Origin of the sequence: Planococcus maitriensis (genome assembly GCF_003289925.1) — a bacterium.
Classification (GTDB): domain Bacteria; phylum Bacillota; class Bacilli; order Bacillales_A; family Planococcaceae; genus Planococcus; species Planococcus maitriensis.
Window position 1 is genome coordinate 114638 of sequence record NZ_QLZQ01000006.1, and the last position, 56863, is coordinate 171500.

Here is a 56863-nt window from a genome sequence, read left to right on the forward strand (position 1 = left end):
GATGATGATGAACAAACTGGCGAATGCGCCGATGGTCAGCACAAACGGCTTCCACGAAAAATACAGCGGCAATTCCTCCAACTGCATGATTTCGCGCCCGATCATGAAAAAGAATTTCGTGAACGCAAAACCGAAGACGATTCCTGCCGCTGTCGACAGGCCGCCGAGAATCATCGTCTCGAAAAACACCAATTTATTGAGTTGTTTCTTGCTCATCCCGAGGTGCATCAAGACACCGAATTCCTTTGTCCGTGCCTGCAAAAACGCACTCAAGGAATAGAACAGGAAGAACAGCGTAAAAATATACAGCACGATTTCCGCGATGAACATTCCGCGCACAGCCAATACGCGGAACCCTTCTTCCTCGAATAAAGGATGGAAGATGAACATCGAATAAATGAAGAACACCATGACCGAAAAGACGCTGGCCAAGAGGAATGCTGCGTAGCTTCTCAAATTCCTGAAAACGTTACGGAAGGCGAGTTGGCGAAAGGTCATTGACGGAGCCTCCCAATAGAGATAACACGTTGAGGATTTTTTGGTAGAAGGTTTGGCGGCGGTCATCCCCGTAGATTTCATTGAAGAATTCGCCATCTTTGATGAACAGCACACGGTCGCAATAGCTCGCTGCGATCGGGTCGTGCGTCACCATGATGATCGTCGTCCCTTCCTCATGGCTCAAGCCGCTCAATAGCTCGAGCACATCCTTCGAGGCTTTCGAATCGAGATTGCCGGTCGGTTCGTCTGCGAGTATGAGCGCCGGGCGGTGGATGAGCGCGCGGCCGATCGCCGTGCGCTGCGCTTCCCCGCCGGATATTTCATTCGGCTTCTTATGGAGGAACGGCTGCAAATGAAGCCGAGCCGCCAATTCCTGGACGCGGCTCTCCATTTCCTTGACCGGCATGCCGTCGAGTGTCAGCGGCAGGACCAAGTTTTCTTCCACGGTCAGCATCTGCAGCAAATTGAAATCCTGGAACACAAAGCCGAGCTGTCGGCGCCTGAACAGCGGCAACTCGTCTTTATCCAAAGAATGCGGATTGATGCCATTGATGAGGATGGTGCCAGAAGTCAATGAATCGATTGTTGAAATCAAGTTCAATAGCGTCGTCTTGCCGCTTCCGGAAGGGCCCATCACTGCGAGGAACTCCCCTTTTTCCACTTCGAAGCTCAATTGGTTCAGCGCACGATGTGTCACTTTTCCTTCATAGACTTTGGTCACTTCATCGATTTTCACTACTGTCATGTTGATCCCCCTACATTCTGTTCCTGGTAAGGAAAGACGATCGATACGGTCGTCCCTTCTCCGGGCGATGACGTGATTTCCAGCTCATGCCCAAGCCGGTTGCACACTTCCTGGGCCAGATACAGCCCCATCCCGGTCGATTCGCCGCTCAGGCGCCCATTCTCTCCCGTAAAGAAGGCTTTGGTGACGCGCGGCAAGTCCGATGGCGGGATCCCGATGCCTTCATCCTGCACCGACAACGTGATGGTGCCTTCTAGGCAGCTGGCACGGATGTACAGTTTCTTGTTTTCTTCGAACGTGTATTTCACTGCATTTGTCAGCAATTGGCCGATGATGAATTTCATCCATTTACGGTCTGTCGCTACTTGGTAGCGTTCATCAATGCCGATTTCTGGATAGACGCGGCGCGAGATGAACAAGCGCTTGTTTTCCGTGACCATTTCGGACACCATCCCGCGCAGCTGCACTTGCTCGATTTGCATATCCTGCTCGAATGTATCGAGGCGGGCGTTCATCAATACAGTATCGAGCCCTGCACGCAAACGGTCCACCTCTTCTCGGATGCTTGCCTTATCCAATTCTTCCGGTTCCTGCAATAACAGGTGCATGACCGACAGCGGCGTCTTCATCTGGTGCACCCATTGATTGATGAATTGCAGATGCCGGGTCTGCCCCGCATAAAGCGACTGCACTTCATATTGATAAAGGCGGTACAATTTTTGCATATACAATTCCGTCTGCACCGTTTCCGGCGAACGCCCTTCCCGCTGCAAGGCATGTTCCATATTCGGGGGGGCGCTCAGCAAGCGCTCATAATAACGGTAGCGCATCGCAAAACGGACACCGAGAAAACTTCCGAGCAGCAACAAGCTGATGATAAATGAATAGATGGCGGTATCCGTATTGCGGAATCCGTCAAGCCAGTAAAGCATGAGGATGAATCCGACGAGCAAGAGCTGGAAGACGATAAATGCGGCATGCTCACGCAAAAATAACCGCAGCATCATTGCTCCTCCCTGCCGAGGATCAGCCGGTAGCCGGCACCGCGCACCGTTTCGATGAAACTTTGGACGCTGTAATCCGTCAATTTCTTGCGCACCCGGGCCATATTGACATTCAATGTGTTTTCGTCGACGAACGCCTGGTCGTCCCATAGTTCCTCGAGCAATTGTTCACGCGTCACCACTTTCGGGTACGCGGCAATCAACAGTTCCAAAATAGTGCTTTCTTTTTTCTGGAGCGGGATTTCCGTCTCCCGGCAATGCAATTCAAGCCGTTCCATATATAAAACGAGCCGCCCTGCACGAACCGTGCGCTCTTCTTGTTTCGGCGCATATTCCCCATAAGCCCTTCTTAAATGGCTTCTTATTTTTGCAAGGACGATTTCGTAATGGAAAGGTTTCGTAATGAAATCGTCGCCGCCGTTTTCAAGCGCAAATACCTGGTCCATTTCGCCTGACCTGGCGGAAATGAACAGGATCGGGCAAGTTGTCTGCTGCCTTAACTGCCGGCACCAGTAATATCCATCATAAGAAGGCAAATTGATATCCAAAAGTATCAAATGGGGGTCGAAGGCAGCGAATTCCTCCAAAATACGGTCGAAGTCTTTCGCGGTTTCCACTTGGTAATGATATTTTTGCAAGGTATCCGATAGTAGCGAAGCAATCTTCGCATCGTCCTCTACAATGAATATCCGCTGTTCACCCATATTCCTTCCCCCTCCCGTTTCTTTCTATTCTAACAAAAGAGCCTGCTCGAAAGCAGGCTCCGCAAAAAATCTTAATAAATCAACTTAAGGAAATCTTCTGTCGTGATTCCGCCGAGCAATTTCGGGATGTCAATCCCTTCAATCGCTTCAGCGAGCGCAGCGCGTTCGTATTTCACGCCAGTGATTGCCTGTTCGATTTCCGCTACATCGCCAACACCGAAAAAGTCGCCATAAATATGCGCTTCCTGCACAATCCCTTTTTCCACTTGCAGGCGGACATCGATGCCCCCTACCGGGAAGCGATGGGAATGCTTAATGTTGAATTTCGGCGATTTGCCATAGTTCCACTCCCAGTTAGCGTAGCGTTCTTTCGACAATTCGTGGATATTGCCCCAATCTTCGTCCGTCAGTTCCCAGAAGCGGACATTTTCCTGGCCTTCAAAAATCGAATGAAGCAAAGCTTCGCGGAATTGTTCGACTGACATGTCCTGGTCAAGGAATTCCGAAATGTTCGCCACGCGGCTGCGAATCGATTTGATGCCTTTCGACTCGATCTTTTCCTTGCTGACCTTCAGAGCCGAGACGACTTCATCCATTTTCGTATCGAATAGCAGCGTGCCATGGCTATACATACGGCCTCTTGTCGCAAATTGGGCGTTGCCTGAAATCTTGCGCCCTTCAGCGAGAAGGTCGTTGCGACCCGAAAGCTCAGCATTGACACCCATATCCTGCAAAGCTTTGACGACCGGTTCCGTGAACTTGCGGAAATCACGGAAGCTATTGCCGTCGTCTTTCGTGATGAAGCTGAAGTTCAAGTTGCCGTGGTCATGATAGACGGCCCCGCCGCCTGAAAGCCGGCGCACGACGTGAATGCCGTTCGAATCGACGTAATCGGTATTGATTTCTTCTGCCGTGTTCTGGTTTTTGCCGATGATGATGGAAGGTTCATTGATATAGAACAGCAGGAACGGATTCTGCTCGACATCCATCGTTTTCAATAAATACTCCTCGATAGCGAGGTTGATGCGCGGATCTGTAATGCCTTTATTATCTACGAAATACATGGTCTCTCTCCTTTTTTACTGTTGACTGTCTTTATTTTAACGGAATTTTTAAAAATAATCACGGTTGAGGGTTGACGGAATGAAACTGTTATAATACACTGTGTTTATCACTTACAGTACTATAACAAAAGGAGCTGGTAGAAATGATTGAGAACGTAGTCGAATTCTTCAAGAACTTGCCCCCGAAACAATGTGCCACTTGCGGAGAGAAAATCGAAGAGCAGCATGAGTGCTACGGCAATCACTGCCAGACCTGCGACGAACTCTAAATAGACGAAACGGCCGGAGAAATTCTCCGGCCGTTTTTTTATGCGTTCCAGCTGTTGTGCAACACCTCCGCCGAATGGCAGCGGATCAGAAATCAATGCCCCATCTTTTCCATGGCATCTGCATCTTCGCTGTCATCAGGCACGATCGTTTCCGGATCCGGGTTGCCTACCGTCAATTCCATTTTCGGCATGACGTGCATGCGGCGGGCTGTTGTATGGGCTTGTATGAAATACAACCCTTCTTCCCCTGCCGTCCATGCATGTTCGTAAACCCCGCCTTGGGTGTGGGTGCCTTCCAGCATCTCGCTGTTTTCACGTGCGCCCGATTGCCATACTTCAAAGACAACTTCATCCGCGTCTTCGACTGCTTCGCTTCCTTGTGTGACGGTAGCCGATAGCAGCACTTCTTCGCCTGGGTCGGCTGTTTCTTCTGTATTGAACTCGACTTCCACTTCCTGCGGCATTTCGCCAGTGCCAGCCGATGAATCTTCTTCGCCGCATGCTGCCAAAAGCAGCATCACCAGCATAAGAGCGATCCATTTTTTCATGTCATTTCCTCCTTATTCAAGCTGAAGACCGCTTCAGCCGCCTGCTTCCCTTGTTTGACACACAGCGGCAAACCGAAACCCGCATAAGAACCACCGGCAATCTGGACGCCAGGAAACATGCGGCTGATTTCACTTCGCGCAGTGCTGACCCGTGTTTCATGGCCGGCTAAATATTGGGGCATGGCGTCTTTCCATCTCGAGACGATCATCCGTTCCGGCTGTTGTTCAAGCCCCAGCCATTTATTCAAATCCGCCATCACCAATTCACCGATTTCCGCATCCGGCAATTCCACGACCGCCTCATCGCCGACACGCCCTATGAACGAACGGATCATGATCCGGTTTTCGGGAACGAGTGCCGGCCATTTGAGATGGCTGACCGAACAGGCGGCAATGGATGAATCGTTATTGCGCGCCACTGTAAAACCCGTGCCTCCGTGACCTGGCCATTCGGCCTGTTCCGGGAAGATCATCGTGACGGTGGCTATCGAGGTCTGTGGGATACCCGACAAGCTTTGCGCAATTCCATGAGGCTCGAACAAAGCGGCTGCCTGGCGGTGGGGAATCGCCAAAATGACATGATCCGCCTCCAGCCTTTCGCCATCGCTCAAGCCCAATACAATGCGCTGCTGTTTCGAGAGCGAGATCCTTTCTGCTTTCACGCCTTTTGCAATCCGGCAGCTGAGCCTTTGCTCAATGGCATGGACGAGCGTCTCCAAGCCCCCTTCAAAGGTTTCAAAGAGCCCGCTGAATTCCCGCTGCTTGCTTTGGGGCTGGCGTTTCAAACTGCGCATCAGGCTGCCTTGCGCTTTCAACGCTTCCGGAAATGCCGAGTCGATGCTCAAGCGGTCGATATCTCCGGCGTAAACGCCCGAAAACATCGGTTCGATCATATTTTCTACAAATTCATTGCCAAAACGCCGCCGCAGGTAACTGCCGAGCGGCGTTTCGTTTGTTTTATCAGTATCGGGCAAGAATAAATCCGCCATCGCGCGCAGCCTGCCGCCGACAGAGCAGCTGGATGCCGCCCATAGGCTTTTCAAGCTGACGGGAATGCCCATAACGGTGCCTTGCGGCAAAGGATGAAGCTTGCCGTTTGCCGCGATATGGATATCTCCCGGAGCACTCGCCACGATTTTCCGTGCTATGCCCAGCTCTTCGGCAAGTTCGCGGATCTCCTGGTCTTTTCTTGAAACGAAAGCATCTGGACCCCGTTCAACCAGAAAACCGTCCTGGCTGCTTGTGTGTATCTTACCGCCAAGGCGATGAGCGGACTCGATGATCGTGAGGTCGAGCGGCTGATTTTGTTCAGCCGCCAGTTTCTGCACGTAAAATGCAGCGGATAATCCTGTTATGCCGCCTCCAACAATGGCCACTTTCACATTTGCATGATCCACAATCGCTCACCGCTCCCGGATTGATCAGTTTTCGTTCAATTTATTCAACACAACATTGGCCATTCCGTCGATAAACAATGGATCCACATTCGGCATTTCCGGACGGCGGTAAGTTGCGCCGATTTCATCGCAGACGACTTTGCACTCGTAGTCGTTATCGTACAGCACTTCCAAATGGTCTGTGATAAAGCCGACCGGCGTGTAGACGAAGGAATTATAGCCTTTTTCTTCATGCAGATCGCGCGTCAAATCCTGGACGTCCGGCCCGATCCAAGGTTCCGGTGTCTGCCCGGCGCTTTGCCAGCCGATTTCATAATTTTCAACGCCCGCCGCTTCGGCGATCAGATCCGCTGTTTCTTTCAATTGTTCCGGGTATGGGTCGCCGTTTGCGATGATTTTCTCCGGCAAGGAATGCGCGGATACGATCAAACAAGCTTTCGCGCGTTCTTGTTCTGACATTTCAGCAAATGCCGCGCTTACTTTCTCGCTCCAGTATTGGATGAATTTCGGCTCTGTATACCAGCTTTCCACGGAAGTCAGCTTGATGCCAAGTTTATCGGCTGTTTCTTTTGCACGGCCGTTGTAGGATTTAACGGAGAATGTCGAGAAATGGGGCGCAAGAACGATTGAAATCGCTTCTTCGATGCCGTCTTTTTTCATCTCTTCCACGCCGTCTTCCACAAATGGCTCGATATGCTTCAAGCCGAGATACATCTTGAACTCGATATCATCCTGCAATTCGTTCAGCCGCTTGCACAATCCATTCGCCTGGTCTTCTGTGATTTTTGCCAGCGGTGAAATGCCGCCGATCGCCTTGTAGCGGTCTTTCAAATCCTGCAATGCTTCTTCGCTCGGCTTGCGGCCGTGTCGGATATGCGTGTAGTAGCGCTCGATATCATCTTCCGAATACGGCGTACCATACGCCATTACCAATAATCCCATTGTCTTTTTCATCACAATCACCTCATCAAAGATTTGTTAGTTCTGTTTTTTGTAGGCTGCACTGTACTCATGGACAAATGCCGTCAGACGCTTCAGTGTGTCTGGCTGCACTTCAGGGAATACGCCGTGCCCAAGGTTGAAGATATAGCCGTCGTCCTGCATGCCCATATCCAGGATCTTTTTCGTGCGTTCTTCGATGACTGGCCAATCCGCCAGCAAATAAGAAGGGTCAAAATTGCCCATCAAAGCTTTCGTCAAACCTTTTTCACGCGCTTCTGCAATCGGCAAACGCCAATCCAGGCCGACGACATCCACCGGCAGGTCATGCCATTCTTTCGCCAAATGGCTTGCGCCGACGCCGAAGATCGTCATCGGCACGCCTTCTTCGCCGATTTCCTTGAAGATGCGGTCCATGACCGGTTTGATGAAGATGCGGTAATCTTCCACATTCAATGCGCCGACCCATGAGTCGAAAATCTGGATCGCTTTTGCACCGGCGTGGATCTGTGCTTTCACGTAAGGGATGATGGTGTCTGCCAATTTGTCCATAAGCGCAAACCACATTTCCGGTTCTGATACCATCATCGCTTTTGTTTTGTTATAGCTCTTGGACGGGCCCCCTTCGATCATATAGCTCGCCAATGTAAACGGTGCACCGGCAAAACCGATGAGCGGCACGTTCAATTGCTCTTCTGTGAGCAATTTGATCGTTTTCAGCACGTAGTCGACATCTTGCTCAGGATTGATTTCACCAAGTCTATCGATGTCCGCTTTTGTGCGGATCGGATTGCTGATGACCGGCCCGATGCCTGCCTTGATCTTGACGTCCACGCCGATTGCTGGAAGCGGTGTCACGATATCTTTGTAAAGAATCGCAGCATCGACATCGTATTGGTCGACAGGCAGCTTCGTTACGTAAGCGCAAAGTTCCGGCTGGTGCGTGATTTCCTCCAATGAATACTTCTCTTTGATCTTGCGGTATTCCGGCTGTGAACGCCCAGCCTGGCGCATATACCAAACTGGCACATGGTCGGTCTTTTCTCCGCGCGCTGCGCGCAGGTACGTATCATTAAAAGTCATGAATTATTCATCCCTTCAGTCTTTGCGGCTATAGTTTATCCTTCATTATCCGTCTATACTATAGACGCTCCGCCCCCTATTGTATAGAATCCGGCGGCAATTGTCATAAATTAGACCCGAATGCCTTCACCGATTTGACACCTTCTGTTTCAAGCGCCGGATTTTAGGGAAAAGTGAGGTAGCAATTCAAAATGTATCCCGATTACTAGGAGGCTTTTTAATGAATATTTATATGACGACAGGAACCTACGAATTCATGAAAAAAATGCGTGAGGAACACGCAGATGAAACCATGGTGCTGATGCAAGGCGAAAACACGACTTTGCTATTGCACGAAACCGAAGGGAAATCGGTTTTCCAAACCCCTCGCCGCTATGAAGTGGTCGACGGCACCGGCGAGTTCCGCGAAAAAGGATTTTTCGTCATGAACAATATCCCGGTTGCCGACGAAGGGCGCCCTGTTTTTGAGCACCGTTTCAAAAACCGTGCCGGCGCAATCGAAAACGAGCCCGGATATGTCGCTTTCCGCGTCCTGCGCCCGCTCGATTCCGACACGTATGTCGTATTGACCGAATGGGAATCCCCGGCATTCTATGAGAAATGGAAAGAATCACAGGCTTTTGCCAAAGCGCATGCTGAGAAGCCGCAGGAAGATGTTGAAAAACCACGCGCCAATATCTTCTCCGGTTCTTCTTACGTCACCATGTACAAAGCAAAACCCGAAGAAGACGAATGATGAACGGCCGGCCAGCCCGGCTGTTTTGCTGTCTATATAGAAGAAACCCGTTAGGAGGAACATCTATTGGTATTCATTTATTTTCTGCTGGCTGCTGCAGTCACCGTGTTCGCCGCCATTAAACTGTCCCAATATGCCGATGTCATCAGTGAAAAGTCAGCGATGGGCGGCATGATGGTCGGTACGCTACTGCTTGCAGGCGCCACCAGCCTGCCAGAAATTTCCACCAGTTTCTCGGCAGCAGCAATCGGCAATGCCGATATCGCAGTCGGCAATATGATCGGCTCGAATTTGTTCAATTTATTTATCTTAGCCGGTTTCGATTTGCTGCTGAACCGCAGGCGCATGCTCGAGCGGGCGTCTAAGGACCATACTTATTCTTCCCTGCTCGGCATCTTTCTGACCGTGCTATTGCTCTTGGCATTATGGCTGCGTACCGATGTCACGGTCTTCGGGATCGGCCTCGATGCGTTGGCGATCGGCATAACCTATGTGATCGGTATGCTGATCATCAATAAATTGCCGAACTTGGACACAATCGACATGGACGATGAGCCGGTCGATGCCAAGGCGCCGAAAAACCCGAGTGCCCATCTATCGCCAAAACACGCGGGCATCCGCTTTGCGGTCGTGGCGGTGATCATCATGGCGGCAGGGACCGCGCTTTCCATCACGGGTGATGAGATTGCTGTCGTGACAGGCATCGGCTCCAGCTTTGTCGGCAGTTTCCTGGTGGCCGCTGCCACGTCCTTGCCGGAGGCGATCTCGGTTTTCGTCGCACTCCGCCTGTCCAATGTCAATATGGCGGTCGGCGCTGTTCTCGGCAGCAATATCTTCAACATGGTCATTCTCGCTTTGTCGGACCCGATCTATGTAGAGGGTTCGATTCTTGCCGAAGTATCGGGCGCCAATTCCATCATCGCCAGCGCCGTGCTCGTCATGAGCGTGCTGGTCATGTTTTCGCTTTACCGGCCGAAGACCGCTTCCACATGGGCATATAGCGTACCGTCCATTTTGGTTGTGCTGCTTTATTTCATCGCTTCCTATCTGAATTTCACTTACTGACAGGACGGGGCTTCCCCGTTCTGTTTTTTGGTATGTTAAACTAGAGAAAATGCAGAACATTAGGAAGGATATGATCCAATGATTGAGAAGATCTTTGCTGAGCTCGATAATGCCTACCCCGAAATGGTGGAAATCCGCCGCTACTTGCACATGAATCCGGAGCCGTCATTCCAGGAAACCAAGACTGCTAAATATATCCGCGATTTTTATGAAGATCTCGGTGTCGATATCCGCTTTGGCGTGGGAGGCAATGGCGTCATCGCGACGATACGCGGCGGAAAGCCTGGCAAGACAGTTGCCTTGCGTGCCGATTTTGACGCCTTGCCGATCCAGGACCAGAAAGAAACGAGCTATAAATCCACTGTGCCGAACGTTGTACACGCTTGCGGACATGACGGCCATACAGCGACATTGCTCGTTCTCGGAAAAATCCTTTTCGGCCTGCGCGATGAACTTCCTGGCACCTACGTGCTCATTCACCAGCACGCAGAAGAGCTTGCCCCAGGCGGCGCGAAGCCGATGATCGAAGACGGGGCGCTTGATGGGGTCGATGTAATCTTCGGCACCCATCTATGGTCGACGACGCCATTCGGGCGGATCGATTACCGGACTGGCCCGATCATGGCCGCGGCGGACCGCTTTGAGATCACTGTCCAAGGCCGCGGCGGCCACGGCGCCATGCCACATGAAACCGTCGATGCCGTCGTGACGGGGGCACAACTTGTCACTAGCCTGCAGCAGCTTGTCGCTCGCCGCGTGGATCCGCTCGAGTCTGCAGTACTTACGATCGCATCATTCATTGCAGAAAACCCGTTCAATATCATTGCCGATCAATCAAAACTTAACGGGACGGTCAGATCCTTCACCGAAGGAACGCGTACCCTCGTCGAAAAAGAGATGGAACGAATCGCCAAAGGCACGGCCATCTCGACCAATAGCGATATCGACTTCAAATTCCACCGGGGCTACCCGCCGGTCGTCAACCACGAAAAGGAGACGGAATTCCTGAGGGACCTCGCTGAAGATGTGCCGGGCGTAGAGGAAGTCTTCAATTGCCCGCCGCAAATGGGCGGCGAGGATTTCGCTTATTACCTCGAAGAGATTCCGGGCACGTTCTTCTTCACAGGCGCGATGCCGGACGGCGAAGTCTACCCGCATCACCATCCGAAATTCGATTTTAAAGAAGAAGCAATGCTGATTGCCGCGAAAACGCTCGGGAAAGCCGCGGTCACTTGCCACGGATGAACCATATAAAAAGGCTGGAGAAAATATCTCATTTTCTCCAGCCTTTTATTATTCAATAATTCTTTTGAAGCCTGGCTGACTTTCTTCTCGCGCCTATCAGCGTTACGAAGGAAACCGTGTAAATCACCAGCAGCACGATTACAGCCGTCACCAGCTGCCCCAATGCCAAAAGCAGAACAAACGCTGCCGCCGCTTGGATCAGCTGAACGGCGAGCACCCAGTTCCACACCGCTTTTTCGCGGCTATGCGTGCTCAATGGGAACAATTGGTCCATGCGGAAATGCTGGGACTGGTTCAGGCCTTGCCATAATTGGATCGTGGAAGCGAACGCCAAGGCCCCGGCAAATAAAGCGATAGCGATTTGGAATGGGATGAGCCAAGCACCGGCCAGGATGATCAGTGTCAAACGCACCCATAAAAAGAACAGCTCATCCGAGCGGATGAAGGTCCGGCTCACCAGATATAAATGGGCATTGGACGTTTTGCTCTTGATCAACCGGTAAATCGGGTTGAGCCATCTGCGTTCCCTGACCTTCCCTTTCAAATGCGGGACGTCAGTGAAATAATTGGCGAACTGGTAAAAGCGCAGCATACGGTTCTCTTCCAATTCGATGAAATGCCCATATGGAAACGCCTTGCCCGCTGCACGGCGCTCCGTCCATTTGCCGTAGAAAATCATCGCGAACAAAAAGACCGCCGAAACAATCATCCATCCGTCGACATACGACCAGGCGAACCCGGCAACGAGCAGGAAGCGGACCACGCGCTCAAGCCAGACATTCTGCCCTTCGCCCGATTTACGCCAGTGGAATTCACTCCTGACGTTCCACCACTTCACGAGCAGCAATAGAATCGGAAAGCCGATCAAATAAGACGATGGCAAGCCGTATAAGGCATTGATAAGCGGCAGGGATACGACGAAGACGACAATCGGCAAATACAGCTGCGACACATAAGTCCAGCGCAGCGCCGGCTTCAAATACTCGTCGAGACGGCTTTCAAGCGGCAATAGATAGACCCCGTCTGCCTGTTTCAATAAGGTCACCGGCGGGCTGTAGGACAATAGCGCCCCGAACAGCACGGCCATCAACAACGCTGCCGGAAACTCCGGCTGGACATTTTGCACCCATTCGCTATAGGCGTAGCCTGCCGCCCCGATGGCGAATAGCATGACCACGGCAATATGGCCGGTGACGATGAATTTTAAATAATTCTGGACTTCAGCGGTATAGCGCCGGAGCCGCTTGTCCCACACTTCATGCAGGTTCTTCATTGTCGTCATCCTCGGTCATCGCAATATACAGGTCATCAAGTGAGGCATCCGGCATGCCAAATGCCTGCCGCAGCTCCGGCATTGTGCCGATCGCCCGCACGCGCCCGTTGTGGAGCAGGATGATGCGGTCGCAATAGCGTTCTGCTGTCGACAGGATATGGGTCGACATGAGCACTGATGCGCCGCTGCGCTTTTGCTGTTCCATCTGGTCAAGCAGCGATTTGATGCCGAGCGGATCGAGCCCGACGAACGGTTCATCGATGATGTACAAATCCGGATCGACAAGAAAAGCACTCATGATCATGACTTTCTGGCGCATCCCTTTCGAGAAATGGGACGGGAACCATTTCAGCCGCTTTTCCATGCGGAATTCCTTCAATAAAGCAGCGGAACGTTGTTCGAAGACTTCCTGCTCCAGGCCATAAGCCATCGCCGTCAGCTCGAGGTGTTCACGCAATGTCAATTCCTCATACAGCACAGGCGTTTCCGGAATATAGGAAAAAGCGGAACGGTAAGCGTCGATGTCTTCCTCGAACGTCCGGCCATTGAGGCGGATCGTCCCGGATTTTGGTTGCATGATGCCGATAATGTGTTTGATGGTCGTACTCTTCCCTGCCCCGTTCAAACCGATCAAACCGACCAATTCACCTTTTTCTATAGAAAAACTCACGTCTTTTAACACAGGCTTTCTCGTATAGCCGCCCGTTAAATTTTCAACTTCCAATATTGCCACTTTCAACACCTCTTTCTTCGTTTCCTATTGTATCAAAACTGTGCGTCGAATTCTTTCGATAAATGGGCCGCTTCATGCATCCGTTCCGGATAAGCTGAGATGAAGAATGACTGGCTCACTGAATATGGTAAACTGAAAAAAGAACGGCCAACCCATTACGGAAAGGATGATTTTATGAGCGATTGCATTTTTTGCAAAATCATTGCTGGGGAAATCCCAAGCGTCAAAGTGTACGAAGATGAACATGTCTATGCATTCATGGACATCATGCCTTTATCGAAAGGGCATACGCTGCTGATCCCGAAAACACACCGCCCGTATGTCTATGACATGACGCCGGAAGAAGCCGGCCAGCTGTTCAGCGTAGCACCGAAAATCGCCAGCGCCATCAAAGAGACCTTCGAACCGGAAGGCATGAACCTGTTGAACAACAACGGCCCAAAAGCCGGCCAAAGCGTGTTCCATTTCCATCTGCATTTCATCCCTCGCTACGGTGCAAGTGATGGATTCGGCGCCAAATGGATGACTAAGGAAAAAGAGTTCACTTCGGAGAAAATCCAGGAACTTGCCGAACAGGTAAAGGACAAGCTAGCCTCTGAGGCTTGATTTTCCACGCTGCAAGAGATAAGATCAACATACGTTTTTCGCCGGCGGCCACGAGGGCACGACCGGGAAAAAGAAACTAGCTTGAGCTGAGGAGAGATGAGAAATGAATACGAAAAATCTTGTGTTAATGGCGCTGCTTGTCAGCGTCGGTGCTACTTTGTACGTGATGATCCCGGGCATCAACGGCGGGATGAAACCTGACTTTATGCTGACGATGATGTTTATCGGCATCCTGCTATTCCGCGACGTGAAAAGCGTCTTTTTGCTCGCTGTCACGACTGGAATTATTTCCGGATTGTTTTCAAGCTTTCCAGGAGGCTTTTTCCCGAACATCATCGATAAATTCGTTACGGCGTTCGTCTTTTTTGCGCTCGTGTCGTTATTGAAAAAACATGCGGCCAAGCTGCCGGTCGGCATTGCGCTTACAGCAATAGGGACGGTGCTGTCAGGCAGCATTTTCCTGTCGGCCGCCATTTTTATCCTTGGCGCCGACATTCCGTTCACGCTTTTGCTTGCAACGGTAGTCATTCCGGCAACTGTCATGAACGGCGCTGCCTTTGCGGTCATGTTCCCGATCGTCACGGGGCTCATGAAGCGCTCGAACTTCCAAAGTTCCACAGCCGCGCAGGCTCGCTAATACTTAAGAACTTTTTATATGATGATTGTTTTATTTACGTGTAGGAATGTATACTTTCATCACTTTAAAAGTTCAACGAGATATTCCAATGTTTGGAGAAGTGTTCGCTCGACTCCTGTGGGACCAGCGGGTTTGAGAGAGCCCGCAGACAATGAATGAGCGAAGCAGTGCTGAGTTCAGTCATTTGCGATGCTCGAACGAAGTGAGAGTTGAGCACAAGGGTTTCGATAGCGGTTGAGGAGGCTCGATTCCCGCCCCACGGAAAGCGAGCGATAAGCTTCGGAAAACATATTTCATGGATTTTCTCTACATCGTCAAATGCCTTTCCCTTTCACAGGGAAAGGCGTTTTTTATTGAATAGCCATTCATTCCATGTTTTAATTAAGTGAAATAAAGGAAAAGAAAGATAGACAACGAAAGGAGCGCTTATACTTATGAAAGTTACGAACTTTTTCGCTGGCCTTGGTGCCGGCCTAATTGCCGGTGCAGCAACAGCCATCCTCTCCACCCCGAAATCCGGTGAGGAAATGCGCACATCCCTTAAATCAAGCGGCTCGGAATGGAAAGGATCGATGAACGAGCTGAAAGCACGGATCAATGAGTTGAAGGAATCGATCAACCACTTGACGGAAGAATCGAAAACACAGGTACCGGAAGCGGTGGATGGCCTGAAAGCTTCCCTCCAATCATGGCAGGAAGGCACAGCCCCGGCAAAAGAGCATTTGCAATTGGAGATCAAAGCGATCCAGAACTCCATCGAGCAGCTGCAGGCAGCAATCAGCAAAGATAAAGACGAAGAAGAGAAAAAGAAAGACAAGCCGACGAAAATCGACCCGAAAAAAGCGGAAGATAACGACGATTCCGAGACAGCTTGACCATCCCTGGTCAGGTTGTTTTTTTTTTGACTAAATTATTTTACTATTCTCACTTTAATTCAGTTTGCTTTATTGCTATAATAAAGAAAATATTTCCGGTGAAAGTTGGTGCTCGTGTGAATGACAAAGAATATACAATGAAAGAAGCTATGCTGTACAGCCAAAGAATTGGGCAATTATCGAAAGCATTATGGAAAGCAGTGGAGAAAGATTGGCAGATGTGGATAAAACCTTATGATTTGAATATTAATGAACATCACATTTTATGGATTTCCTACCATTTGAAGGGTGCCTCCATTTCCGACGTAGCGAAATTCGGGGTCATGCATGTCTCGACGGCATTCAATTTCTCGAAAAAACTAGAAGAACGCCAATTGCTGTCCTTCTCGAAACGCGATACCGATAAACGCAATACATATGTAGAACTGACACAAAAAGGTGAAGAGTTGATGCAGGAGATGATCGAACGTTATCACGATACGCCCCATTCGGTCGTTGACGGCTCGCTCCCACTGCGCAATCTATACGGGAAATTCCCCGAATTCATGGATGTCATGGCCATCATCCGCAATATTTACGGCGATGATTTCATGGAGATTTTCGAAGCTTCATTCAAAAACATCGAGAACCGTTTCAATGAGGAAAACCATGTTCTGACCGAGAATAAAAACGCCTGAAAACACGTTGAAAAATTTTGCCGCAGAAGCTTGCATTCCCCCTAGAAACGTTGTATTGTATGTATCGGCTCATCAACACTATACATCAATGGGAGATACGCATATGCATTGCTGGAAAACTATCAACGTCAAAAAACAATACGGCTCTGACCGCCTATTCTTCATTTCCGCGCTGATCGGCGCCGGGGTTTTCACCAGCTATTACATGCTGTTGGCCATCATGTATGCAGACCCGTTATCCGACCAGAACTTTTTGCTGTTCATGATCGGGATGCTGGCGATCTACCCTATCCATAAACTTTTGCATCTTCTTCCTTTACTCGGAAGCCGCAAATGCCTGAAAATAAGCATGCGCAAACAATTGAAGCTATGCCCGACGATTTCCTTGTATATCAAAGAACCGGTGCGGAAATCCCGCTTTATGCTGGCGCTTGTCGCACCGTTTGCGGTCATCAACACGACCATTATCGCGCTCAGTATCTTGTGGCCGGCCTATAGCCATTATTTCGCCATTTTACTTGCGTACCATAGCGCTTTATCCGTTACGGATTTGATCTATATCCGTAATTTAGCGCGCTCGCCGCGGCACGCGCTCATCGAAGAGACCGATACAGGATTTGAGATCCTGGTGCCGCAGCCAATTGCCTGACCTGCTTTTTTCTTTCCATTTTGCTATAATGGAAGTTAAGGTCAGAGGGGAGGAAACTCATGATAGTCGCATTCGTTGTAATGTTCTCCGTATTTTATCTATTCCAGATCAATCGGATGACATTAGCACTTGTTACATCCCGGGAAATTCCCGAAGAAAACCATGAAAAGATTTTTCGCACCATTAACATACTGATTCTAATCCTGCTCGTTTCATTATATGTCGGGGTTGAATTCACCCCGTAAGCACTTGCCAGGGCAAGTGCTTTTTCTATGGAATCATCGACAATCGCCTACTCTTTGGCGGATTCGCAATTTTTTGGAACTTTTTATTTTTTCATTCGTTTATGATATAGTAACTACGGCATCTATTGAAAATAAACGCAAAAATTGCCCGTTGCACATTGCTTGCGGCTGCCATCCTTTTGCGGAAAATCAACAGCCCACACTTAAAAATTCAACTTAGATTGAAAGAAAGTTAGGAGCGAACATTGATGAAGAAATCAGCCTTTACCCTTTCAATCGCAGCAGCGGTTCTTGCACTTTCCGCTTGCAGCGACAATGGTTCCGATAGCGAAGTGCTCGTCACTTCCGATGCGGGAGATGTAACAAAAGAAGAACTTTACCAGGAAATGAAAACCTCTGTCGGCGACCAAGCCATCCAAATCCTGATGATTGAAAAAGTACTGGGTGCGAACTACGAAGTATCAGACGAAGAAGTCGAAGCCGAGCTTGAAAGCAATAAAGAAGAGATGGGCGAAAACTTCGAACAATTTCTAGCTCAGAACAACCATACAGAAGAAAGCTATAAAAAAGTCATCCGCTTGAACTTACTTCAGGAAAAAGCATTGACGGAAGACGTCGAAGTGACGGATGAAGAAATCGAAGAACAATACGAACGCCAAGGAACTGAACTGAATGCGCGCCATATTCTGGTTGCGGATGAAGAAACAGCCAACGAATTAAAAGCGGAACTTGACGAAGGTGCGGATTTCGCAGAACTAGCGGAAGAACACTCCACTGACCCAGGCTCTGCTGCTAACGGCGGTTCCCTTGACTGGTTCGGCACAGGAGCCATGGTTCCAGAATTCGAAGATGCGGCTTATTCACTAGAAGTCGATGAGATCAGCGAACCCGTCCAATCCCAGCACGGTTTCCACATTATCCAAGTGACCGAAACCCGCGAAGTCGAAGGACAGCAGCCGCTTGAAGACCAGCGCGAAGCTTTACGTTCTGAAATCGCCATGTCCAAAGCGGACCAATCCACGCTGCTCCCGAAAGTCGCAGCTTTGATGGAAGAAGCCAACATCGAAATCAAAGATGAAGAACTTGAAGGCGCGCTTGATGAAATCCTCAACACAGAACCGGCTCCTGAAGAAGGAGCCCCAACTGAAGAAACGGAAGAAACTCCAGCTGAATAAGCAAAACAAGACCCCCGACATCATTGTCGGGGGTCTTTGTGTACTTCTGTATTATAGTTTCGGCTTATAGAATGAGCGGTTGTCGAGCGCGAAGACGCGTTCCGAGAACTCGCCTTCTTTTGTTTTTCCGAGCACGCGGTCGAGCATCATCATTTTTGCATCGATATTGTCGATGTAATGGAGGATTTCCGCCTCTTTTATCATCGGTTTTTTCGGGCTGCCCCATTCTTCTTTTCCATGATGCGACAAAACGATATGTTGGAGGACCATGACTTCTTCCCCTTCGATGCCGAGCTCTTCTGCCGCTTTTGCGATTTCCGTTACCATGATCGAGATATGGCCGAGCAAATTGCCTTCCACGGTATAAGTCGTCGCGACCGGACCTGAAAGTTCAAAAACTTTGCCGATATCGTGGAGGATGATCCCCGAATACAATAAATCCTTGTCAAGGCTTGGATACACTTCGCAAATCGCTTTCCCGAGCTTGAGCATTGAAACGACATGATCCGCAAGGCCAGATACATAGTCGTGGTGATTGCGCGTTGCGGCCGGGAAAGTCAGGAATTGCTGCTGGTATTTCTTCAGGATATGGCGCGTGATGCGCTGGATTTGCGGGTTTTCCATCTCGAACAGGAACTTCGTCACTTCTTCGTGTAATTCATCTGTACTTTGCGCCGCTGAAGGCAAAAACTCGGCGATCGTCAAGTTCTCCTCCGGTTTTGCCGGACGGATGCTTTTGATGCGCAGCTGGTTTTTACCGCGGTAATTATGGATTTCCCCGCCGACTCTGACAATCGTTTCTGCCGCATACATCCGTTCATGTTCGTCTTTCGTATCCCATAGCTTTGCCTCAATGTCTCCGCTCTTGTCCTGCAGAACGAGTGACATGAATGGGTTGCCGGTCGTCGTGACGCCTTTGACCGATTGTTTGATCAGAAGAAAATCATCGACTGTCTCCCCGACAGCGCGGGTTGTAATTCCTTTTGTCATGCTTGGATGCTCCTTTCAGGATTCGCCACGTCGATTTGCTGGGCACTTGGCCAAGCTTGCCGCATCGTTTCGTGGCATGTGAAATAAATGAACTGGTGGTCTGCCTGCAGCTCTTCCACTAATTTTATCACTTGCTGGCTTCTTCGGCGATCAAAATGGACGAACGGATCATCCATGATGATCGGGAACGGATGGGATTCCTTCAAAGAAGACGCCAGTGCAAAGCGCAGTGCCAAATATGCCTGCTCTTTCGTCGCCTGGCTGAGTTCAATGACACGGAAGCGCAAGCCGTCTTTCCGCAGCGCTTCAAAGTTTCCTTCCTGGCTGAGCAGCAAACGCACGTACTCGCCACCCGTCAATTGGGTGAAATACGATTCCGAGAGCGTCAGCACTGCAGGCAGCTTCGTCTCTTTCAATTCGTCCATCATCTGCTTGAACACTTCAACGATCGCACGGTTGACGGCCCACTCCCTGGCCGCATCCTGGAACTCCGCTTTTTTCACTTCCAGTTCCTGAAGTTTCATCGAATGTCCTTCATCCGACAATAAATGTCTCGTCAATTGAAATTTTTCCGCTTGTTCTTCCCATAATGACTGGCGTTCCTCCTGTAATTCATCCAGCTTTTGCCGCGAACGTTCGAGAAATTGTTCTGCAGTATCTTCTTCATCACCGAGCGCAGCGGGCTTTTCCACTTTTCCGATGGCAGAAAGCTGCGATTGGACCACTTGCAATTGTTCTTGCGCAGCTCTTGCTTGTTCCGCCATTTTGGCAGCACGGTAAAATGAATCCTCATTCTCAACTGCTGCCCTTTTGAACAGCTCTTCCGACGCTTCGGAAAGCTTGGCCAATCGTTCGGCACATTTCCTGGATTGTTCCGCCAGCTGCTGGTTTTTCTCGCGGATTTTTCCGGCGTACTGGAGTTTCTGCTGGCGCGTTTCCCATTCAGCACGAAGTACACTGATGGCATTGCCTGCACTTGCGGGTTTTCCGCACACACGCTGCACCTGTTCCAGCCATGCCTGCCGTCCGCTTTCCAATTTCCCGATTTCTTCCGTGATACGCTCCAGCCGGCTTGCGGCTGCATGCACATCACGCAATTTATCGAATAAAGTCAATACAGTAGCGGGTGATGTATCTTCCGGAAAACCGAGCGATTTCAGCAATCTCCGGTATTCCAGCAATTCCTCGCTACTGTCTGTCTGCGGCAGTGCAGCAATTTTCCGCTTGCTTGCTTCGATCGCATCAAACCGTTCATCAAGCCCTTTATCGTATTCCGCTAGCTTCCTGAGCAAAGCTTCATATTCCTCTTCCTGCCCGGCATAGCGTTCCACTAACTCATCATTCGCCGTGTGCGGTGATTTCCTGTCACGCAGCCAGAGCCACACCGATGCGCCGAGTGCCATCGCAGCAAGCAGTCCCGTAAAAGCATCTGCTGAAAGCACAGCGATGATCAAGCCTACCATCCCGATGGCCCCGAGCAGGAATTGCGCAAGGCGGTTATTCGCAGCCGTTCCCGCTTGCCGTTTTTGCTGCACTTTAGCCAATGCCAGTTGCGGCTCGATATCGGCCCATTGTTCTGCGCGCTTCCGCTGTTCTTCGGGGGGCTCTGTATCAAGGTACTGCTTTAGAGCATGTTCGGCTTCTGACAGCCGCTGCCGTTCTTCAGCCAACCGGCGCTGCCCGAAAGCTTGCTCTTGTTCAGCAGTTTGGAGCGCATCCAATACGGTCTTCAATCGCTCTTCCTGTTCGAGCGAGGCGTCCGCATACAGTGCCCGCTCTTGTGTCATTCCGCATAATTTCAATAAGCGCCCGAGCTCATCCTGCAATCGGCTGCGTTCTTCTTTTTTCACTTTCAATGAAGAATTCATTTGATGCCATTCGGCTTCGCGCCCGAGCAGATCCGCTATAGAATCTGTTTCGGGTAGCTCTCCAAGCGGCTCCAAGCGATTGATTTCATTTTCAAGAAAGGCTGATTCTGCCTGTAATTCGTTTTTCTGGTCGAGCAGGCGTTCATACAGGCGGATGCCCGATTCCGGGAAATTCTCCGGGCCGTTTTCCGCCAAACATGCAAGCTGATATTTTCGCGCCAGTAGCGGTGCTGTTTGCTGCCATTTCTCCGCTTCTTTGATATCTTGAACGAGGATGCTCTCGGCATGGTCCAGTTCCGCCAAGCGCTGTTTGATCTGCTCCAGCCGCTCGGTTGCCGGGCGGAAAGTGTCCGCGCGCTGTTTGTATTCACGCAACTCCGATTCCAGCTCACGCAACTCTTCCGTCAAACGGTTGATTAACGGCAATTTCCCGGCTTTCTTGAACAGCTCGCCCATCTCGCGTTCAAGCTGGCTTTCCATTTTTCCCGCCTGGTCGACACCGGCTGTGCCGGAGGACAATAGCGTGCGTGTCAGCTCCTGTTCCGTCATTCGGTCGAGATCCTGGAGTTCATGGACAGAAAATGAATAAATCGCTTCATAAGACGCCCTGTCATATCCTCTTAATAGTTCCGAAAGCTCGGCTTCACCCCCGCGGCGCCCGTCTTCGAACCAAAGCGTCACATCGCCTGCCGATTTGCCGGCTATCCGCTCGATCACGACACGGCCGTAAACGGGATCGCTCAGCTGCAGCTGGCCGCCGTATTTACCGCCGGCTTTCGGTTCATAGCGTTTATGCGGCTGGCTGCGTGCCGAAAAGCCGAAAAGCATCTGCAAGATAAACTGCTGGATGGTCGTTTTGCCCGCTTCGTTCATTCCGTAGAAAATGGCCATCGGCTTGTTCAGCTCGATGGTCCTGTTTTCATGGCGGCCGAAACCGTAAATGATCAGTTTTTCAAGTTTCATCGCTGTTCCTCCAATGCCATCATCTTGCGGATTTTTGCTATCGCTTCCGCCTGCAAATCCTCCTGCAGCCCGCTATTCAGCTGCGGCAGGAAACGGCCGCTTTTCGGGTGGTTGTAAAGCTCCTTCAGAGCCTGTTTCCAGTCGCCCGCCTCCCAACTTTCCAAGCGGCTGGCGAGCTGTTTGCCGAACGGCGATAATTCCGAAGAGAGGCCTTTTTTGTCAAGCTGAACCGTTGAAATATGGACAAAGCGCCGTGGATTGCTGAGCGCTTCGCGTAAAGCATACACAAGCTCTCCATCCGGGATATCTTCAAGCATATGAATCGTTGCTTCATCCAGATTTTGGAGCTCCAGTTCCGCCACGAGCGCCTCAGCGTCATGCGCTTCGATTTGCTCTTTGGCAACGCTGAATAATTCATTCATATGCTGGACGCCACTGCAATCGACCTCGATCCGCTCAAAGCACACTGCTTCTGCTCCAATGAATTCCAATTCGGCATGGCCATCCGTCAGCACGACCTCGTAAAAGCCTTTAGGGCCGGACTCTTTCCTATGGCGCCCTTGCAGGTTCCCGGGATAGACGATCGGTGGATCCAGCGATAATTGCTGCCGCTTATGGATATGGCCGAGCGCCCAGTAATCGTATTTTTTGTCCAGCAATTGCTCCTTGCGAAATGGTGCGTACATAGCGTGCTCCGTGTCGCTTTCCTCAGAGCCGTGGAGCATGCCGATCTGGAAGACACCGGTTTCTTTGACTGGGTAATGTTCGATCATCGATTCCGTGATGTGGCGGCGGCCATAGCTAAACCCGGCAATTTTCACCGTTGCCCCCCCTACTGTCAACGTCACATTCTCTACTCTGTCCTGGAACACATGGACATTTGCCGGCAGGTCGAAACTAGCCGCGCCCCCGCTCAAATGATCGTGGTTGCCATGGCTCAAGAAAACCGGGATGCCCGCTTTATGTAATTGTTCCATGCCCTGCTGGAAACGGTGCTGTGCGCGCAAATTGCGGTCTTCCCCGTCATATACGTCCCCGACAATCAATAAAAAATCAGGGCCGGTTTCAAGCGTATAGGAAATCAGCCGTTCAAAAGCGGCCAACGTGCTGTTCTGCAGTATTTTCCATTGCTCGGCATCAAGCCCTTTCATGCCGCTGAACGGGCTGCCGAGATGCAAATCGGCGCTGTGGATAAATCGGATGCTTGCCATCGTGATCCCCTTTTCAAAAGCGAATATTTGTTCCTATCTTACCATTTCTATAAGTGAAAAAAAACTGCCTGCGGAAACTTCCCACAAGCAGCATCTTCATTATTTCCCGTTGCCGAGCTTAATCGCCCGGCGGATATCCTTCAGCGATTGCGATGAGCCGTACATCAAGACCCCACCCCGGTAGACGCGGGCACCGAACCAGCCGAGTATGCCGATCGTCAACAACATGATCGCAATCGACAAGAGCGGTTCCCATAATGGGATATCGAGCAGGCCGACACGCAAAAACATGACGAGTGGCGCGAAGAAAGGGATATAGGAAGCAATCGTTACATAACCCGCTTCCGGCATGGAAATGCCCGAGAATGAGATGAATGACGCAATGATGATCAAAACCATCATCGGCAGCATCAATTGCTGGACATCCTCTGTCCGGCTGACGAGCGAGCCGAGCAACGCCGCTAGAACGGCATAGAGGAAATAGCCCAGCAAAAAGAACAGGATGGCGTAGAAGAAGGTGCTGAACTTCACTTCGGAAAAGCCCATGACACTGAATACGCCTTCGGTCAGGTCCGAGCCTGAACTTTGGATCGCCAAATAACCGGCAAGCGCGAAAATCATCATCTGCAAAATGCCAAGCGAGCCGATCCCTGCAATTTTCGCAAACATATGCTTAACCGGTGAGACGCTGGAAATCAAGATTTCCATGACGCGCGACGATTTCTCGTTCGCCACTTCCATGGCGATCATATTCGGATAATAAATGACCGCGATATAGATGACCATGATCAAAATATAGACGAGGCCGCGTGCTTGGCTTAACTCTTCCTGCGATTTGGAAGATTCGGCAAGCGCTTCCCGTTCCATTCCAACTGGCGCAAACAACTGGGCAAGCTCCGTTTCTTCCAGCTCCAGCTGCTCGGCAACCCTCGCAGTCTGCAGGTTCTGGAGCGCGTTTTCCAGTTCTGCGGCTTGAGCTGATTCGGTGGCGGACTGCGCTATGTAACGGGCAGTGATTCCGTTATCTCCTTCAAGAACGAGAAAAGCATCCCTGTCGCCTGATTCCACATCCGCCCTCAATTGTTCTTCAGAAAGAGCACTCGCGTCTACTTGGATGGAACTCCCTTGTTGGTTGAGCTGCGCTTGTAAGGCTTCTGTATACTGGCCTGTCTCATCCACCACTTGCAGCGTTTGCTGTGAATTGTCGTTTCCATTAAATGACTCGATGATTGACGGCAAATTGGCCAGCAGGAAAAAGGAGGCGACAACGACCAGCGTGGTGATCATGAACGATTTCGTCATCGCTTTCGTTTTGAATGCCTGTTTGAAAATGATCCAGAAACTATACATGGGCACGCCCCACCTTTTCAATGAAAATCTCTTCGAGGCTCGGCTCTTCTAAAGCAAACTGGCGCACAGGGCCGAGCTCCAAGGCACGGGCGAGCAAGTGTTGGCCGACCGCTTCATCGGCTATGCGGAACACGCCGCCACTCCTCTGAGCGGTAAATTTCTCGACTCCCGGCAATTCGCCAAGCGCAGTGATGTCAGTGTCACTGTGGATACGGACGTTCTGTTTGCCGAATGTGCGCTTCACTTCCCGTATCGAGCCGTGGACGACCAATTTCCCTTTGTCCAAGATGCTCATGTCGTCGCATAATTCTTCGACATGGTCCATGCGGTGGCTGGAAAACACAATGGTCGCCCCTTGCTTTTGAAAATCGAGTATCGCTTTTTTCAACATTTCCACATTGACGGGATCGAGGCCGGAAAACGGCTCATCCAGAATCAATAGTTTCGGGTTATGTAAGAGAGACGCAATCAACTGGATTTTCTGTTGATTGCCTTTCGATAATTCTTCCACTTTCTTATTGGCGTAATGAGGCACTTCAAAACGCTCCAGCCAGTCCTTTGCGCCTTGTTCCGCCTGTTTTTTATCCATGCGCCGGAGCCTTGCCAAATAGACGAGCTGGTCCTGCACTTTCATCTTCGGGTACAAGCCTCGCTCTTCCGGCAAATAACCGATATCCGGGCTGTCTGCATAGCTGATCCGGCGGCCCTGCCATAGCACTTCGCCTTGTGTTGGCGTAAGCAAACCAAGGGCCATTCGGAAAGTCGTCGTCTTGCCCGCCCCGTTCGCACCGAGAAAACCGTGCATCTGCCCTTCGGCTACGTCGAGGGAGATATCGTCCACAGCTGTAAAGCCGCCAAATTGTTTCGTAGCGTTTTTAATCGATAAAGTCATCATTCACTTCCCCTTTCCACCTTTATATACGGCAGTTGCACCGAAATGTTTCAAAATTGCAGGACATTTCCGCATAAACCCTTTATACTTAAACTGAATAACCGTTCAGAAAGGGGTGCCGAACATGAGAACATACAAACTGACTGCATACGAAAAAACCGGCAAGCTGATCGAAGAAGAAACCTTCACTGCCGAGAACGATGACGAGGCAAAAGAAAAAGGGCGCGCGCTGCTCGAAGAAAAAGCGCTGACCGAAAAAACCCATCGTCTCGCATCTCCAGCCGGCAAACTCCTATTGTTCCATACCTAAAAAACACGGCAGTCGCCGTGTTTTTTCTTTTTGTCCTTTTTTCTCCATAGAAAAAAGTATGGCGGGCTTCCGCCATGCTTTTCATTTCCCTTTAAAAGCAGGCTTGCGCTTTTCGACGAAAGCTTGTATGCCTTCGAGATGATCCACGGTTTTACGCATCGCCGATTGCCCCGCTGCTTCGCCTGAGAGCACTTCGTCCAACTCCGAAAGCTTCAAGCCGTGCAGGATTTCCTTCGATTTCAGCATCGCAGCAACCGGGGAGGCCAGCACTTCATGCGCGTATTTCTCCGCCTGCTCCAAGCCCCTGCCTTCCGCCGTCACTTCTTCGATCAATCCTTTGGCGAGGGCATCATGCGCTTTCAGCACTTGCCCTGCCCAAATCAATTGCTTTGCCCGCGGTACGCCGACACGCTCTTTCAGGAAGAAATGGCCGCCCCCGTCCGGAATGAGGCCGATGCCGATGAAGTTCATCGCCAATTTGCTGCTTTCTTCCGCCACCACATGGTCACAGGCAAGTGCCATGCTGAATCCAAGCCCTGCGGAAGCGCCGTGCACAGCCGCAATGGTCACTTGGGGGAGCGTATAAAGCGCTTTTGCCAGGCGGCTGACATCTCCCATGACCGTATCGATATCCATCGGGTTTTCGGGGTCGACCATCTCTTTAATGTCACCCCCCGCAGAAAAGGCCCGTCCCGCCCCGTGGATGATCAGCGCATGCACTGAATGATCATTTTTCAGGCTCTCAAAACAATCTGCGAGCTCTCCCATCATTTTTGCGTTCATTGCATTCATTGAGTCCGGACGGTTCAACGTCAAATACGCCAAACGCCCATCTTTTTTCAGCATAATCGTTTGATACATAAGAAAAAGACACCCTTTCGTAAAAATGAATTAGCATTCATCTTTACGTATTCGGTGTCTTTTCCGTAAATCCTTTTTTTGGCCTGAATTACATGCTTTCGTAGAGTGATTGAACCGGCTTGATCAATACGCGGTTCACTTCTTCGATCATTTGGCTAAGGCCCATTTCAGCTTCGAGCATCGTCAGGATCTTTTGGTTTTCCTGAGCGGCTTGGGCTGTCGCTTGAGCGCCCATCATTTCTTCTTCCGTGATTTCTTCGCCTTGCTGCTGTTTTTGCTGCAAAGTGACTTGCAAATCGCGGAACTTCTTGAACAGTTCGTTTGCTTCGCTGTCCGCTGTTACTTCTGCAACTGCTTGCTCGAGTTTTTGGAACTCCTCTGTTGAACGGAATGTTGATTCCAATTTGTTGATGTCGTCATAAATGTTTACTGCCATGTAAATCTCTCCTCTACCCTAAATTCAGCACCGTGACGAGCAAACCCTGGAGTATGCCGATGAAGCCCCCCAGAAATGCGCCCAGTACCGTGATCATCTTGAATTCTCTCCGTGAAATCCCGAGCACCAATTCTTCCAATCGGCTGAGCGGCAGAGAATCGACTTGCTGTCTGACCATATTCTCCATGTCGATTTTCAATATGGCCTCTTCTAGCTTCTGCTCTCCCATTTCAAACGCGAAGTCCGTAATGAGAGGCGTAATATTGACACTTGTCCATTCTAACCCTGCAGGCCATGTCTCTGCAAGTGATGCGTCCAGCCTGTCGGAGATCCTTGCCTGGTCGCGGACATATTGCTTGATGGCAAGCATCGCCGGCTCTGCATCAAATTCCTTCAACAGCTCATCAGCCTGCTTGTCCTGCAGCTTCTCCCATTCGCGGAATGCCAAGGTGCCGAGCAGCTCGAAAGTTTTCGGGGAATTGAGGAATTTGATGATCTCCGACTGGGTCTTATTCGTGATCGACTGGGAATCGCCGAACAGATTATGGAGCACTGTGCCGAAGCGGCCGCGCGATACCAAAAATTCATCCAACAAGCTCTTGACGGTCTGGCGCCCTGCCGGGGAGGCGAAATAATCCGTCCCTCTGCCGATAGCGTATTTGACGCCATCGAAAATCTTCTCCTCTATTCCGGGCTTCCAAGCTTCCGGAAGCAGCTCCCGGACGGTTTTCCCTGCAATATACGATTCGGCGGCGTCACGGTTGCGGTCGACCAATCCGTCGAGTTTCGCTTCGATTTTACGGTCGATCTCTTTTTGGTTGGCGAGATCCAGCCACTCATTGAAGGTGCGGGGCGAGGAAAACAGATGCTGGTCCAATTGGCGATTCAGCCAATTCTCGGTTTTCTTATGCATTGCTTCATTGAAAAAGCGTTTTTTGAAAGTTTCTGGCGTCAGTAGATGTTCGACGACGGTGCGGCCGAGCTGGCGCGATAATTCATCCCGGCGCTTCGGAATCAGCCCGGGCGTAAACGGCAGGCGGAACTTGCCGATGTATTTCGCTTCGTATGGCCAGAATAGCATTTTGATGGCCAAATGGTTGGTCATGCCGCCGATCAAGGCGCCGATGAACGCCATCAGCATTAATGTCAGTAGGATATTCAATTAAGGTCACTCATTTCTTCTTTGTCTATTGCGCCGCTTCCCCTATAATGGAAAGAGACGATCAAAGGGGGATTCCAATGCTGCAGCATTTCAAATTCAAGCCGATGTTCGAAGACAGCCGGCTGCCCGGCTGGAACATCTCATTCTTTTACCGCAATGAACGCATTCGCGGCGAGTATCATCCGGACGGGTCGATTGTTTGGCAATCCGCTCCGCCGCAGGACGAGGAAGCCATCAAGAAGATGGTCCATGAGCTGATGCTCTATCATGTATACGATTGAAGCGCCGGAAAAGTTCCGGCGCTTTTTCTATGGCTATGCCGTAGCTATATTATAAAGATAGAGCTGCCGGTTTCACAACAATAGCGAATTGCTTCCCTAAAAAAGAAAAGGGATGGCCCCTTACCCGACGTTCTGGGTAGTGGCCATCCCTGATTGGATGCGGTACATTTGGCGGTAAATGCCGTCGCGCTCCATCAATTGGTCATGCGTGCCGGATTCAGCGATTTCGCCCCGGTCAAGCACCAAGATGCGGTCTGCATTCTTGATGGTCGACAAACGGTGGGCGATGATGAACGTCGTCCGGCCTTTCTTCAATACATCCATCGCATGCTGGATGATTTCCTCTGTTTCGGTGTCGATATTGGATGTGGCTTCATCCAGGATCAAAATTGCCGGATCGAATGCCAGTGCCCGGGCAAATGACACGAGTTGGCGCTGTCCGGAAGAAAGCGTGCTGCCTTTTTCCACCACCGGCTCATCGATGCCATTCGGCAAATGCTTCGTGACGCGCTCGCCGCCGACAGCCGCAAGTGCCGCTTCCGCTTTTTCACGGCTCACGCGGTCATCCCCAAGCGTGATATTGGATTCGATCGTGCCGGTGAATAAATACGGGTCCTGCAGTACGATGCCCATATGTTCACGCACTGCCTGCCTCGGCAGATCCTTGACGTTGACACCGTCGATTAAAATCTGCCCTTTTGTCGCGTCGTAGAAACGGAACAGCAAGTTCATGATCGAACTTTTCCCTGATCCCGTATGGCCGACAAGTGCAACAGTCTCCCCTTGTTTCGCTTCGAAAGACAAATCCTTAAGCACATATTCTTCATCTTTATACGCAAACCAGACACTTTCAAAGCTCACATTACCTTGGTAGCGTTCGACCCGCTCATCGCTGACCGGTTCCCCGGGGCGGTCGAGCAAGCGGAACACGCGCTCAGCTGCTACGAGTGATTGTTCCAGACGGCTGAATTGGTTGACGATGCCGCTGATCGGGTTGAACAGGCGGATGATGTAATCGACAAATGCGTACAGCACTCCTACTGTGACGACCGTGTTACCGGTCATGGAAGCCCCGCCGAAATACCAGATGAATAGAACGAAGATCATCGAGCGCAAGACGCCGACCATATTATGCGAGGCGGCGGCTTCCAGCACCAATAATTTCTGCTGGAATTTGAAGTGCTTTTGGTTGAGCTCTTCAAACTCGCCTTTCATCTGCTTCTCGCGGCGGAACGCCTGGATAATGCTCATGCCTTGAATTGACTCATTGATCATGGCATTCATCTCACTGACTTTTTCACGGACGATATGGTTGAAGTTCGAAGCATACTTCCGGTAAATGAGCATCCATGCATACAAGAGCGGCACGAGCACGAATGCAATCGCCGCCATGCGCCAATCCAGATAGAAAAGGGCCGCATATATCCCTGCCATATACATGAAGCTGGTCGCGAATTGCGCAAGTACCGTGACAAATAACTCACGGATCGCTTCGGTGTCGTTGGTGATGCGCGCGACCACTTTCCCTGCCGGCAAATTATCGAAATAGCTGATCGGCAAGCGTTGGACATGTTCAAAGACATCGGTCCTCATTTTACGGATGACGCGGTTCGCGCCTTTTTGCAGCAAGATATACTGCAAATAGCGGAATACTGCCGTGACGGCCGACAAGCCGAAGAACAAGGCCAAAAGCTGTGCGATCGGGCCGAATTCAATGGCCCCGGCACCCGAGATATGTTCATCGATGATTTCTTTGGCAATCAGCGGCGCTGCGAGGTCGGCGGCTACCGCGACTGCGAGGAACACCAAGCCCCAGATGATGACGCTCTTGAATTGCAATGCATAATTCGTTAATCGTTTTCCTGTTCCCATCTTATTGCACCTCCCCGATTTGCTGGCGGAGGAATTGTTCATGATACCAGCCTTGTTTTGCCACTAATTTCTCGTGCGTGCCTTCTTCGATGATGCGCCCATCATCCAGCACGACGATCCAATCGGCGTGTTTGACGGCAGACAACCGGTGCGTCGTGATGATCGTCGTCTTGCCTGCCCGTTCGCGTTGGATGTTCTCGATGATTTTGGCTTCCGTCTTGGCATCGACTGCCGAGAGGGAATCATCCAAAATGAGGATTTCCGGATTTTTGATAATCGCCCGCGCAATCGAAATGCGTTGCTTTTGCCCCCCTGAAAGCGCGACGCCTTTTTCGCCAACTAGCGTCTCGAGACCGTTCGGCAGCATCGCTAAATCTTTTTCGAAATAGGACAGCTTGATCGCCTGGGACACTTCCTCTTCCGTCGCATCCGCTTTTCCGAACAGGATGTTCTCCAGGATGGTCCGTGAAAATAGGACGTGGTCCTGCGGCACATAGCCGACCCAATCGCGCAATTGCGCTTTGCTTAGTTCATTGATTTCGATGCCGTTCATCGTCAAGGAACCTTCACCTGTCGGGTATTCCTTTAGCAGCTGCTTGACGAAAGTCGTTTTGCCGCTTCCCGTCTTGCCGACGATGCCGAGCGTCTGCCCGCTGTTCATCGATAAATTGATGCCTTGCAGGTTGATCGAGGTCGACTGTGGGTACGTGAAACCGAAATCGCGGAAGCCGATACGTTCCGGAAGCCCGGTTTCTTTTACCATTTTCGGATCGACAACGTCTTCTTCGTAATCCAAGGTTTCATTGACGCGGTCGATCGATGCATTGCCGCGCTGCAGGATATTGATCAATTCCCCGATCGCGAACATCGGCCAGACGATCATGCCGAGATAGACGTTGAAGGCGACCAAATCACCCAAGGTCATCGTTCCTTCAGAAACGAGGAAAGCGCCGTAGCCTAGTCCGATGACATAACTGATGCCTGTCAGCACTTTCGTGACTGGCGCGAACAGCGCATCGATGCGCTCGACCGCCATGTTCTTTTCATACACATCCTGCGTCATTTCCTGGAATTCCTTCTCAGATGAACGTTCCTGCACATATGCCCGAACGACGCGGACGCCGCCGACCGATTCCAAAACGCTGTCGTTCATATCCCCGAAGGCGTCCTGCGCCAAGGTGTAGCGCTCGTGTATTTTCTTGCCGAGCAATTGGACGACAATCGCGAGCACCGGCAATGGCAAAATGGCCAAAAACGTCAATTCCCATGACACGAGAATCCCCATCGCCACGATGATTGTCGCCATGTATAAAGTCGAGTCGACAAGCGTCAAGATCCCGAATCCTGCCGTCTCGGAAATCGCCTTCAAATCATTGGTCGAACGGGCCATCAAATCCCCCGTCCGGTTCTTCTCATAGAAGGTCGGCGTCATCTTGAGGAAATGCCCCATCAAGCTCGAGCGCAATTGCCGCTCGATAACGTAAGCCCCTCCGAACAATTGGTATTGCCAAATGAAATTGATGACATAAGCGAGCACCATCGCCACAAGTAAAACAACGACATACTGCCAGAGCAGTTCACTCGTCAACTCCTGCTGTGCAATTGCGTCGATGGCCACACCGATCAGCCACGGCGGCACGATCTCGAGTATATTCGCTACAAATAAGAGCACCACTGCGCTCGTATAGCGCAGCCAATTTTCTTTAAAAAACCATTTCAATTTCCATAAAACATCAAACATACATTACGCCTTCTTTCCATTTTCAATTTCGCTAATCGCCTTCAAGCGATTCCTTGATGATTATTTTTTTCACATGACGCTTTTCCATAATGCCTATCTCCCTTAATTTAAATTTTTTATTTAAGCAGCAAAGCTGTTTAAACCGCACAAAAAAGCGCATACCTGTTTTCAGGCATGCGCTCTTGAAAATAGGACTGGATGCACAGACCCACCCCGAATATTTCTAGTCACGAAGTAATTGGCAATTAAAAAAATTCGGAGAGCCTGGCAATGCTATGCAATTGGTTTGTAACGCCATTTGAATCTTTTTCATTGCCCAAACCTCCTTTTCCAATTATTTGTTAGTTCAAGAGTACCACTCGTTTTTTTGAATTGTCAAGCTATTTCGAATCAAAAATACAATTCAGCCAAAAGTCGTACAGCTGTACTTGGCTACTGTCTGTTGTTCCCGAAAGGTTTGCGTCTACAATATTTGGGGGAACAAAAGAATAACAGCAAATTGAGGCGGTGAAAGAAATGTATAAGAATATTGCAATCGCATATGACGGGTCGGAAGGCAGCCGGCTGGCGCTGGAGAAAGGCATAGAACTTTCCAAGATTCTTCCAGGCTCGAAATTGACGGTCATCTATGTCAACGAGGAAGCGCAGGAACGCACGGGCTATATGGATGTCGGGCATGCTTCCGCCCCGGTAACTTCTGCCAATGTCGACAGTTCCTATGCACAGTTCATGCCGCAGGGAATCGGCGATGAAGGCTACCGGACACCCCAGGAATTCGACACTTCCCGTGCTTCGGAATACTCGAAGCATATGCACAATTCCATCCAGCAGCAGCTTGATGCCAAAAATGCGGAAGCTTCGGTCCTTGCACTTGAAGGGCCGGTCATCAAGACGATCACCGGCTTTATCGATGAACAGAATGTTGATTTATTGATTGTCGGCAATAGCGGAAAATCAGGATTGCAGAAATTTTTCGTCGGTTCAGTCAGCAGCAAGCTAATCAAGGATTCCAATTGCACCGTTCTTGTGGTGAAATGATCCCCCTGGGATGCGGGCTCCCCCCTCCTAAGGGGGATGTTTATTTTTATGACATATTTTTGACATAATTAAATGAATATCATATATTTATCTGTTTGCATTACGGCGCACATGGGTAAAGAATACTAATTAAACCAGCACGTAAATAAAGAAAGGAAGAAGGGGGCAGCCATGCCGAGACATACTGTATATTTTCTATCGTCACACCAACATCGCGGGCTGATGGCTGAAATTTGGGCGAGCCGCTTAATGCTGCCGGACTGGGAAATCAGAAGTGCGGCATGGAACCAACCATCTTTCAACGACATTCCAATAGAGGTGCTAAAGGAGATCATCTTGGAGATTCCGCCAGTCGAACAGCGCCTGTATAATCCCGAAGAAGTGAAACAGGCGGATTTAATCATAGCGTTGCATGACGGGGAATTCGAGCAAGCTGATATACCGGACGATTTGCCGATGCAGAAACTGGTGCGCTGGGATATCCCGAACCCCGAAATCCGCAGCACGGACACGAACGAAAAATGGGCTTTATACCAAGAGGTCTGCGATGCCATCGCAATGAACATCAAAGAAATGGAACCGTTTCTCAGGTCGCAATATGCGCAATAAATAAAAGGGCGCCATTCGAAATCGAATGGCGCCCTTTTATTTATTGTTTATACAGCACGGCACGTACAGGGCTTCCTTCCCCGCCGCGGATCTTCAATGGCAATGCGGCCAGTTGGTAGACACCTGGCGCAACCTCATCCAACACAATGCCTTCCAAGATGAAGCGCCCGTTGCAGTTCATCGCATGATGCATCGGCAGCTCTTTGCTCGTCTCAGGGTCCACCGACGGTACATCGACACCGAGCAGGCGGACGCCCTTGTCTTTCATCCATTCGGCGATCGCCGGGTCGAATACCGGCCAAGCTTCAGGAAACGCGCTGCGGTCTTGCCATGCGGCCGTCTTCAACAGCACGGCATTGACGCCATCGGCAAGCCCATCAAGGTCCTCTGCTCTCACTTGCCCCTGGCCTGCCACATCCATCACTTGGGCGGTCGTCAAATATACATCAATCGGCAATTCGTCAGTCTTTAAGCCATTCTCATCGTAATGGAATGGCGCGTCGATATGCGTACCGATATGCGTGCTTGACTTGAGTTCACCGATATTCACCGAGCCGCTCTCTTCTTTCGTGACCGATAAGCGATAGGAAAACGGCGTATCTCCCGGCCATTCAGGAGTTGAATTGTCCAGTGCCATCGAAATGTCTATGATCGATTTTGCCATTTACGCCACCACATTTCGTTCGTTGCTGAATTCTTTATACAGTTCATCCTCAATAATGTCCTGCAAGGCAAGGGCCACTTTTTCGACATCTTCAAAACTCGTGTAGAACGCGATCGGCGCGAGGCGGATAATATCCGGCGCACGGAAGTCCGGCACGATTCCCGCCTTTTTCAAGGCTTTACAGATGCGCGCCGCTTCGGGATGCGCGAGAGCGATATGGCCTCCTCGTTGATCATCCGCTTTTGGCGTTACATCTATTAAAGAAGGCACGAGCGCCGCAAGCTTCTCGCGCAGCATCGTCGTCAATTCCAGCGATTTGCTGCGGATCTTATCGATCCCTGCTTCCTCGAACAATTCCAGGCTGCCGATTAGCGGCGCCATGCTGAAGATGTTCGGCGTGCCGACCTGGTAAGCCCCGGCCCCTTCCGCTTTCGTGAAGCTATGGTCCATGTCGAATTGCTTCGCCTTGTCCGAACCGAACCAGCCGGCTATTCCAGGATTCAAATCGTGATGGCGCTCATGCAAATATAAGCCGCCTGTCCCGCCGGGACCTGAATTCATGTATTTGTAATGGCACCAGACAGCAAAATCTACACCTTCGTCATGCAAGTCATGTGGCATGGCGCCAGCTGAGTGGGCCAAGTCGAATCCTGCGATGATGCCTTTTGCATGCGCGGCTTCTGTAATCTCACGGAGCGGCAGCAATTGGCCGCTTCGGTAAAGGACCGACGGCAACAACAGGACCGCCACATCGTCTTTCATTTCCGCTAAAATATCTTCCAGCTCGAGCGTGTAGCCGTCGCGGCTTGGTACTTTGCGCATCGCGATTGCTGGATCTTGCCCGCGCAGGCGCAAATGGCTCTCCACTGCATAAATGTCCGATGGGAAATTCAGCTCATCGACCAAGATGACAAAACGTTCGTCTGTCGGCGCATAGACCGTCGACAGCATCTGGTGGATATTCGACGTGATCGAGCCGGTGACCATCACTTCATGAGCTTTCGCCCCGAACAAAGGCGCCGCTTTTTCGCTCAACGTCTCAGCCAGCGTAAACCATGGATGTTCGCCTTCTGTCCAGCCCTCGATACCGAATTGTTTCCAGCTGTCCATGAGCCCAATCAGCTTTGTTTCAGCACGCTTTGACATCAGGCCGAGCGAATTCCCGTCCATATAAATCGTTCCTGGTTCTACAAAAAACTCTTCTTTAAATTTAGCCAATGGATCTTGTTGGTCTCTCTGCATTGCCGTTTCCAAATCTCATCTCTCCATTCCTATAGAGCATAAGCCAGCGCACCGAGAAACGCCGTAATCAAGACGACTTTCCACGGAGCCAGTTTCAAATAGACTAACATTCCAAAGGCGGCAATCGCAATGGCGAAGTCGACCGGCCCTTGGATGGCGGAAGTGAAAACCGGATCATATAGCGCGGCCAGCAAAATACCGACAACCCCAGCATTGATGCCTTTTAAGGCCGCTTGAATGCCAGGCTTCGTACGGATGACGCTCCAAAACGGCAAGGTCCCGATGACCAACAGGAATGACGGCAAGAACATTGCGATGACGGCGATCAACACGCCGCCAACCCCGTTCATCAATTGCCCCAAATAAGCAGACAAAGTAAACAATGGCCCCGGAACGGCCTGTGCCGCCCCGTATCCTGCGATAAAGGCGTCTGCCGTCATCCAGTCAGGCACGACTTCACGCTCAAGCATCGGCAAGACGACGTGGCCCCCGCCAAAGACGATTGCGCCGACACGGTAGAAAATATCAAAAATCGCAAACGCGCTCGATTCAATGAACGGGCGCACAAGCGGCAAGCCGATCAGCAATGCCCCGAAAATCCCCCACGCGGCGAGGCCGGTCTTTTTGCCAAAGGTCAAGGCAAGCTTGACGGCATCGGGCGCTTGTTCCCTCCGGTACAATAAAAACCCGATGACGCCCGTCAATAGAATGACAACGATTTGTGCCCAGGCGGTCGGCACCAGCAAAATGGCGATGGCCGCACCAAAGGCGATCATTAGCCGCTGAACATCCGGTGTCAGTGATTTCCCCATGCCAAGCAAGGCATGCGCGACGACCGCGACGGCGACAATCTTCAAGCCCTGCAGCCAGGCGATATCGACCGAACCGCTGCTGATCAGCATGGCGAAAATCATCAAGGCAATGACAGAAGGCAAAGTAAACCCGAGCCAGGATAAAAATCCGCCCATGATCCCTCCGCGCAGCATGCCGATCGAGATGCCGACCTGCGAACTTGCAGGACCCGGCAGGAATTGGCATAACGCCACCAAGTCTGCATACGCTTTATCGTCCAACCATTTTCTTCTATGTACATATTCATCACGGAAATAGCCGATATGGGCGGCCGGCCCGCCAAACGAGGTCAAGCCCAGTTTGGTAGATGCTTTCAGGATTTCCACCCAGCGTTCTTTTCGCTTCACTATCCATCTCCCCTTCTCTTGTGGATTCTTTTCTATCATAACGGTTTGCTTATATGTTTCAATATTAAATCCGTGTAAATATTTTTACTGAATAATTAGTCTTTTTGGTGGTATACTTTTTAAAAGCCATAGCTGACAGTGAAAGGCACGGATCCACTGCATGAAGCTTTACACAATGCTTATCCGAATTGCCGACATTTCTTCCATCTTTCATTTCCAGGAGGTGCAAACTTTGCGTTCTTCCTTAACAGGACCGGCGCAAAGGAGTCATTTGGACATTCCCATACGAATAGCGGTGATTGCCACTTTGATCGGTTCGGCCGCATTCTTTTCTGCATGCGAATACGCTATCGTCAATATTCGCACATCGCGTCTCGATGAATCGGTCGCAAACAATAAAAAACAAGCCCAAGCCGCCATGAACATCGCGAGCCATGCCGATCTGTATTTATTCGCCTGCCAAGTAGGCATTGCTTTATCGGTGCTTGGCCTAGGCTGGGTGGGCCATGCGCTCGTGCAGGAAGCGGTGCAGCCCCTTGCCGAAAATCTTGGCCTGCCAGCTGTAAGTGCCGGCTGGCTAAGCTTTTTGGCGGCTTTTCTGGGGACAGCGTTGCTATTGGTCGTATTCGGCGAATTGTTCCCAAAGACATTCGCCATCCGCAATCCAGAACGTGTCCTCCTGATGTTCGCCGGACCGCTGGTTTTTGCTTATTGGATTTTATTCCCGCTTATCTTCCTGTTCAGCGCCATCGCCCGTTTAGGCTCCGCATTGTTCGGCGTCAAAAAATTATCGCATAGTGAAATGGGCCATACCGAAGAAGAACTGAAGTTGCTGTTGTCCGAAAGCCTGAAGAGCGGCGAAATCAATGTATCTGAATATGATTACGTCAACCGCATCTTCGAATTCGATGAACGCATTGCCAAAGAAATCATGGCGCCGCGCATGGAGATGAGCACGATCAACCACAACCTGAGCTTGCGTGATGTATTTTCATTGGAAGGAATCGAGCAATTCACGCGCTATCCGATTACGGACGGCGATAAAGACCATGTACTCGGCGTCGTGAATATGAAGCATTTATTGAGCGCTTACGTGAAAAATCCCGAGACCGGGAATTTGCCGGTGTCCGCCTTCATCCAGCCGGTCATCCAAGTCATCGAAACGATCCCGGTCAATGAGCTATTGCTGAAGATCCAGCGCGAGCGTATCCATATGGCCATTTTACGCGATGAATACGGCGGCACTTCGGGACTTGTCACCATCGAAGATATACTCGAAGAAATCGTCGGGGATATCCAGGATGAATTTGACATCGACGAAGCACCGGACGTCCAAAAACTTGGCGAAGACCATTATATTTTCAATGCCAAATTATTGCTCGATACCGTGAACGCCATTCTTGGGATTGACATCGATGAAGAAGACATCGATACTATTGGAGGATGGTTCATGGACATGCATTTCGATGCAGTCGAAGGCCAGAAAATCATCGAACAAGGCTATGAATTCCGCATCCAGGAAGTCGACGGCCATCACATCCTGTATTTAGAAGTTCAAAAAGCACCTGCTGAAGATCTTCCTGTATAATGGTATTCATGATACGGCCCTCTTTGGAGGGTCGTTTCCGTTTCCCCACAATCCAAGCTGGAGATGAATTGCAATGGAATTATACGATAATCTCCGCAAAGGAGAAAAAGGCGCCTGGCTCAGCATCGGGGCTTATCTGTTTTTAAGCGCCATCAAACTCGGCGTCGGTTTTTGGGGCGGCTCCGAAGCGCTGAAAGCGGACGGATTGAACAATGTCACTGATATCGTCGCTTCTGTTGCTGTGTTGATCGGATTGAGGATTTCCCAAAAGCCGCCGGATGACAACCATCATTACGGACATTTGAAAGCAGAGACGATCGCTTCCCTATTGGCCTCATTCATCATGGCTGTCATCGGCCTGCAAGTGCTGTTGAATTCAGTGAAGATGGTGTTCAACCCTTCTCTCGAACCGCCTTCCCCATTGACCGCTGTCGTCGCATTTTTCTCGGCAGCCGTCATGTATGGCGTATACCGCTATAACTTGAAGTTGAGCCGCGAGATCAAAAGTTCAGCCGTCCGGGCCGCTGCCTACGACAACCGTTCGGATGCGCTTGTAAGCGTCGGTGCCGGAATCGGCATCATCGGGGCTATTCTCGGGGCGCCGCTGATCGATTCGATCACTGCCTTCCTTGTGGGGCTCATCATCATCAAAACGGCTTTGGATATTTTCCGTGAATCGGTGTTGACCTTGACCGATGCGTTTGATGAAGAAGCCGTCGAATCGCTTTCCGTCTTGATTCGCCGCGTGCCGGGTGTACTGGACCTGCGCGATTTCAAAGGGCGCACCCATGGAAATGTCATGTTCATCGACTTGACCGTCAGTGTCGCGCCTTATTTGAATGTGGTCGAAAGCCATTGGATCACCGAAGAAATCGAACGGAAAATCCAGAAAGTGAAACCGAATTGCGTCGTCCTCGTACATATAGAGCCGGATTACTCAATAGAGGAGGACGAAGAGGATGGCTGACTTTTACGATCAGAAAAAAATCATTTTGGTTACGTTCGGCATCATTCTGCTCATTTCCGCTTTATTTGTTCCAGCCGCCGTGTTCTATCCGGCAAAAGTCGTCACCATTACCCCGGAGGCGGAAATCGTCGGCACGTCGTTCTGGTCGCTCTTGTTTGGCAGTGCGGGCATGGTATTGCTTGCGGCCACATTGTTCATGGCGGCGCTGATCGAGCAGCGGATGAAGGCTTGGCTATTGTCTGCTGCCACCGCAGCCCTTGGGCTCGTGTCGATCGCCTTTTCGCTCGGTGATTATTACTACATGACCAATGACGGTTTCACTTACAATCCGCCTCTGTCGTTCAATTCCTCCACCTATACATGGGAAGAATTTGAAAGGGTCGAAGAGCGGCTTCACAAAGAAGACGGGACCAGTTCTATCGAGTCGGTCGCTTATTACTTCCGGGACGGTGACATGGTCGAGTTCTCCAGTGGCCGGATTTTTGAAATGCACAGCTCCTTGGTACACCGCGTCGAAGCGGCAGGAGGCGAATTCACCCGGATTCAAGCGCAATAATAGAGAAAAACGCCTGATCGCAGAAGATCAGGCGTTTTTCTCTGGAGCTTTTATTCTGTCCGCTCGCCAGGCAAGGACGCAAGGCGGATGCCGTGTTCTACGAACAAGGCAGCGATGCCATGGCGGATCCGGCTTTCGAGGCGGTCTTTCATTTCAACATTCAAGACCCGTGCTTCCACTTGGAAATCCATCGAGGAATTGCGGAAATCGATGAATTGGGCGTCGGGTTTTTCATCAGGCACGCCCTCGACTTTCGCAATTTCACGTTCCGCAGCTTGCACCAGCAATTCCGAGACCAATTCCGTATCGCAGCCGTATTCGATACTGACAACGACTCGTGCGAACAGCTTGGCCCCTGAACGGTTTTTGACAATCTGTTCGATGAAATACTGATTTGGCACGACAAGCGTCCCGTCCTTATTTGTTTCGACGATCGTCGAGCGCAATTTGATTTTCGTGATGCGCCCGATTTTCTTATCGATTTCGACCATTTCACCGACTTCCATCGGCCGCTCGAATAAAATGATGATGCCCGAGACGAAGTTCGCGGCGATATTGCGGACACCAAAACCGATGCCGATGCCGAGCACGCTGAACACAACGCCTACCGCCCGCAAGTCCAGCCCGACAATCGTGAAGCTGACTGCAATCGCCAGAAACATCACGGCGTAGTATATGAGCCGGTTGATCGTATAACTCATGCCCAAGTCGACGTCGAACTGGCCATAGACATACGGCATGACAAAACTATTGAACGCCTTGACGACGCGGCTCGAAAAGGTGACGATCATGATAGCGACAACTATCAGCAAAATGGATACGCCGACCCCTTCCGTTTCATAAAAAGGCGTCGTCAGCCACTCCTCCTGCCAAAAATAAAACAGGAACAGCAAAATGCTGCCGTAAAAGGCGACCCAATTCAGGATATCTTCGAGTATCGGATAGATCCGCTCCTGATAGCCATCATGTGTTACGATCCGTTTCAGCACAGCCTGGGCAACCCACTTGCCTAGGAAGATCAGAAATAAATAAAGAAAGAACAAGAAAAATTCAGTGATGGATAAATTCCTCAGGACGCCGATTCCTTCAAATAATTGCTGTTTTTGCATATTCGCCTCCTTCCGCCGATTTCCTTGCTTCCATCAGAAGCTGAGCCCTACGCGTCACCTTTATAATCCGGCTGGTAGTCGCTGAGCAGGACCGGCCGGCGATCCACCGCTTTTGCCAGCCCGTCCAGTTTTCCTTGGATATAACGCCGGTCCAGCCGTTTGAAAGGTGAGCCCTCCAAATGTTCCAGTACATGCAGCTGCGTTTCCCAAATGGCCTCGTGATGAGCTTGGTCTGATAATTGTGCAGCATGTGTCAAGGCTTCAAGGATAGCGGCCACGACCGATACATCTTCTTTTCCATAATGGATCAATTGATGGAATGTCAGGTAAAGAAAATGCGGGAATGTGAAGAACGGATAACGTACGCGGTCTTTTTGTTTTTCATCCCTGATAGTGATTGCTCCGGTCTCCAGATGGCTTAATTTCCCAAGCAGACGGCCAATCCGTATGATGATGCCATTCGCTGTATTCGGGTCATTGATGCCTGGGGAAATCGCACGCAGCGCCACTTCGACCATTTTCTGGATAGCGAAATCGAGGTCCTGGTCAGTCGTCCGCTCCGTGCCGATCGTGATGAAACGATGAAGGTCGATGTCTTCCTGCTGGCGTTGGTAAACACGGAACAAGGGCGTATTCTCATGCACATACGAACCGATGCCATGGAAAATTTCAACTTCCAGCTCATGCTCCACCGCATACTCCGTCAAGTTGTCGAAATAGAGGAATTGGATATATCCGTCATTTTCGGCCAAAATGGTTTCTGCAAAGCCATCTGGATTCCACTGAGTTTCAATCTCCATTTCCTGCTGCTGCTTTTCACTATACGTATCGATGATGCGCTCAGTATCTTCTTCAAGTTCCTCGATCAACTTCTCCACCTGTACGTTCGTCGCAATGTGATGGATGAAGTATGCAAACGTCGACAAGCAAAGAAACGCAATGACAATCCCGACAAACGTGGAAATGACATCATGTGTATAAAGGGCGTCACGCATGAACAATAACGATAGCGTGTTATAGATGAAACCGCCCAAAAATACACCGAGCACGCGCCACGTTAGGCGGTCATGAACAAAATTCTTCAAGGTTCTCGGGGAAAACTGCGAGGAATACATCGTCAGCACGACCAGAATCGTGGAAAACGTAAATGTCGTCATCGTCAATAGCGCCCCGGCAAGTGCCCCCATGATCGTTTGGGCCAACTCCACATTGGTCAGCAGGATATCCGGAATGAATTCACGGTATTGCTGGATGACCAATAAATCCACATAAAAGAATGCTATAGACAATAATACGGCAAGGAAGCTGTAGATAGCTGGCGTCACCCATAATTTTTCCCGCCAATCGTAAAAGATCTTTTTCATAACTTCCCCCCTAAAAAATATTCACTTATTTCCCTGTTCCCCTATTCCATTTAGGGCAAACGCCGCTCCTGCGGCACTCAGTTAATTTGCCAGAGATGAGTAAGCGCTATAATATTCCGCCTTGCCCATGGGCATCCTCTTCAATTCAGAGGCTATCGATTGTCGAAATACTCTAAAAAAAGATTGACCCAAGCTTTATTTGCCCTTATCATTGTCTTAACTAACGGAAAGAGGTGAGGCAGTATGGTGACAATTTCAGTTCGTGCAACCCGCAACTTAATGATGTTTGCCATGTTGTCTCCCTCTGTGTATCGCTGACGGTACGCTTCTTTCCTATGCGCGGAGACCATGGCAGGCATTATTGCGCCATGGTTTTTTATTATGCGTTTTTATAGGAGGAATCTACATTGTCAATGATCAAACAATACGGATGGAATGAATCATTCGAACAAGCATTGCCGGACCAGAAACTGCCGGGACGTGTCATTCTCGAGCATAAGAGCGGTTACCGTGTCATGACCGATTTCGGTGAATGGCCGGCTACTTTATCCGGAAATTACCGCCATAGCCACAGCCGCGATGAATTTCCAAGTGTCGGCGACTGGGTGGCGCTGGAACAAATGCCCGGAGAAGACAAAGGCATCATCCACCAGCTGCTGCCGAGAACGTCGCACTTCACCCGGAAAGCGGCCGGGGAAACGTCCGAAATACAGACCATCGCCGTCAATCTCGACTACGTCTTCCTTGTCATGTCGCTCAATCACGATTTTAATGTCCGCCGCCTTGAACGTTATATGGTCGCCGCTTGGGATTCAGGCGCCATGCCGGTCGTCGTGTTAACGAAAAGCGACCAATGCGTTGACCCTGCCATTTACTTGAAAGAGGTCGCCGCTGCCGCATTCGGCATCGATGTGTTTGCCGTTTCGGCTTTGACTGGTGCCGGCATGGATGCCTTCAATCGCTATTTGACTGTGGGCAAGACCGGCGCTCTGCTCGGCTCTTCGGGTGTCGGGAAATCCTCGCTCATCAATGCGCTGACCCACAGCGACAAAATGGCGGTGCAGGACATCCGCGAAGACGACAGCAAAGGCCGCCACACGACGACGCACCGCGAACTGGTGCTGCTGCCGGGCGGCGGTTTATTGATCGACACGCCGGGCATGCGCGAATTCCAGCTTGCCGATTCCGCCGATGGGCTTGAGTCGAGCTTCCAGGACATCACGAGCCTTGCTGCCGAATGCCGTTTCCGAGATTGCAGCCACCAGCAGGAACCGGGCTGCCGCATTCAATCCGCACTCGCCTCCGGCGAATTGCCTGAAGAGCGCTATGCGAGTTATTTAAAATTGCTGCGTGAACTCGACTATATCGAACGGAAAAGCGATCTCGCCAAACAACAGGCAGAACGCGCGGTATGGAAACAGCGCACAAAAGAATCGCGCAGCCGCCCCGTCAAGAAAAGATAAAAGACTGCCGGATGGAAAATCCGGCAGTCTTTTTCAATTCTCTTTAATTGGCGTATTCTGTCAGGCCGTGTTTAACCGCATAAAGTGCCGCTTGCGTCCGGTCCTGGACTTCGAGTTTGATGAAGATATTGGAAATATGGGTTTTCACCGTCTTCTCCGTCACGAACAAAGCAGACGCTACTTCCCGGTTGCTTTTCCCTTTGGTCAACTCGGCGAGCACTTCCGCTTCCCGAGGCGTTAAAGGATGAAGGATGTGTGGCGGCGGGTCTTCCGGCGCTTTCGCCAATTCCGACGAAGCTTTCGGATGCAGTGTGTTCTCCCCGCGCATCAAGCTGCGCAGCGATTCGACCAATTCATCCGGCTCGATATCTTTCAGCTGATAGCCTGCCGCTCCTGCTTCAATCGCCGGAAGGATATGGTCGCGGTCGGAAAAGCTCGTGAGCATCAACACAATGATATCCGGATAGGACTCCTTGATTTTCCGGGTTGCCTGGATCCCGTCCATTTCCGGCATGACCAGATCCATCAAGACGATATCCGGCTGCAGCTCGCCAACCATCCTGACGGCTTCTACACCGTTTGCAGCTTCCCCGACCACTTCAATGTCTTTTTGGGTTTTCAGGAAAAACAGCAGGCCTCTTCTTACTACGTGATGATCATCCGCAATCAATACTCTCATCTTGCCACTCCTTTAATACGGAATCCGTACCAGGATTTCCGTTCCTTTGCTTAATTCACTCGACCAGTCAGCCGTGCCGCCTTCCGCTTTCGCCCGGTCGCGGATGCTCTGTATACCGATCGACGGGATTGCGCCGTGTGCAGGGGAAAAACCGAGTCCTTCATCTTTGATGACCAATAAGACATCTGTCGGTGTAATTGTCACGTAGATTTGGGCAGCGCTTGTGCCCGCATGCTTGCGCACATTATTCAGTGCTTCCTGTGCAATGCGGAATAAAGTCTCTTCCGTTCGTGACGGCAATTGGATCACGCCGGACACTTTCGTTTCCATCGCGAGGCCGAGCATTTCCCCGTACGCTTTGATGGCGTCGATCAAGCCGCTCTCCAGCCCTTTCGGCCGCAATTGCCAAATCAGCGCCCTCATTTCGTTGAGCGCTTCCTGGCTGAGATGCTGGATGTCGCGGAATGTGCTTTTTTGCGCTTCGTCTTCCGCCATTTCGATGCCGCCCCTCGCCGTCAAGGTGACCGAGAACAACAGCTGATTGACGGAATCGTGCAAATCCCGCGCAAGTCTGTTGCGCTCTTTGACGAGCGCTAATTCCTGTTCCTGCTTGGTCAGGACGATGCGTTTGATAGCGGAGCCAATTTGGAAAGCGACCGATTCCAATAAAGCCAGTTCGTCTTTTGAAAAGCGCACCGTATCGGCCGCAGCGATATTGAGCAAACCGAATTTTTCCTTGCCGGATTGTAACGGCACGGTCGCGTGATGCGAGATATTGCCGGTTTTGCCATGTGCCGCTTTGGCGTTTTCGATGCGCTGGCAGGCGATGATGTTCGACGCCTTTTCCAAATCGCCGTCATGGTAGCGCTTGACGCACCAGCAGCCGCCTTTCGTCAAATGGCGGCAATCCCGCTCCTCGAGCGCATCCGGCAAATTGGCTTGTGCTACAAGCCTATGCTTGCCTTTTTCATCAATGAAAAAGATCCATGCTGTTTCGAAATTGGAGTTTTGCAGCAGCTTATCGATCGCACCGCCGAGCATGCGCTCCATATTCGTTTCTTCGTTCAACAATTCCGCGATCTCTTTCAATAAGATGACGTCCGAATGCTGTTCAGGCACCATGGGCTGATCCCTCCTAGTTGCTATTGTAACGATATGAACCGGCGCTTGCCTCATTCTTTCGAATGAAAAAGCTCCCTCTATGGGGAGCTTTTCAAGTTGTCGTGAAAAGTAAGAAGTCGTATTTTCCGAAGCTTATCGCTCGCTTTCCGTGGGGCGGGAATCGAGCCTCCCCGGCTTGCTCCACTTTCGCTATGCTCAAGCGTCGCAAATGAATGAACTCAGCGAAGCTTGGCTCATTCATTCCCTGCGGGGTCTCTTAAACCCGCTAATCTCACAGGAGTCGAGCAAACGCTTCTCCAAATACTCAGCCAGTCCATTGATTTTAAATTAGTGAAAGGTGAGCACTTTTTTGATTATAGTATATTAAAGTTTTTTAGCGGTTCGCAACGATGTCGAGAAATGATTCTTTCAATAGTTCGAGCTTTTCGTCGCTTTCCTGCTGGGTGGTGGCTTTGACGCCGAAATAGTATTTCACTTTCGGCTCGGTGCCGCTTGGGCGCACACAGACCCACGAACCATCCGACAGGAAGTATTTCAGGACATTCGATTTCGGCAAGACGATCGCTTCGCTCGTCCCCATGTCGACCAATGTCCGTGTCCGGCTGTCATAGTCTTCGATTTTTTCGACCGTGATGCCGGCAATGGATTGCGGCGGCGCCGCGCGCAAGCCGTCAAGGAGCTGGGTGATTTCGCGTGCCCCTTCGATGCCTTTTTTCGTTACCGAAACGAGCAATTCCCGGTAGAAACCGTGGCGTTCATACAATTCATTCAATACGCCGTACAGGTTCTTGCCTTGTTTCTTATAGAAGGCAGCAGCTTCGACCAATAGCAATGTCGCTTGCACGGCGTCTTTATCGCGTGCAAAGTCGCGAATCAGGTAGCCGTAGCTTTCTTCGTAGCCGAACAGGAACGCAAATTCATGCTGTGCATCGTTTTCACGCAATTTCTCGCCGATGAATTTAAAGCCCGTCAAGACGTCTTCGCTCTCTACGCCGTAGCTCCGCGCGACCGCTTCCCCGAATCCGGAAGTGACGATAGTCTTGAAAATACGCCCGTTTTCCGGCAATGTGCCTTTTGATTTTTTCTGGCTCAATAAATATTCCAGCAAGATGCCGCCGGTTTGGTTGCCGGTCAGTAATTCGTATTGCGTACCGGTCCAAACAGCTGCCCCGACGCGGTCACCGTCCGGGTCGATGGCAATCAATAAGTCTGCGGTCTGTTCTTCACCGTATTTTCGGGCCAGGTCGAATGCCGATGATTCTTCCGGGTTCGGGGATTCCACCGTCGGGAATTCACCGTCCGGCAACATTTGTTCTTCGACGTAGCTGACGCCGCTATAACCTGCTTTGTCAAAAACCCGGCGAACGGTCGCCCCTGATGCCCCGTGGAGCGGGGTAAAGACGACGCTGATCGGCTCGACGCTTGTTTCCTGCACCATCAACACCTGGTCGATGTAGGCTCGGTCGAGCTCCTCACCGAGAATTTCCAATAAGGAGGAGTCGTACTCTTCATTTTCGATTGCCAGTTCATCTTCCACACGGCTGACAAACCCGATGACTTGATCCGCCGCTTCCAAATCCAATTGCGCGCCGTCTTCGCCGTATACTTTATAGCCATTGTATTCAGGCGGATTGTGGCTCGCAGTGATGACGATGCCCATGAACGCATTCAATTCACGCACTGAAAATGACAATTGCGGTGTCGTGCGCGGAGATTCATACACATAGGCACGGATGCCTGCAGCCGCAAATGTACGTGCCGCTTCTTCGGCAAACTCCGGCGACATGCGGCGGCTGTCGAATGCGATCGCCACTCCGCGTTTCATCGCTTCTTCCCCGAAGCTTTCGATGTAATCGGCAATGCCTTTCGACGCTTTCCGGACTGTGTAGACGTTCATGCGGTTCGTGCCCGGGCCGATTTCACCGCGCATCCCGCCCGTCCCGAATACCAAGTCCTGATAGAACGCATCTTCCGCCAATTGTTCATCTTCCGCTAGTAATTGCAGTTGTTGTTTTGTGTTCGCATCCAACCCCTCATATCCGAGCCATTTTTGCATTCGCTGTTTCCATGTCATGGTCCATCCCTCCAATTACTTATCAGTTTACCAAATTTTCCGCAAAAAAACCGCCCCGATTCGGAGCGGCTGGAGTTAATCTTGTTTGTATTCGACGCGGTATACGTCGTGGCGGCGGTCCTTCAATTGCTTGACGGTGCCGTCCTGGCGCTGGCGTCTGAGGATTTCAAGGTCGACATCCCCGATCAAGACCATTTCCAGGTTCGGGTTGGTCTCCCCGACGATGCCATCGCGTGCGAATTCGAAATCGCTTGGCGCGAAGATGCCGGACTGGGCATACTGGATGTCCATGTTTTCTGTTTGCGGCAAGTTTCCGACCGTTCCGGAAATGACTGTGTAGATCTGGTTCTCGACAGCGCGCGCTTGTGCACAGTAACGCACGCGTAAATAGCCTTGGCGGTCTTCTGTACAGAACGGCGAGAAAATGATGTTGGCGCCCATATCGGTTGCGATGCGGGCCAGTTCCGGAAACTCGATATCGTAGCAGATCTGGATGGCGATCTTGCCGCAATCCGTATCGAAGACGCGGACCGAGTCCCCTGCCGAGATGCCCCACCATTTGCGCTCGTTCGGCGTGATGTGGATCTTGTATTGCTTATCGATTGAGCCGTCGCGACGGAACAAATACGCGATATTGTAAATCTCGTCGTCCTCTTCCTTGACGAAATGCGACCCGCCGATGATGTTGACGTTATAGCGCACGGCAAGGTCCGTGAACAGCTCGATGTATTGTGGCGTGAACTCCGTCAGCTTGCGCACGGCCTGGCTCGGCGATGGTTCATTCAGGAACGACATCAATTGAGTCGTGAAGATTTCCGGGAACACGACAAAATCCGAATGCGCGTCAGATGCCACGTCGACAAAGTACTCGACCTGGTTCGCTAAATCGTCGAATGAATTGATGGCACGCATCAAATACTGGACCACGCAGATCCGCACAGGCAAGCTCGTCTTGAAATGGCGCTTCGAGATCGGTTTGTAATCGACATTGTTCCATTCCATGAGCGTCGCGTATTTGCCCGATGCTTTATCGTCCTTCAAATAGCCGGGGTTGATGCGCATCAGCTGGAAGCCGTTCATCAGTTGGAACGTCAATACCGGATCATAGATTTTATGGCGCGATACCGCATCTACGTATTCACGCGGCGACATTTCGTCTGCGTATTTATGGTAGTTCGGGATGCGTCCCCCGATGATGATCGACTTCAAATTCAGTTCACGCGCGAGTTCCTTGCGCGCTTCATACAGACGCTGCCCGACTTGCATGCGGCGATATTCGGGATGCACCATGACCTCGATGCCGTACATATTATAGCCGTCCTGATTATGGTTCGTTATATAGCCGCCGTCCGTGACATCGTCCCACGTATGGCGGTCGTCATATTCATCGAAATTGATCAATAGGCTCGAGCAGGAGCCGATCACTTTGCCGTCAAGTTCCGCAACGATCTGCCCTTGTGCAAAAACGCCTAAATGGCTTCTGAGCTGTTCTTCTTTCCAAGGTTCCATGCCCGGAAAGCAAAGCTGCTGCATTTCCAGAATGGCAGGTATATCAGCATAGCTCATCTCACGGATGATCATGCTTTTTTCAAAATGGGATAAATCGAATTGTTCTGCCACGTTACCGCGCTCCTTCACAAAAGTTTCAAAGTTAATTATAGCCCATCCGCCCGGTTGTTGATATTATTTTACTTGTATGGTGTTAAGAATTATACTTCAAAAGGAAAGCTTTCCGGAAAAGAGGGACAAAAGATGACAAAGCGTCAAGAAAACAGTTTGCTGTTCATGTGGGCGGTGTCCCTGATTGCGACACTTGGCTCGCTGTATTTTTCCCAAGTGCGCGGCTACATCCCCTGTGAACTGTGCTGGGTGCAGCGCATCTTCATGTACCCCCTCGTCTTGGTGCTCGGCGTTGCCTATGTGCAGAAAAACCCGCACATCGCATTGACTTCTCTCGTATTGTCCGTTGTCGGCGGCTCTGTTTCGCTGTATCATTACGGTATACAGAAACTTAAGTTTTTGTCCGATTCCGCACCGTCATGCGGACAAGTCCCTTGTACAGGGGAATATATCAATTACCTCGGATTCATCACCATCCCGTTTCTCGCACTCATCGCATTCGCCTTGATTGCAGGAACCAGTGTTTATCTGTGGAAATCATTGAAGGAGGAACAATAAGATGAAAAAACTGCTGATTATCGCAGGTGTTGTTCTTGCCATCTTTGCTTTGATCGTCTTTTTGACCAATCAATCGCAGGGTGAAAAACTGGCAGACAACCCATACGGCACGGACGATTTGAACCCTGCCACCATCGATCAGCTCGATGATGAGAACTACCAGAATATCGCATTGCCGGATGAAGTGAACGAGCAAATCCAAAGCGGCGATCCGACCACTGTCTATTTCTTCAGCCCGACATGCCAGTACTGCCAGCAAACGACTCCGGTCTTGATGCCGGTCGCAGACGACATGGATGTTGAGGTGCTTCAATACAACCTGCTCGAATTCGAGCAAGGCTGGGCCGATTATGCGCTGGAAGCGACACCGACACTTGTCCATTATGAAAACGGGCAGGAAGTCGCACGCTGGACAGGCGCGCAGCCAAAAGAGAATATCGAACAATTTTTCCAGGAAGTCGTGAAAAAATAAACTGAAACGGGATCATGTGCCGCGCGCATGATCCCGTTTTTATGGAGGACTGCAAAATGAATTGGACATATCAAATTCCGGAACAGGGCATGACCGTCACGGACTTATTGAAGAACGAATGGGGCCTCGGTAAAAAGACCGTGCACGAGCTGCGCATGGCAAAAGGCGTCCGCCTGGCCGATGGCACGGAGCCGCGTTGGCAGGAACCGCTCGACAAAGGGACGGAGCTGACTGTGACCATTCCAGCAGCCGAGTCGCCGTATCGCGCGAATCCGTCGATCAAACCCGAAATTCTATTTGAAGACGAGCATTTCATCATCGCCAATAAACCAAAAGGGCTCGCCACCCATCCAAACGATAACCAGCAGGACGATACATTCATCAATGGCTTGATCGCCTATGTCCAGCAATCCGGCGGTGCCTATATCGAACACATCCACCGGCTCGACCAGGGCACTTCCGGCGTATTGCTGCTGGCCAAACATCCGGTCGCCAAAAACGTCATGGACCGGATGGTCGAACAAAAGCTGGTGCAGCGTGAATACGAAGCGCTCGTCAAAGGCCTTGTCCGCGGGCAATCCGGGACGCTCGACTTCCCGCTCGGACGCGACCGCCACCATGCGACGCGCCGCCGCGTATCGCCGAACGGGCAAGGCGCCGTCACCCATTACCGGGTCATCAACCGTGCAGATGGCCGCTCCTTGCTCCATTTGACTTTGGAGACCGGGCGCACCCATCAAATCCGCGCCCATCTGTCCCACGTCAAGCACCCGATCATCGGTGATGAATTGTACGGAGGCCCGCCGACTGAAGACGGCGAATACTTCCTGCACGCTTTCCGCATCGCCTTTAAACACCCGTTTACCGGGCAGCAAATCGATATCGAAGCAAAACAATAGCAAAAAGCCGGCGAAGCGCTTCGCCGGCCTTTTTCATTAAACTTTGATTTCATCCGGGTGGGTCCCGCTCCGCCAGTCCTGGTTGAGCGCTGAAATCTGTTTCAATTCCTCTTCACTTAATTCAAAATCAAAAACATCGGCATTTTCAGCGATGCGCGATGGCGTCACCGTTTTAGGGATGACGATCAAGTCATTCTGGAGATGCCAGCGGATGATGGTCTGCGCGACGGATTTATCGTGCTTTTCGCCGATCTGCGACAGCACCGGATCTTCGAGCAGGCGCCCTCTCGCAAGCGGCGACCAGGAAGTGACCGCAATGTCCTGTGCCGCGCAAAATTCGCGCAGCGGCTCCTGCGTCAATTGCGGATGCAGCTCGATCTGGTTGACCATCGGCTTCGTGTTGGCCTTGGCCAAAATCTTCTCCAGGTGGTGCTGCTGATGATTCGAGACACCGGCAGCACGGATCAATTTTTCATCATACAGCCGCTCGATCGCCCGGTACGTTTCCTCGAAGGTGTCGGGAATTGCCCAATGCGTCAAATACAGATCCAGATAGTCCATATCGAGCCGTTTCAGTGAAGCTTCGAATGCCCTTAAAGTTTGGTCATAGCCTTGGTCGGTGTTCCACACTTTCGACGTGATGAAGAGCTCTTCACGCGGCACGACGCCTGCACGGACTGCTTCCCCAACCTCAGCCTCGTTATCGTAGACCGCAGCCGTATCGATTGCTTTATAGCCTGTTTGAATCGCTTTTACCATCGCTTCGACCGCAGCTTCCTTATCGGTCATTTTGTAAACGCCAAGGCCGAAGCGCGGCATCTCCACTCCATTATGTAGGGTCTTCGTCGATTCGATTATCAGATTCATTCATTCTCTCCTCCTGTTCATTTCCATTGTACAAAGAGTCGTTAGGAATTTCGAATATTCGCCACTAGATTGCAAAAAGCTCTTGCATCCAATCATAAAAACGAATAATATTAAACGTGTTGTTTTAAATCGTTCGTGTTTATGAGGGGGATTCCAATGTTTCAATTGAAAGAACACGGAACTGACGTCAGAACCGAGGTTACCGCGGGGATGACCACGTTCCTGACAATGGCGTATATCGTCATCGTCAACCCGGTGATTCTAGGCGCTGCTGGCGTTCCATTCGACCAGGTTTTTCTGGCTACCATCATCGCTGCCGTAATCGGCACATTATGGATGGCTCTTCTTGCCAATTATCCAATTGCCATTGCGCCCGGTATGGGGCTTAACGCATACTTCACTTCCATGGTACTTGCTTCTGACGGCGCCATTGATTACACGACCGCCTTTGCCGCTGTATTCGTTTCGGGATTGCTGTTTGTCGCACTGTCTTTGACTTCGATGCGTAAAATCCTCATTGAAGCAATCCCGGAAAACTTGAAACACGCCATCACGGCAGGTATCGGCTTGTTCATCGCTTTTATCGGCATGAGGCTCAGCGGATTGATCGTCGCCAATGAAGCGAACCTTGTCGGGCTCGGCGACCTTACGTCACCGCCCGTTGCGTTGACCCTTGTAGGACTTGCCATCACGCTCATCTTCATGTCCTTGAACCTGCACGGCGGGATTTTCTTCGGCATGATCGCAACGGGCATCATTGCCTTCTTCACCGGGCAATTGAAATTTGCGGAAGGCTTCATGAAGTTGCCGTCGCTTCCAGAAGGCATCATCGTCTGGAATCCCGTCGAAGCGTTTCTGCTCGTCGCTGAATTCGGGCTGTACGGCGTCGTGTTCTCGTTCCTCCTCGTCACGCTTTTCGACACGACGGGAACGATGATCGGTGTCGCGAAACAAGCGGGACTCATGAAAGACAATAAAATGCCGCGCGTGCGCCAGGCACTTCTTGCCGATTCGGTCGCTGCCAGTGCAGGCGCGATGGTCGGCACAAGCCCGACAAGCGCTTACGTCGAATCTTCAGCAGGTGTCGCTGCAGGCGGCCGTACAGGACTTACCACCTTAACTGTCGCTATCCTGTTCATCGCCGCTGCCTTTTTCGGCCCGCTCGTCGGTTCCTTATCCGGCGTCGCCGCCATCACCGCTCCCGCTTTGATCATTGTCGGCAGCCTGATGATCAGCGCCGTCAAGCAAATCGAGTGGGAGAAATTCGACGAAGCGTTTCCGGCATTTCTGATCGTTCTCGCAATGCCGCTCACATCAAGCATCGCAACCGGCATCGCTCTCGGGTTCATTTCCTACCCGCTCATGAAAATCTTTAAAGGCAAATGGAAAGCCGTCCACCCGATCCTATATATATTCGCTGTGCTGTTCACGATCCAGATCCTGATCGCACCGCATTAAAAAAATCCCCTGCACAGAGATAGGCAGGGGATTTTTATGCCATGAAGGCGAGCGGCATTGCTTTTCGGAAAATATGGGCTGCAGTTAACACTGGCAAGTAAAAAAGCACCGGCTTCCCGATGCTTTTCCCATTAGATTCTAGCTGAACGCCCGGACATGGCTGCTGAAAGCAGCAGCACAATCGCCGTCAACAAATGCAGCGCCCAGCCGATCAACGGAATCCAAGCGAGTGCACTTGTAATAATCCCCAGAATCGAGCCGAACTTCGGCGAATATTCTTTAAAGCAGAAGAACAGCGTAATCGCATGCAGCACGAACATGATGCCGAGCGGTGCATAGCCTGCAGAAATTACAAATCCGCCACCGATGAACGGAATGGCCAGAAATGCCTCCGCAAGGCCTGTAATCCAAAGCAGTGCAACGGATGTCTTCATTTTCATATCAGTTCATCCCTTCCTTTTCTTCCTACCCCTATATACGCATTACATCCAAAAAAGTTTCAAGTTTCTTGGATGGACGGAAAATGTCCATATTTTCAAGCAGGTTCCATATTTCATTTTTCCCGATGGTACGCTATACTAAACACAGATGCAAATTTCAAGGAGGTCGTCATTCATGAACTTGATCTTAATCTTGGGGATTTGTGTATCGTTTTTGGTAGCTATCTTCACTGCTGGATACGATGACAAACCAGGCACAGACAAAAGACAATAATGTGAAATGCAAAAGGACAGCGCCCACGCGCTGTCCTTTTTTGTCGTTTATTTCAAATTCGGAAAATCCTGTTGTCGCAGCGCTTCATACATCAAGATCGCTGCCGTGTTCGACAAATTAAGTGAACGGATATGTTCATTCATCGGAATGCGCAAACAACGGTCTAAGTTGGCATCAATCAATTCCCTCGGCAAGCCCTTTGTCTCCTGACCGAAGACGAAGAAATAATCTTCCCCGGTATCCGAAAAATCGAACGAACTGTATGTCTTCGTGCCAAACTTGGTGATGTAATGGTATTTGCCGTCAGGGTAAGCTGCAAACAACTCATCGAGTCCATCGTGGTAATGAATGTCCACGTGCTCCCAATAATCGAGCCCGGCCCGTTTGAGCATTTTATCGTCCGTTGAAAATCCGAGCGGCTTGATCAAATGAAGGCTGACGCCTGTGCCCGCACAAGAGCGTGCAATGTTCCCGGTATTCGCCGGAATTAATGGCTGATATAAAACGATGTGTATTCCCAAGTTTCTTCACTTATCCTTTCGTTTCTGCAGAAAAGAATGCTAGCCCTTTGGCGATCTCTGCCAACACCTCTTCATCTTTCTCTTGCTGCTGTGCATGTTCAAGCGCTTGTCTCCCCTCATCCGTTCCGATGCGGCCGATCGCCCAAGCGGCCGTGCCGCGGATGACCGGACGCGGATCAGTGTTCATCAATTCGATCAATGTAGGCACTGCCGACTGCTCCTTGAAATGGGCAAGTGCCAAAATGGCGTTGCGCTGAATCGGCTTTTTGCCGCGCCAAGAACCTGACACATGGCCGAATTTCTCTTTGAACTCCCGATTGGAAATCGTCAACAACGGCTCTAAAAGCGGCTTGGCAATTTCCGGGTCCGGGTCAAATTCCGGATGAATGCGATTGGCCTTGCGCTTATTTTTCGGGCACACGGTCTGACATGTGTCGCAGCCATAGATGCGATTACCTATTTTCGACCGGAACTCATCTGGCAGGAAGCCCTTCGTCTGTGTCAAAAACGAAATGCAGCGCTGGGCATTGAGCTGCCCGCCCTCGACAATCGCGCCGGTCGGGCATGTATCGATACATAAGCGGCAGTCGCCGCATTGGTCTTCCATCGGCTCGTCGTATTCAAATGGGATGTTGGTGATCATCTCGCCCAAATAGACATATGACCCGAACTCCGGCGTGATGATATTGGTGTTTTTCGCGCTCCAGCCGATTCCCGCGCGCTCTGCCACGGCCCGGTCGGAGAGCTCTCCGGTATCGACCATCGATTTCATGCGCGCATCCGGATAATGGGCGGCAATGAATGATTCAAGCAGTGCCAGCCGCTCCCGAAGTGCAGAATGATAATCCTGGCCCCAGGAAGATCGCGAGAAAATCCCGCGGCGCGCGCCTTTTACCCCTTGCTTGGCGCCGCCCATTTTGGAAGGATACGCAATGGCGATCGCAATGATACTCACAGGCTCTTCCATCAATAGTTCCGGACGCGTGCGTTTTTCGACATCCGATTCTTCGAAGCCGGACTGGAAATTCAATTGCTGTTGGCGGATCAAACGGTGCTTTAAATTAAAGAAAGGTTCGGCCGAAGCAAAGCCGATTTTATCAATTCCGATTTCCGAGGCATACGCAACCAGTTGTTGTTGGAATTGATCCAGGTTCATGTCGATAACTCCTTGCTCCAATTTATGGTAAGATGATGCTAATATTCACGGAAAGGATGATTACTGTGGACTTTCGCGTAAACTCTGAAATTAAAGAGGTTCTGCCAGATTTCAAAATCGGCATTATTCATTATAACAATATCACCGTTTCGGATTCACCTCAAATGTTAAAAGGCCGCCTCCAGCTGTTCCAGGAACAATTGTACTTCGACATGGACGATAAGGAAATAACCGACTTTCCGGGACTCCTCGAGTGGAGACTTGCATGGAAAGCGCTCGGCGGCGACCCCAACCGCTATCGCCCATCTGCGGAAGCTCTTTACCGCAGGGTACGCAAGCAAAACTATTTGACTCCTGTCAATTCAGCGATCGACATGAACAGTTTCCTTTCGCTCCAGTACGAGATCCCGATTGGCCTGTATGACTTGAACAAAGTCGACGATTACGTTGAAATTGCGCTTGGTACCGCGGATGACCGTTTTGAAGGTTTGAACAACAGGGAAAACACATTCGATAAGATCATCGTTACACGTGACGCAAGCGGCGCCTTTGGCAGTCCCTATGTCGATTCCAAACGCACCGCCGTAACCGAGGAAACTGTCGATGCGCTGCATGTGTTCTACCTTCGCCCGTCGATGGACCGTGACAACGCCCTGCAGCTATTGACCGCAGCCGGCAATATGTTCACCGGCATCAATGGCGGTGAATCCCAAGTATCGGTCCTGTAACTGCCTGTCGCGTAAGCTGCAGGCAGATTCTTTTAAATCTCATGGGAATTTTAGTATTATTTTGATACTGAGATAAAAAATGAGGGATATTC

Annotated in this window: 58 protein-coding genes (1 of these 58 only partly in view); 24 read left to right on the plus strand and 34 right to left on the minus strand. The window is 50.7% G+C overall.

Features of this window, described 5'->3' with window-relative positions; all coding sequences use genetic code 11:
- The 5 genes from DP119_RS13040 to DP119_RS13060 form a co-directional block, all read right to left on the minus strand.
- Positions 1-498, minus strand: partial view of an FtsX-like permease family protein gene (locus DP119_RS13040; protein WP_112233588.1) — the start only. It extends 1440 nt beyond the left edge of the window; only the first 498 of its 1938 coding nucleotides appear in the window; its start codon is at positions 496-498; the stop codon falls past the left edge of the window.
- Positions 470-1243 (minus strand): ABC transporter ATP-binding protein, encoded by a 774-nt coding sequence (locus tag DP119_RS13045; protein WP_112233589.1) that lies wholly within the window; start codon positions 1241-1243, stop codon positions 470-472. Before DP119_RS13045 ends, DP119_RS13040 begins: the two co-directional genes overlap by 29 nt.
- Entirely contained in the window at positions 1240-2247 is a 1008-nt protein-coding gene (locus DP119_RS13050; protein ID WP_112233590.1) for a HAMP domain-containing histidine kinase, read from the minus strand. The genes DP119_RS13045 and DP119_RS13050 overlap by 4 nt, the downstream gene beginning before the upstream one ends.
- Positions 2247-2951 (minus strand): response regulator transcription factor, encoded by a 705-nt coding sequence (locus tag DP119_RS13055; RefSeq protein WP_112233591.1) that lies wholly within the window; start codon positions 2949-2951, stop codon positions 2247-2249. Before DP119_RS13055 ends, DP119_RS13050 begins: the two co-directional genes overlap by 1 nt.
- Positions 2952-3022: 71 nt before the next feature.
- Entirely contained in the window at positions 3023-4015 is a 993-nt protein-coding gene (locus DP119_RS13060; protein ID WP_112233592.1) for a lipoate--protein ligase, read from the minus strand.
- A 143-nt stretch (positions 4016-4158) separates the two neighbouring features.
- Between DP119_RS13060 and yhfH the strand changes: the two genes are divergently transcribed.
- Complete coding sequence (gene yhfH, locus DP119_RS13065) at positions 4159-4284, plus strand: protein YhfH (protein WP_112233593.1); 126 nt, start codon at positions 4159-4161, stop codon at positions 4282-4284.
- Between the two features lie 92 nt (positions 4285-4376).
- Here the strand turns inward: yhfH and DP119_RS13070 are convergent, their stop codons facing one another.
- Genes DP119_RS13070 through hemE form a run of 4 tightly spaced genes read right to left on the minus strand, consistent with a single transcriptional unit; the run spans position 4377 to position 8251 of the window.
- Positions 4377-4832, minus strand: a complete 456-nt coding sequence (locus tag DP119_RS13070; RefSeq protein ID WP_112233594.1) for a FixH family protein — start codon at positions 4830-4832, stop codon at positions 4377-4379.
- Complete coding sequence (gene hemG / locus DP119_RS13075) at positions 4829-6229, minus strand: protoporphyrinogen oxidase (protein ID WP_240616437.1); 1401 nt, start codon at positions 6227-6229, stop codon at positions 4829-4831. The genes DP119_RS13070 and hemG overlap by 4 nt, the downstream gene beginning before the upstream one ends.
- A 24-nt stretch (positions 6230-6253) precedes the next feature.
- The gene (gene hemH, locus DP119_RS13080) at positions 6254-7186 is read right to left on the minus strand and encodes a ferrochelatase (protein ID WP_112233596.1); all 933 of its coding nucleotides are present in this window, start codon (positions 7184-7186) and stop codon (positions 6254-6256) included.
- 21 nt (positions 7187-7207) lie between these two features.
- Positions 7208-8251, minus strand: coding sequence for a uroporphyrinogen decarboxylase (hemE, locus tag DP119_RS13085; protein WP_112233597.1), 1044 nt, complete (start codon positions 8249-8251; stop codon positions 7208-7210).
- Positions 8252-8471: 220 nt separating this feature from the next.
- Here hemE and DP119_RS13090 point away from each other — a divergent pair, with 220 nt between their 5' ends.
- The 3 genes from DP119_RS13090 (at position 8472) to DP119_RS13100 (ending at position 11297) form a co-directional block, all read left to right on the plus strand.
- Positions 8472-8987, plus strand: coding sequence for an antibiotic biosynthesis monooxygenase family protein (locus DP119_RS13090; RefSeq protein WP_112233598.1), 516 nt, complete (start codon positions 8472-8474; stop codon positions 8985-8987).
- A gap of 66 nt (positions 8988-9053) precedes the next feature.
- Positions 9054-10052, plus strand: a complete 999-nt coding sequence (locus DP119_RS13095; RefSeq protein WP_112233599.1) for a sodium:calcium antiporter — start codon at positions 9054-9056, stop codon at positions 10050-10052.
- Between the two features lie 78 nt (positions 10053-10130).
- Positions 10131-11297 (plus strand): M20 metallopeptidase family protein, encoded by a 1167-nt coding sequence (locus DP119_RS13100; protein WP_112233600.1) that lies wholly within the window; start codon positions 10131-10133, stop codon positions 11295-11297.
- A gap of 52 nt (positions 11298-11349) precedes the next feature.
- Here DP119_RS13100 and DP119_RS13105 read toward each other — a convergent pair whose 3' ends face one another.
- The gene (locus tag DP119_RS13105; protein ID WP_112233601.1) at positions 11350-12570 is read right to left on the minus strand and encodes an ABC transporter permease; all 1221 of its coding nucleotides are present in this window, start codon (positions 12568-12570) and stop codon (positions 11350-11352) included.
- Positions 12554-13303 carry an ABC transporter ATP-binding protein gene (locus tag DP119_RS13110; RefSeq protein WP_112233602.1) on the minus strand — a complete coding sequence of 250 codons (750 nt, stop codon included), beginning with the start codon at positions 13301-13303 and terminating at the stop codon, positions 12554-12556. Before DP119_RS13110 ends, DP119_RS13105 begins: the two co-directional genes overlap by 17 nt.
- 174 nt (positions 13304-13477) lie before the next feature.
- Between DP119_RS13110 and DP119_RS13115 the strand changes: the two genes are divergently transcribed.
- From DP119_RS13115 to DP119_RS13145, 7 genes are all read left to right on the plus strand, one after another.
- Complete coding sequence (locus tag DP119_RS13115) at positions 13478-13909, plus strand: HIT family protein (RefSeq protein WP_112233644.1); 432 nt, start codon at positions 13478-13480, stop codon at positions 13907-13909.
- 103 nt (positions 13910-14012) lie between these two features.
- Positions 14013-14546, plus strand: coding sequence for a tryptophan transporter (locus DP119_RS13120; RefSeq protein WP_112233603.1), 534 nt, complete (start codon positions 14013-14015; stop codon positions 14544-14546).
- A 434-nt stretch (positions 14547-14980) separates the two neighbouring features.
- Positions 14981-15421 (plus strand): YtxH domain-containing protein, encoded by a 441-nt coding sequence (locus DP119_RS13125; protein WP_112233604.1) that lies wholly within the window; start codon positions 14981-14983, stop codon positions 15419-15421.
- A gap of 116 nt (positions 15422-15537) precedes the next feature.
- A complete protein-coding gene (locus tag DP119_RS13130; protein ID WP_112233645.1) occupies positions 15538-16098 on the plus strand; it encodes an HTH-type transcriptional regulator Hpr in 561 nt (186 codons plus the stop codon).
- A gap of 103 nt (positions 16099-16201) precedes the next feature.
- Entirely contained in the window at positions 16202-16747 is a 546-nt protein-coding gene (locus tag DP119_RS13135) for a DUF3267 domain-containing protein (RefSeq protein WP_112233605.1), read from the plus strand.
- A gap of 59 nt (positions 16748-16806) precedes the next feature.
- Positions 16807-16992 carry a hypothetical protein gene (locus DP119_RS16005; protein WP_068868672.1) on the plus strand — a complete coding sequence of 62 codons (186 nt, stop codon included), beginning with the start codon at positions 16807-16809 and terminating at the stop codon, positions 16990-16992.
- Between the two features lie 248 nt (positions 16993-17240).
- Entirely contained in the window at positions 17241-18167 is a 927-nt protein-coding gene (locus tag DP119_RS13145; protein ID WP_112233606.1) for a peptidylprolyl isomerase, read from the plus strand.
- A 51-nt stretch (positions 18168-18218) separates the two neighbouring features.
- On the opposite strand, the gene yhaM is transcribed toward DP119_RS13145, so the two are convergent.
- From yhaM to DP119_RS13170, 5 genes are all read right to left on the minus strand, one after another.
- Entirely contained in the window at positions 18219-19157 is a 939-nt protein-coding gene (gene yhaM / locus DP119_RS13150; protein WP_112233607.1) for a 3'-5' exoribonuclease YhaM, read from the minus strand.
- On the minus strand, positions 19154-21988 hold the full coding sequence (locus tag DP119_RS13155) for an ATP-binding protein (protein ID WP_112233608.1): 2835 nt from the start codon (positions 21986-21988) through the stop codon (positions 19154-19156). The genes yhaM and DP119_RS13155 overlap by 4 nt, the downstream gene beginning before the upstream one ends.
- Positions 21985-23199, minus strand: coding sequence for a metallophosphoesterase family protein (locus DP119_RS13160; RefSeq protein WP_112233609.1), 1215 nt, complete (start codon positions 23197-23199; stop codon positions 21985-21987). The genes DP119_RS13155 and DP119_RS13160 overlap by 4 nt, the downstream gene beginning before the upstream one ends.
- A gap of 99 nt (positions 23200-23298) precedes the next feature.
- Complete coding sequence (locus DP119_RS13165; RefSeq protein ID WP_112233610.1) at positions 23299-24549, minus strand: ABC transporter permease; 1251 nt, start codon at positions 24547-24549, stop codon at positions 23299-23301.
- Positions 24542-25441 carry an ABC transporter ATP-binding protein gene (locus tag DP119_RS13170; RefSeq protein WP_112233611.1) on the minus strand — a complete coding sequence of 300 codons (900 nt, stop codon included), beginning with the start codon at positions 25439-25441 and terminating at the stop codon, positions 24542-24544. The genes DP119_RS13165 and DP119_RS13170 overlap by 8 nt, the downstream gene beginning before the upstream one ends.
- A 124-nt stretch (positions 25442-25565) precedes the next feature.
- Here DP119_RS13170 and DP119_RS13175 point away from each other — a divergent pair, with 124 nt between their 5' ends.
- Positions 25566-25751: a YhzD family protein gene (locus DP119_RS13175; protein WP_112233612.1), complete on the plus strand. Its 186-nt coding sequence runs from the start codon at positions 25566-25568 to the stop codon at positions 25749-25751.
- A gap of 81 nt (positions 25752-25832) precedes the next feature.
- On the opposite strand, the gene DP119_RS13180 is transcribed toward DP119_RS13175, so the two are convergent.
- The 3 genes from DP119_RS13180 to DP119_RS13190 form a co-directional block, all read right to left on the minus strand.
- Positions 25833-26612, minus strand: a complete 780-nt coding sequence (locus tag DP119_RS13180; RefSeq protein ID WP_112233613.1) for an enoyl-CoA hydratase — start codon at positions 26610-26612, stop codon at positions 25833-25835.
- An 88-nt stretch (positions 26613-26700) separates the two neighbouring features.
- Complete coding sequence (locus DP119_RS13185; protein ID WP_112233614.1) at positions 26701-27048, minus strand: YlbF family regulator; 348 nt, start codon at positions 27046-27048, stop codon at positions 26701-26703.
- Positions 27049-27061: 13 nt separating this feature from the next.
- Positions 27062-28210, minus strand: coding sequence for a DUF445 domain-containing protein (locus tag DP119_RS13190; RefSeq protein WP_240616438.1), 1149 nt, complete (start codon positions 28208-28210; stop codon positions 27062-27064).
- 77 nt (positions 28211-28287) lie between these two features.
- Here DP119_RS13190 and DP119_RS13195 point away from each other — a divergent pair, with 77 nt between their 5' ends.
- Entirely contained in the window at positions 28288-28491 is a 204-nt protein-coding gene (locus tag DP119_RS13195; protein WP_058381306.1) for a YheE family protein, read from the plus strand.
- 120 nt (positions 28492-28611) lie between these two features.
- Here DP119_RS13195 and DP119_RS13200 read toward each other — a convergent pair whose 3' ends face one another.
- Together DP119_RS13200 and DP119_RS13205 are read right to left on the minus strand one after the other, a co-directional pair.
- Positions 28612-30363: an ABC transporter ATP-binding protein gene (locus DP119_RS13200; RefSeq protein WP_112233615.1), complete on the minus strand. Its 1752-nt coding sequence runs from the start codon at positions 30361-30363 to the stop codon at positions 28612-28614.
- 1 nt (position 30364) lies between these two features.
- Entirely contained in the window at positions 30365-32104 is a 1740-nt protein-coding gene (locus tag DP119_RS13205) for an ABC transporter ATP-binding protein (RefSeq protein WP_112233616.1), read from the minus strand.
- A gap of 516 nt (positions 32105-32620) precedes the next feature.
- On the opposite strand from DP119_RS13205, the gene DP119_RS13210 reads away from it, so the two are divergent.
- Together DP119_RS13210 and DP119_RS13215 are read left to right on the plus strand one after the other, a co-directional pair.
- Positions 32621-33142: a universal stress protein gene (locus tag DP119_RS13210; RefSeq protein ID WP_112233617.1), complete on the plus strand. Its 522-nt coding sequence runs from the start codon at positions 32621-32623 to the stop codon at positions 33140-33142.
- Between the two features lie 171 nt (positions 33143-33313).
- Positions 33314-33751, plus strand: a complete 438-nt coding sequence (locus DP119_RS13215) for a low molecular weight phosphatase family protein (RefSeq protein ID WP_112233618.1) — start codon at positions 33314-33316, stop codon at positions 33749-33751.
- 40 nt (positions 33752-33791) lie between these two features.
- Here DP119_RS13215 and kynB read toward each other — a convergent pair whose 3' ends face one another.
- Genes kynB through chrA form a run of 3 tightly spaced genes read right to left on the minus strand, consistent with a single transcriptional unit; the run spans position 33792 to position 36895 of the window.
- Positions 33792-34415 carry an arylformamidase gene (gene kynB, locus DP119_RS13220; protein ID WP_112233619.1) on the minus strand — a complete coding sequence of 208 codons (624 nt, stop codon included), beginning with the start codon at positions 34413-34415 and terminating at the stop codon, positions 33792-33794.
- Entirely contained in the window at positions 34416-35657 is a 1242-nt protein-coding gene (gene kynU / locus DP119_RS13225) for a kynureninase (protein ID WP_112233647.1), read from the minus strand.
- 29 nt (positions 35658-35686) lie between these two features.
- On the minus strand, positions 35687-36895 hold the full coding sequence (gene chrA / locus DP119_RS13230; RefSeq protein WP_205853883.1) for a chromate efflux transporter: 1209 nt from the start codon (positions 36893-36895) through the stop codon (positions 35687-35689).
- A 193-nt stretch (positions 36896-37088) separates the two neighbouring features.
- Between chrA and DP119_RS13235 the strand changes: the two genes are divergently transcribed.
- The 3 genes from DP119_RS13235 to DP119_RS13245 all read left to right on the plus strand — a co-directional run bounded on the left by DP119_RS13235 (position 37089) and on the right by DP119_RS13245 (position 39967).
- Positions 37089-38444: a hemolysin family protein gene (locus tag DP119_RS13235; RefSeq protein WP_420812316.1), complete on the plus strand. Its 1356-nt coding sequence runs from the start codon at positions 37089-37091 to the stop codon at positions 38442-38444.
- A gap of 73 nt (positions 38445-38517) precedes the next feature.
- The gene (locus tag DP119_RS13240) at positions 38518-39411 is read left to right on the plus strand and encodes a cation diffusion facilitator family transporter (protein ID WP_112233622.1); all 894 of its coding nucleotides are present in this window, start codon (positions 38518-38520) and stop codon (positions 39409-39411) included.
- Positions 39404-39967, plus strand: coding sequence for a hypothetical protein (locus tag DP119_RS13245; protein WP_112233623.1), 564 nt, complete (start codon positions 39404-39406; stop codon positions 39965-39967). The genes DP119_RS13240 and DP119_RS13245 overlap by 8 nt, the downstream gene beginning before the upstream one ends.
- A gap of 50 nt (positions 39968-40017) precedes the next feature.
- Here the strand turns inward: DP119_RS13245 and DP119_RS13250 are convergent, their stop codons facing one another.
- The gene (locus DP119_RS13250; protein ID WP_112233624.1) at positions 40018-41076 is read right to left on the minus strand and encodes a mechanosensitive ion channel family protein; all 1059 of its coding nucleotides are present in this window, start codon (positions 41074-41076) and stop codon (positions 40018-40020) included.
- A gap of 47 nt (positions 41077-41123) precedes the next feature.
- Complete coding sequence (locus tag DP119_RS13255) at positions 41124-42440, minus strand: DUF2254 domain-containing protein (RefSeq protein ID WP_112233625.1); 1317 nt, start codon at positions 42438-42440, stop codon at positions 41124-41126.
- A 407-nt stretch (positions 42441-42847) separates the two neighbouring features.
- Here DP119_RS13255 and rsgA point away from each other — a divergent pair, with 407 nt between their 5' ends.
- Positions 42848-43903: a ribosome small subunit-dependent GTPase A gene (gene rsgA / locus DP119_RS13260; protein ID WP_112233626.1), complete on the plus strand. Its 1056-nt coding sequence runs from the start codon at positions 42848-42850 to the stop codon at positions 43901-43903.
- A 43-nt stretch (positions 43904-43946) separates the two neighbouring features.
- On the opposite strand, the gene DP119_RS13265 is transcribed toward rsgA, so the two are convergent.
- From DP119_RS13265 to DP119_RS13280, 4 genes are all read right to left on the minus strand, one after another.
- Positions 43947-44582, minus strand: coding sequence for a response regulator transcription factor (locus DP119_RS13265; protein ID WP_112233627.1), 636 nt, complete (start codon positions 44580-44582; stop codon positions 43947-43949).
- 12 nt (positions 44583-44594) lie between these two features.
- Positions 44595-45704 (minus strand): GAF domain-containing sensor histidine kinase, encoded by a 1110-nt coding sequence (locus DP119_RS13270; protein ID WP_112233628.1) that lies wholly within the window; start codon positions 45702-45704, stop codon positions 44595-44597.
- A 373-nt stretch (positions 45705-46077) separates the two neighbouring features.
- Positions 46078-47778, minus strand: a complete 1701-nt coding sequence (locus DP119_RS13275) for a phospho-sugar mutase (RefSeq protein WP_112233629.1) — start codon at positions 47776-47778, stop codon at positions 46078-46080.
- Between the two features lie 75 nt (positions 47779-47853).
- Entirely contained in the window at positions 47854-49398 is a 1545-nt protein-coding gene (locus tag DP119_RS13280; protein WP_068868647.1) for a carbon-nitrogen hydrolase family protein, read from the minus strand.
- 132 nt (positions 49399-49530) lie between these two features.
- On the opposite strand from DP119_RS13280, the gene DP119_RS13285 reads away from it, so the two are divergent.
- The 3 genes from DP119_RS13285 to DP119_RS13295 are packed head-to-tail and all read left to right on the plus strand — an operon-like array spanning position 49531 to position 51327.
- The gene (locus DP119_RS13285; protein ID WP_112233630.1) at positions 49531-49956 is read left to right on the plus strand and encodes a disulfide oxidoreductase; all 426 of its coding nucleotides are present in this window, start codon (positions 49531-49533) and stop codon (positions 49954-49956) included.
- Position 49957: 1 nt separating this feature from the next.
- Entirely contained in the window at positions 49958-50428 is a 471-nt protein-coding gene (locus tag DP119_RS13290) for a thioredoxin family protein (RefSeq protein ID WP_112233631.1), read from the plus strand.
- 56 nt (positions 50429-50484) lie between these two features.
- Positions 50485-51327, plus strand: a complete 843-nt coding sequence (locus DP119_RS13295) for an RluA family pseudouridine synthase (RefSeq protein WP_112233632.1) — start codon at positions 50485-50487, stop codon at positions 51325-51327.
- A 36-nt stretch (positions 51328-51363) separates the two neighbouring features.
- Here DP119_RS13295 and DP119_RS13300 read toward each other — a convergent pair whose 3' ends face one another.
- Positions 51364-52194: an aldo/keto reductase gene (locus DP119_RS13300; RefSeq protein WP_112233633.1), complete on the minus strand. Its 831-nt coding sequence runs from the start codon at positions 52192-52194 to the stop codon at positions 51364-51366.
- Positions 52195-52350: 156 nt separating this feature from the next.
- On the opposite strand from DP119_RS13300, the gene DP119_RS13305 reads away from it, so the two are divergent.
- Complete coding sequence (locus DP119_RS13305) at positions 52351-53652, plus strand: NCS2 family permease (RefSeq protein ID WP_112233634.1); 1302 nt, start codon at positions 52351-52353, stop codon at positions 53650-53652.
- A gap of 131 nt (positions 53653-53783) precedes the next feature.
- Here the strand turns inward: DP119_RS13305 and DP119_RS13310 are convergent, their stop codons facing one another.
- The 3 genes from DP119_RS13310 to queG all read right to left on the minus strand — a co-directional run bounded on the left by DP119_RS13310 (position 53784) and on the right by queG (position 56043).
- Complete coding sequence (locus tag DP119_RS13310; RefSeq protein WP_112233635.1) at positions 53784-54092, minus strand: hypothetical protein; 309 nt, start codon at positions 54090-54092, stop codon at positions 53784-53786.
- A gap of 321 nt (positions 54093-54413) precedes the next feature.
- Positions 54414-54887, minus strand: coding sequence for a tRNA (uridine(34)/cytosine(34)/5-carboxymethylaminomethyluridine(34)-2'-O)-methyltransferase TrmL (trmL, locus tag DP119_RS13315; RefSeq protein WP_112233636.1), 474 nt, complete (start codon positions 54885-54887; stop codon positions 54414-54416).
- A gap of 10 nt (positions 54888-54897) precedes the next feature.
- Positions 54898-56043, minus strand: coding sequence for a tRNA epoxyqueuosine(34) reductase QueG (gene queG / locus DP119_RS13320; RefSeq protein ID WP_112233637.1), 1146 nt, complete (start codon positions 56041-56043; stop codon positions 54898-54900).
- A 65-nt stretch (positions 56044-56108) separates the two neighbouring features.
- Here queG and DP119_RS13325 point away from each other — a divergent pair, with 65 nt between their 5' ends.
- Positions 56109-56771, plus strand: a complete 663-nt coding sequence (locus DP119_RS13325; protein WP_112233638.1) for a B3/B4 domain-containing protein — start codon at positions 56109-56111, stop codon at positions 56769-56771.
- Positions 56772-56863: the final 92 nt, after the last annotated feature.

What these genes read in the sequence shown, in the direction of transcription:
- DP119_RS13155 (WP_112233608.1), bottom strand. Translation starts at nt 21,988, where the DNA reads ATGAAACTTGAAAAACTGATCATTTACGGTTTCGGCCGCCATGAAAAC.
- DP119_RS13135 (WP_112233605.1), top strand. Translation starts at nt 16,202, where the DNA reads ATGCATTGCTGGAAAACTATCAACGTCAAAAAACAATACGGCTCTGAC.
- DP119_RS13060 (WP_112233592.1), bottom strand. Translation starts at nt 4,015, where the DNA reads ATGTATTTCGTAGATAATAAAGGCATTACAGATCCGCGCATCAACCTC.
- DP119_RS13120 (WP_112233603.1), top strand. Translation starts at nt 14,013, where the DNA reads ATGAATACGAAAAATCTTGTGTTAATGGCGCTGCTTGTCAGCGTCGGT.
- DP119_RS13240 (WP_112233622.1), top strand. Translation starts at nt 38,518, where the DNA reads ATGGAATTATACGATAATCTCCGCAAAGGAGAAAAAGGCGCCTGGCTC.
- DP119_RS13305 (WP_112233634.1), top strand. Translation starts at nt 52,351, where the DNA reads ATGTTTCAATTGAAAGAACACGGAACTGACGTCAGAACCGAGGTTACC.
- queG (WP_112233637.1), bottom strand. Translation starts at nt 56,043, where the DNA reads ATGAACCTGGATCAATTCCAACAACAACTGGTTGCGTATGCCTCGGAA.
- DP119_RS13160 (WP_112233609.1), bottom strand. Translation starts at nt 23,199, where the DNA reads ATGGCAAGCATCCGATTTATCCACAGCGCCGATTTGCATCTCGGCAGC.
- DP119_RS13300 (WP_112233633.1), bottom strand. Translation starts at nt 52,194, where the DNA reads ATGAATCTGATAATCGAATCGACGAAGACCCTACATAATGGAGTGGAG.
- DP119_RS13275 (WP_112233629.1), bottom strand. Translation starts at nt 47,778, where the DNA reads ATGACATGGAAACAGCGAATGCAAAAATGGCTCGGATATGAGGGGTTG.
- DP119_RS13310 (WP_112233635.1), bottom strand. Translation starts at nt 54,092, where the DNA reads ATGAAAATGAAGACATCCGTTGCACTGCTTTGGATTACAGGCCTTGCG.
- DP119_RS13105 (WP_112233601.1), bottom strand. Translation starts at nt 12,570, where the DNA reads ATGAAGAACCTGCATGAAGTGTGGGACAAGCGGCTCCGGCGCTATACC.
- kynU (WP_112233647.1), bottom strand. Translation starts at nt 35,657, where the DNA reads ATGCAGAGAGACCAACAAGATCCATTGGCTAAATTTAAAGAAGAGTTT.
- DP119_RS13115 (WP_112233644.1), top strand. Translation starts at nt 13,478, where the DNA reads ATGAGCGATTGCATTTTTTGCAAAATCATTGCTGGGGAAATCCCAAGC.
- yhfH (WP_112233593.1), top strand. Translation starts at nt 4,159, where the DNA reads ATGATTGAGAACGTAGTCGAATTCTTCAAGAACTTGCCCCCGAAACAA.
- DP119_RS13045 (WP_112233589.1), bottom strand. Translation starts at nt 1,243, where the DNA reads ATGACAGTAGTGAAAATCGATGAAGTGACCAAAGTCTATGAAGGAAAA.
- DP119_RS13180 (WP_112233613.1), bottom strand. Translation starts at nt 26,612, where the DNA reads ATGTATCAAACGATTATGCTGAAAAAAGATGGGCGTTTGGCGTATTTG.
- DP119_RS13270 (WP_112233628.1), bottom strand. Translation starts at nt 45,704, where the DNA reads ATGGTGCCTGAACAGCATTCGGACGTCATCTTATTGAAAGAGATCGCG.
- DP119_RS13185 (WP_112233614.1), bottom strand. Translation starts at nt 27,048, where the DNA reads ATGGCAGTAAACATTTATGACGACATCAACAAATTGGAATCAACATTC.
- DP119_RS13250 (WP_112233624.1), bottom strand. Translation starts at nt 41,076, where the DNA reads ATGCAAAAACAGCAATTATTTGAAGGAATCGGCGTCCTGAGGAATTTA.
- DP119_RS13265 (WP_112233627.1), bottom strand. Translation starts at nt 44,582, where the DNA reads ATGAGAGTATTGATTGCGGATGATCATCACGTAGTAAGAAGAGGCCTG.
- DP119_RS13255 (WP_112233625.1), bottom strand. Translation starts at nt 42,440, where the DNA reads ATGAAAAAGATCTTTTACGATTGGCGGGAAAAATTATGGGTGACGCCA.
- DP119_RS13145 (WP_112233606.1), top strand. Translation starts at nt 17,241, where the DNA reads ATGAAGAAATCAGCCTTTACCCTTTCAATCGCAGCAGCGGTTCTTGCA.
- hemE (WP_112233597.1), bottom strand. Translation starts at nt 8,251, where the DNA reads ATGACTTTTAATGATACGTACCTGCGCGCAGCGCGCGGAGAAAAGACC.
- DP119_RS13070 (WP_112233594.1), bottom strand. Translation starts at nt 4,832, where the DNA reads ATGAAAAAATGGATCGCTCTTATGCTGGTGATGCTGCTTTTGGCAGCA.
- DP119_RS13090 (WP_112233598.1), top strand. Translation starts at nt 8,472, where the DNA reads ATGAATATTTATATGACGACAGGAACCTACGAATTCATGAAAAAAATG.
- DP119_RS13195 (WP_058381306.1), top strand. Translation starts at nt 28,288, where the DNA reads ATGCTGCAGCATTTCAAATTCAAGCCGATGTTCGAAGACAGCCGGCTG.
- DP119_RS13165 (WP_112233610.1), bottom strand. Translation starts at nt 24,549, where the DNA reads ATGTATAGTTTCTGGATCATTTTCAAACAGGCATTCAAAACGAAAGCG.
- chrA (WP_205853883.1), bottom strand. Translation starts at nt 36,895, where the DNA reads ATGATAGAAAAGAATCCACAAGAGAAGGGGAGATGGATAGTGAAGCGA.
- DP119_RS13215 (WP_112233618.1), top strand. Translation starts at nt 33,314, where the DNA reads ATGCCGAGACATACTGTATATTTTCTATCGTCACACCAACATCGCGGG.
- DP119_RS16005 (WP_068868672.1), top strand. Translation starts at nt 16,807, where the DNA reads ATGATAGTCGCATTCGTTGTAATGTTCTCCGTATTTTATCTATTCCAG.
- DP119_RS13285 (WP_112233630.1), top strand. Translation starts at nt 49,531, where the DNA reads ATGACAAAGCGTCAAGAAAACAGTTTGCTGTTCATGTGGGCGGTGTCC.
- DP119_RS13200 (WP_112233615.1), bottom strand. Translation starts at nt 30,363, where the DNA reads ATGGGAACAGGAAAACGATTAACGAATTATGCATTGCAATTCAAGAGC.
- DP119_RS13170 (WP_112233611.1), bottom strand. Translation starts at nt 25,441, where the DNA reads ATGACTTTATCGATTAAAAACGCTACGAAACAATTTGGCGGCTTTACA.
- DP119_RS13050 (WP_112233590.1), bottom strand. Translation starts at nt 2,247, where the DNA reads ATGCTGCGGTTATTTTTGCGTGAGCATGCCGCATTTATCGTCTTCCAG.
- DP119_RS13125 (WP_112233604.1), top strand. Translation starts at nt 14,981, where the DNA reads ATGAAAGTTACGAACTTTTTCGCTGGCCTTGGTGCCGGCCTAATTGCC.
- DP119_RS13245 (WP_112233623.1), top strand. Translation starts at nt 39,404, where the DNA reads ATGGCTGACTTTTACGATCAGAAAAAAATCATTTTGGTTACGTTCGGC.
- DP119_RS13175 (WP_112233612.1), top strand. Translation starts at nt 25,566, where the DNA reads ATGAGAACATACAAACTGACTGCATACGAAAAAACCGGCAAGCTGATC.
- DP119_RS13100 (WP_112233600.1), top strand. Translation starts at nt 10,131, where the DNA reads ATGATTGAGAAGATCTTTGCTGAGCTCGATAATGCCTACCCCGAAATG.
- yhaM (WP_112233607.1), bottom strand. Translation starts at nt 19,157, where the DNA reads ATGACAAAAGGAATTACAACCCGCGCTGTCGGGGAGACAGTCGATGAT.
- DP119_RS13055 (WP_112233591.1), bottom strand. Translation starts at nt 2,951, where the DNA reads ATGGGTGAACAGCGGATATTCATTGTAGAGGACGATGCGAAGATTGCT.
- DP119_RS13205 (WP_112233616.1), bottom strand. Translation starts at nt 32,104, where the DNA reads ATGTTTGATGTTTTATGGAAATTGAAATGGTTTTTTAAAGAAAATTGG.
- DP119_RS13210 (WP_112233617.1), top strand. Translation starts at nt 32,621, where the DNA reads ATGTATAAGAATATTGCAATCGCATATGACGGGTCGGAAGGCAGCCGG.
- kynB (WP_112233619.1), bottom strand. Translation starts at nt 34,415, where the DNA reads ATGGCAAAATCGATCATAGACATTTCGATGGCACTGGACAATTCAACT.
- DP119_RS13290 (WP_112233631.1), top strand. Translation starts at nt 49,958, where the DNA reads ATGAAAAAACTGCTGATTATCGCAGGTGTTGTTCTTGCCATCTTTGCT.
- DP119_RS13295 (WP_112233632.1), top strand. Translation starts at nt 50,485, where the DNA reads ATGAATTGGACATATCAAATTCCGGAACAGGGCATGACCGTCACGGAC.